This is a genomic window from Pseudofulvimonas gallinarii, from assembly GCF_004343305.1.
GTDB classification, from domain to species: Bacteria; Pseudomonadota; Gammaproteobacteria; order Xanthomonadales; family UBA2363; genus Pseudofulvimonas; species Pseudofulvimonas gallinarii.
Genome location: NZ_SMAF01000005.1, coordinates 113,150 through 170,820, shown reverse-complemented (window position 1 = coordinate 170,820; position 57,671 = coordinate 113,150). Strand labels below are relative to the sequence as shown.

At 68.3% G+C, this 57,671-nt stretch carries 41 protein-coding genes and 2 tRNA genes (1 of these 43 cut by a window edge); 30 read left to right on the top strand and 13 right to left on the bottom strand.

Annotation, left to right across the window (positions count from 1 at the left end):
* Positions 1–768 carry the 3' portion of a 3-methyl-2-oxobutanoate hydroxymethyltransferase gene (gene panB, locus EDC25_RS05420; RefSeq protein WP_123522340.1) on the top strand. It extends 54 nt beyond the left edge of the window, so 768 of the gene's 822 nt are visible here — the last part of the coding sequence; its start codon lies beyond the left edge, outside the window; its stop codon occupies positions 766–768.
* Positions 765–1,640, top strand: coding sequence for a pantoate--beta-alanine ligase (gene panC / locus EDC25_RS05415; protein WP_484573167.1), 876 nt, complete (start codon positions 765–767; stop codon positions 1,638–1,640). Before panB ends, panC begins: the two co-directional genes overlap by 4 nt.
* Positions 1,641–1,929: 289 nt before the next feature.
* Here panC and EDC25_RS05410 read toward each other — a convergent pair whose 3' ends face one another.
* Positions 1,930–2,226, bottom strand: a complete 297-nt coding sequence (locus EDC25_RS05410) for a ComEA family DNA-binding protein (protein WP_123522342.1) — start codon at positions 2,224–2,226, stop codon at positions 1,930–1,932.
* A gap of 228 nt (positions 2,227–2,454) precedes the next feature.
* Between EDC25_RS05410 and EDC25_RS05405 the strand changes: the two genes are divergently transcribed.
* The 3 genes from EDC25_RS05405 to EDC25_RS05395 all read left to right on the top strand — a co-directional run bounded on the left by EDC25_RS05405 (position 2,455) and on the right by EDC25_RS05395 (position 5,263).
* Positions 2,455–3,939 carry a M20 family metallopeptidase gene (locus tag EDC25_RS05405; protein WP_123522343.1) on the top strand — a complete coding sequence of 495 codons (1,485 nt, stop codon included), beginning with the start codon at positions 2,455–2,457 and terminating at the stop codon, positions 3,937–3,939.
* 71 nt (positions 3,940–4,010) lie between these two features.
* Positions 4,011–4,688: a YIP1 family protein gene (locus EDC25_RS05400; protein ID WP_123522344.1), complete on the top strand. Its 678-nt coding sequence runs from the start codon at positions 4,011–4,013 to the stop codon at positions 4,686–4,688.
* A gap of 92 nt (positions 4,689–4,780) precedes the next feature.
* Complete coding sequence (locus EDC25_RS05395) at positions 4,781–5,263, top strand: SET domain-containing protein (RefSeq protein WP_123522345.1); 483 nt, start codon at positions 4,781–4,783, stop codon at positions 5,261–5,263.
* A 102-nt stretch (positions 5,264–5,365) separates the two neighbouring features.
* On the opposite strand, the gene EDC25_RS05390 is transcribed toward EDC25_RS05395, so the two are convergent.
* Positions 5,366–6,040 (bottom strand): tellurite resistance TerB family protein, encoded by a 675-nt coding sequence (locus EDC25_RS05390; protein ID WP_123522346.1) that lies wholly within the window; start codon positions 6,038–6,040, stop codon positions 5,366–5,368.
* A 96-nt stretch (positions 6,041–6,136) separates the two neighbouring features.
* Complete coding sequence (fusA, locus tag EDC25_RS05385; RefSeq protein WP_123522347.1) at positions 6,137–8,185, bottom strand: elongation factor G; 2,049 nt, start codon at positions 8,183–8,185, stop codon at positions 6,137–6,139.
* 92 nt (positions 8,186–8,277) lie between these two features.
* Here fusA and EDC25_RS05380 point away from each other — a divergent pair, with 92 nt between their 5' ends.
* From EDC25_RS05380 to EDC25_RS05370, 3 genes are all read left to right on the top strand, one after another.
* On the top strand, positions 8,278–8,976 hold the full coding sequence (locus tag EDC25_RS05380; RefSeq protein WP_123522348.1) for an alpha/beta fold hydrolase: 699 nt from the start codon (positions 8,278–8,280) through the stop codon (positions 8,974–8,976).
* 99 nt (positions 8,977–9,075) lie between these two features.
* Entirely contained in the window at positions 9,076–9,648 is a 573-nt protein-coding gene (locus EDC25_RS05375) for a glycine zipper 2TM domain-containing protein (protein ID WP_164484070.1), read from the top strand.
* A 182-nt stretch (positions 9,649–9,830) separates the two neighbouring features.
* Positions 9,831–10,763 carry a class I SAM-dependent methyltransferase gene (locus EDC25_RS05370; protein WP_123522350.1) on the top strand — a complete coding sequence of 311 codons (933 nt, stop codon included), beginning with the start codon at positions 9,831–9,833 and terminating at the stop codon, positions 10,761–10,763.
* Positions 10,764–10,835: 72 nt separating this feature from the next.
* On the opposite strand, the gene EDC25_RS05365 is transcribed toward EDC25_RS05370, so the two are convergent.
* The 4 genes from EDC25_RS05365 to metX all read right to left on the bottom strand — a co-directional run bounded on the left by EDC25_RS05365 (position 10,836) and on the right by metX (position 13,499).
* On the bottom strand, positions 10,836–11,621 hold the full coding sequence (locus EDC25_RS05365) for a 2OG-Fe(II) oxygenase (RefSeq protein ID WP_123522351.1): 786 nt from the start codon (positions 11,619–11,621) through the stop codon (positions 10,836–10,838).
* Positions 11,594–11,680: transfer RNA gene (locus tag EDC25_RS05360), tRNA-Leu, on the bottom strand. Before EDC25_RS05360 ends, EDC25_RS05365 begins: the two co-directional genes overlap by 28 nt.
* An 82-nt stretch (positions 11,681–11,762) precedes the next feature.
* Positions 11,763–12,353, bottom strand: coding sequence for a cysteine dioxygenase family protein (locus EDC25_RS05355; protein WP_123522352.1), 591 nt, complete (start codon positions 12,351–12,353; stop codon positions 11,763–11,765).
* A gap of 48 nt (positions 12,354–12,401) precedes the next feature.
* A complete protein-coding gene (metX, locus tag EDC25_RS05350) occupies positions 12,402–13,499 on the bottom strand; it encodes a homoserine O-acetyltransferase MetX (RefSeq protein WP_132577285.1) in 1,098 nt (365 codons plus the stop codon).
* 69 nt (positions 13,500–13,568) lie between these two features.
* Here metX and trmB point away from each other — a divergent pair, with 69 nt between their 5' ends.
* The 12 genes from trmB to EDC25_RS05285 all read left to right on the top strand — a co-directional run bounded on the left by trmB (position 13,569) and on the right by EDC25_RS05285 (position 31,549).
* Complete coding sequence (gene trmB / locus EDC25_RS05345; RefSeq protein WP_123522359.1) at positions 13,569–14,255, top strand: tRNA (guanine(46)-N(7))-methyltransferase TrmB; 687 nt, start codon at positions 13,569–13,571, stop codon at positions 14,253–14,255.
* Positions 14,256–14,636: 381 nt separating this feature from the next.
* Positions 14,637–15,200, top strand: coding sequence for a type II secretion system protein (locus EDC25_RS05340; RefSeq protein ID WP_205984994.1), 564 nt, complete (start codon positions 14,637–14,639; stop codon positions 15,198–15,200).
* Entirely contained in the window at positions 15,128–15,469 is a 342-nt protein-coding gene (locus tag EDC25_RS05335; RefSeq protein ID WP_123522354.1) for a hypothetical protein, read from the top strand. Before EDC25_RS05340 ends, EDC25_RS05335 begins: the two co-directional genes overlap by 73 nt.
* A complete protein-coding gene (locus EDC25_RS14900; RefSeq protein ID WP_132577284.1) occupies positions 15,469–16,941 on the top strand; it encodes a prepilin-type N-terminal cleavage/methylation domain-containing protein in 1,473 nt (490 codons plus the stop codon). Before EDC25_RS05335 ends, EDC25_RS14900 begins: the two co-directional genes overlap by 1 nt.
* Before the next feature lie 590 nt (positions 16,942–17,531).
* Positions 17,532–19,298: a serine/threonine protein kinase gene (locus EDC25_RS05320; RefSeq protein ID WP_164483882.1), complete on the top strand. Its 1,767-nt coding sequence runs from the start codon at positions 17,532–17,534 to the stop codon at positions 19,296–19,298.
* Complete coding sequence (locus EDC25_RS05315) at positions 19,298–20,428, top strand: tetratricopeptide repeat protein (RefSeq protein WP_123520869.1); 1,131 nt, start codon at positions 19,298–19,300, stop codon at positions 20,426–20,428. Before EDC25_RS05320 ends, EDC25_RS05315 begins: the two co-directional genes overlap by 1 nt.
* An 87-nt stretch (positions 20,429–20,515) precedes the next feature.
* The gene (locus EDC25_RS05310) at positions 20,516–21,124 is read left to right on the top strand and encodes a sigma-70 family RNA polymerase sigma factor (protein WP_207905701.1); all 609 of its coding nucleotides are present in this window, start codon (positions 20,516–20,518) and stop codon (positions 21,122–21,124) included.
* A gap of 474 nt (positions 21,125–21,598) precedes the next feature.
* A complete protein-coding gene (locus EDC25_RS05305; protein ID WP_123520871.1) occupies positions 21,599–24,388 on the top strand; it encodes a serine/threonine-protein kinase in 2,790 nt (929 codons plus the stop codon).
* 160 nt (positions 24,389–24,548) lie between these two features.
* Positions 24,549–26,975, top strand: coding sequence for an ADOP family duplicated permease (locus tag EDC25_RS05300; RefSeq protein WP_164483883.1), 2,427 nt, complete (start codon positions 24,549–24,551; stop codon positions 26,973–26,975).
* Positions 26,976–26,982: 7 nt separating this feature from the next.
* Complete coding sequence (locus tag EDC25_RS05295; RefSeq protein WP_123520873.1) at positions 26,983–29,403, top strand: ABC transporter permease; 2,421 nt, start codon at positions 26,983–26,985, stop codon at positions 29,401–29,403.
* Between the two features lie 30 nt (positions 29,404–29,433).
* Positions 29,434–30,111, top strand: a complete 678-nt coding sequence (locus EDC25_RS05290) for an ABC transporter ATP-binding protein (RefSeq protein ID WP_123520874.1) — start codon at positions 29,434–29,436, stop codon at positions 30,109–30,111.
* 37 nt (positions 30,112–30,148) lie between these two features.
* Positions 30,149–31,549: a sigma-54-dependent transcriptional regulator gene (locus EDC25_RS05285; RefSeq protein WP_123520875.1), complete on the top strand. Its 1,401-nt coding sequence runs from the start codon at positions 30,149–30,151 to the stop codon at positions 31,547–31,549.
* Positions 31,550–31,940: 391 nt separating this feature from the next.
* Here the strand turns inward: EDC25_RS05285 and EDC25_RS05280 are convergent, their stop codons facing one another.
* Entirely contained in the window at positions 31,941–33,041 is a 1,101-nt protein-coding gene (locus EDC25_RS05280) for an NADH:flavin oxidoreductase/NADH oxidase (protein WP_123520876.1), read from the bottom strand.
* Between the two features lie 193 nt (positions 33,042–33,234).
* Between EDC25_RS05280 and EDC25_RS05275 the strand changes: the two genes are divergently transcribed.
* The 6 genes from EDC25_RS05275 (at position 33,235) to EDC25_RS05250 (ending at position 41,330) form a co-directional block, all read left to right on the top strand.
* On the top strand, positions 33,235–36,525 hold the full coding sequence (locus tag EDC25_RS05275; protein WP_123520916.1) for a S41 family peptidase: 3,291 nt from the start codon (positions 33,235–33,237) through the stop codon (positions 36,523–36,525).
* 454 nt (positions 36,526–36,979) lie between these two features.
* Complete coding sequence (locus EDC25_RS05270; RefSeq protein ID WP_123520877.1) at positions 36,980–37,879, top strand: DUF3011 domain-containing protein; 900 nt, start codon at positions 36,980–36,982, stop codon at positions 37,877–37,879.
* A 136-nt stretch (positions 37,880–38,015) separates the two neighbouring features.
* A complete protein-coding gene (locus tag EDC25_RS05265) occupies positions 38,016–38,348 on the top strand; it encodes an FmdB family zinc ribbon protein (RefSeq protein ID WP_123520878.1) in 333 nt (110 codons plus the stop codon).
* A complete protein-coding gene (locus EDC25_RS05260; RefSeq protein WP_132577283.1) occupies positions 38,345–38,971 on the top strand; it encodes a hypothetical protein in 627 nt (208 codons plus the stop codon). The genes EDC25_RS05265 and EDC25_RS05260 overlap by 4 nt, the downstream gene beginning before the upstream one ends.
* A 60-nt stretch (positions 38,972–39,031) precedes the next feature.
* Positions 39,032–40,807 (top strand): aspartate--tRNA ligase, encoded by a 1,776-nt coding sequence (gene aspS / locus EDC25_RS05255; RefSeq protein WP_123520880.1) that lies wholly within the window; start codon positions 39,032–39,034, stop codon positions 40,805–40,807.
* A gap of 7 nt (positions 40,808–40,814) precedes the next feature.
* The gene (locus EDC25_RS05250; RefSeq protein WP_123520881.1) at positions 40,815–41,330 is read left to right on the top strand and encodes a GNAT family N-acetyltransferase; all 516 of its coding nucleotides are present in this window, start codon (positions 40,815–40,817) and stop codon (positions 41,328–41,330) included.
* Between the two features lie 687 nt (positions 41,331–42,017).
* Here EDC25_RS05250 and EDC25_RS05245 read toward each other — a convergent pair.
* Complete coding sequence (locus EDC25_RS05245; protein WP_240639569.1) at positions 42,018–43,103, bottom strand: aldo/keto reductase; 1,086 nt, start codon at positions 43,101–43,103, stop codon at positions 42,018–42,020.
* 203 nt (positions 43,104–43,306) lie between these two features.
* On the opposite strand from EDC25_RS05245, the gene EDC25_RS05240 reads away from it, so the two are divergent.
* On the top strand, positions 43,307–46,630 hold the full coding sequence (locus tag EDC25_RS05240; RefSeq protein WP_164483884.1) for a mechanosensitive ion channel domain-containing protein: 3,324 nt from the start codon (positions 43,307–43,309) through the stop codon (positions 46,628–46,630).
* Between the two features lie 189 nt (positions 46,631–46,819).
* Positions 46,820–48,409 carry an amidohydrolase family protein gene (locus EDC25_RS05235; protein ID WP_123520883.1) on the top strand — a complete coding sequence of 530 codons (1,590 nt, stop codon included), beginning with the start codon at positions 46,820–46,822 and terminating at the stop codon, positions 48,407–48,409.
* A gap of 141 nt (positions 48,410–48,550) precedes the next feature.
* On the opposite strand, the gene EDC25_RS05230 is transcribed toward EDC25_RS05235, so the two are convergent.
* The 3 genes from EDC25_RS05230 to EDC25_RS05220 form a co-directional block, all read right to left on the bottom strand.
* The gene (locus tag EDC25_RS05230; protein WP_123520884.1) at positions 48,551–50,785 is read right to left on the bottom strand and encodes a site-2 protease family protein; all 2,235 of its coding nucleotides are present in this window, start codon (positions 50,783–50,785) and stop codon (positions 48,551–48,553) included.
* A 669-nt stretch (positions 50,786–51,454) separates the two neighbouring features.
* Positions 51,455–52,816 (bottom strand): NHL repeat-containing protein, encoded by a 1,362-nt coding sequence (locus tag EDC25_RS05225; RefSeq protein ID WP_123520885.1) that lies wholly within the window; start codon positions 52,814–52,816, stop codon positions 51,455–51,457.
* Positions 52,817–53,553: 737 nt separating this feature from the next.
* A tRNA-Lys gene (locus EDC25_RS05220) sits at positions 53,554–53,629 on the bottom strand.
* A 274-nt stretch (positions 53,630–53,903) separates the two neighbouring features.
* Here EDC25_RS05220 and glmM point away from each other — a divergent pair.
* Both glmM and EDC25_RS05210 read left to right on the top strand, forming a co-directional pair.
* Entirely contained in the window at positions 53,904–55,244 is a 1,341-nt protein-coding gene (gene glmM, locus EDC25_RS05215; RefSeq protein WP_123520886.1) for a phosphoglucosamine mutase, read from the top strand.
* Between the two features lie 11 nt (positions 55,245–55,255).
* Complete coding sequence (locus EDC25_RS05210) at positions 55,256–56,197, top strand: isopenicillin N synthase family dioxygenase (RefSeq protein WP_132577282.1); 942 nt, start codon at positions 55,256–55,258, stop codon at positions 56,195–56,197.
* 76 nt (positions 56,198–56,273) lie between these two features.
* Here EDC25_RS05210 and EDC25_RS05205 read toward each other — a convergent pair whose 3' ends face one another.
* Positions 56,274–57,479, bottom strand: a complete 1,206-nt coding sequence (locus EDC25_RS05205; protein ID WP_164483885.1) for an RCC1 domain-containing protein — start codon at positions 57,477–57,479, stop codon at positions 56,274–56,276.
* Positions 57,480–57,671: the final 192 nt, after the last annotated feature.

Below are 57,671 nucleotides of genomic sequence, written 5' to 3'. Positions count from 1 at the left end.
CACGCGATGAAGAAGCGCGGCGAGCGCATCGCCGCGCTCACCGCCTACGACTACAGCTTCGCAGCACTGCTCGATCAGGCCGGCGTCGATGTGATCCTGGTCGGTGATTCGCTCGGCATGGTGGTACAGGGCCATTCGACGACGCTGCCGGTGACGGTCGAGGACGTCGTCTACCACACCGCCGCGGTCGCCCGGGGCTGCCGGCGCGCGCTGCTGGTTGCCGACCTGCCGTTCCTCAGCGATGTCGATGCGGCGACGGCCGTGCGCAGCGGCGGCCGCATGCTCGCCGAAGGCGGCGCGTCGATGGTGAAGATCGAAGGCGCCGGCCCGCGCCTGGCTGCGATCGAAGCCTTGGCGGCGAACGGCATACCGGTCTGTGCGCACCTGGGCCTGACGCCGCAGTCGGTGCACAAGCTCGGCGGATTCCGCAAGCAGGGGCGCACGGCGGAAGCGGCCGAGCGCCTGCGTCAGGAGGCACTGGCCGTGCAGCAGGCCGGCGCCGACCTGCTGGTGCTGGAGAATGTCCCCGCCGAACTGGCTGCGCAGGTGACGGCGGCATCCGACATCCCGGTCATCGGCATCGGTGCCGGTGCCGCCTGCGATGGCCAGATCCTCGTCGGCTACGACATCATCGGACTCACGCCCGGTCGCAGACCGCCTTTTTCCCGTGATTTCCTCGCCGGCCAGCCGTCGCTGGCGGCGGCGATCGAAGCCTACGTGGCTGCCGTGCGTGATGGCAGTTTTCCGTCGGCTGCGGAGGGTGCGTGATGGATATCGTCGAAACGCTGCCGCAGTTGCGTGCGCGGCTGGACGCCTGGCGGGCCCAGGGTGAGAGCGTCGCGCTGGTGCCGACCATGGGCAACCTGCACGCCGGCCATTTCGCACTGGTCGAACAGGCCCGCGCTGCCTGTGATCGCGTCGTGGCCAGCGTGTTCGTCAATCCGACGCAGTTCGGGCCGGGCGAGGATTTCGAACGCTATCCGCGTACCCCGCAGGAGGACGCCGAAGGGCTGGCCGCGCACGGGTGCAGCCTGATGTACCTGCCTGGCGTCGGCACGCTGTATCCCTTTGGTCCGGACCGATCGCACCGGCTTTCGGTCCCGGCGCTGGCCGACGTGCTTTGCGGCGCGCACCGGCCCGGCCATTTCGATGGCGTCGTCACTGTCGTGTCGCGACTGTTCAACCACGTCCAGCCCGATGTGGCGGTATTTGGCGAGAAGGACTTCCAGCAGCTTCGCATCCTCGAGCGGATGGCCGAGGACCTGGGCTATCCGGTCCGGATCCTGCGCGGCGCCACCGTCCGCGAAGAGGACGGCCTGGCCATGAGTTCACGCAACCGCTACCTCGACAACTCGCAACGCGGGCAGGCGACGGCGATCCGCCGGACATTGCTGCTCGCTCACGAGGCGTGGACGGCAGGGCAGCCGCTGGCCGCAATCGAGGAAGAGGGTGTCAGCCGCCTGCGTGAAGCCGGATTCACGGTGGACTATCTCGAGATCCGGCGCGAATCGGACCTGGCGCGACCGGCTGCCGGCGAGCGTGACGGCTTGCGCATATTTGCGGCCGCCAAGCTCGGCACGACGCGGCTGATCGACAACCTGGCTCTCGGGTTCGAGCCTAAACCATTGATGTTCAATTAAAAGTTTCGGCTTGATCAAAATTTGCGCGGCGGGCTGGACTTTTCGCCACAACGTGTGGTAGTTTTGCAACCACTGTCGGCGCGGCGCAACGCCAGCCGTCAGCGAACGCAGGGCGTATTGCAGTCATCGTCACTCCCCAAAACCAGCCCTCGCCACTTGGCGGGGGCTTTTTTTGTCCGTGCGATCCCGCCGATCCTGCCGAACCGGTGGGAACCGGCAAATCCAGGACAAAAAAAGGGGCCTACTGGAGGCCCCGTAGCACCCGCCGGTGCAGAGAAAACTTGTGTGGTCAGGGCTGGCCCGGATCGGCGCTGGCGACCGGCTCTCCGCCGACGGTGACCATTGCGCGGTTGTCTTCCACGGTGCGCAGGCCGATGCCCTTCACCTTGGCCAGGTCCTCGACCTGCAGGAACGGACCGTTCGCCTCGCGGTACTCGACGATCGCCTGGGCCTTTGCAGGGCCGATCCCGTGCAGCTGTGCCAGCGTCGCGGCATCGGCGCGGTTGATGTCGATCGCCTCGCCCGCGTGGGTCAACGCGGCAAAGGCAAGGGCGAGGACAGCGAGAAGCGTCTTGAACACGTTCATGTTGATCTCCGATTCAGTAAGGAGTAGCGGAGAGGCGATTTGTCTCACCGCGCCGGCAACCTTGCCGACGTGCACAGGTTAGGCATCCCTCCATACGGGACCCATCGGTGGACTTCCCTGTGCGGACCCGCGTAACGGTCGGATTCGACTGCGAAAATTCCGCCGCTTTCCAGTGCGGCTACACTGAGCCTGTTTATTCCGTCTTTTTCCGCTGTCAGGACCAGGCCCATGGACCATCGAGCCGCAGGCGCTTTCGCCTCTGAAATCTGGGACGACGAAATCGTTCCCCAGCTCACCGATTACATCCGCATTCCCAACAAGTCGCCCATGTTCGACAAGGACTGGGTCGAACACGGCTACATGGACGCGGCCGTCGCGCTCATGGAGTCGTGGTGCCGTTCCAAGCAGGTGCCGGGCATGACCGTCGAGGTGGTGCGCCTTGAAGGCCGCACGCCGCTGCTGCTGCTGGACATCCCCGGCGAAGGCGACGATGTCGTGCTGCTGTATGGACATCTGGACAAGCAGCCGGAAATGACCGGCTGGGACGAGGACCTGGGTCCGTGGAAGCCGGTGCTGCGCGACGACAAGCTCTATGGCCGTGGCGGTGCCGACGATGGCTATGCCTGCTTCGCATCCGTTGCCGCGATCCTCGCGCTGAAGGCGCAGGGCATCGCCCATTCGCGCTGCGTCGTGATGATCGAGGCCTGCGAGGAATCCGGTTCCTACGACCTGCCGTACTACGTCGACCATCTCGCCGACCGCATCGGCCAGCCCTCGCTGGTGGTGTGCCTGGATTCCGGCTGCGGCAACTACGACCAGATGTGGCTGACCACCAGCCTGCGTGGCCTGGCCGGAGGTGAACTGACCGTGCAGGTACTGACCGAAGGCGTGCATTCCGGCGATGCCTCCGGCGTGGTGCCCTCCAGTTTCCGCATCCTTCGCCAGTTGCTGACGCGTCTTGAAGACGAGGTCAGCGGCAGGATCGTGCCCGAAGGCCTCTATGTCGACATTCCCGCCGAGCGCGTCGAACAGGCGAAGCAGACGGCCGGCTTCCTCAAGGACGCGATCTGGGACAAGTTCCCGTTCCTGCCCGGCATGAGCCCGATGCACGATGACCTGTCGGAGCTGATCCTCAACCGTACCTGGCGGCCGGCGCTCTCGGTGACCGGCATCGACGGCATGCCGCCGCTGGACTCGGCCGGCAACGTGCTGCGTCCGTTTACCGCGGTGAAGCTGTCGCTGCGTTTGCCGCCGACGCTGGAACCGAACGCCGCCGGCGAACTGGTCAAGACGTTGCTGGAGCGCGATCCGCCGAACGGTGCGCGGGTGGAGTTCAAGCTCGAGAAGGCCGGTACCGGCTGGAATGCCCCGGCGCTGGCGCCGTGGTTGTCGAAGTCCGTGGACGAGGCCTCGCAGCTGCATTTCGGGCAGCCGGTCGCCTATATGGGCGAGGGCGGCACGATTCCCTTCATGGGGATGCTGGGTGCGAAATTCCCGGGTGCGCAGTTCCTCATCACCGGCGTGCTGGGTCCGCACTCGAACGCGCATGGCCCGAACGAATTCCTGCACATTCCCACCGGTAAGAAGCTCACCGCCTGTGTCGCCAAGGTGATTGCCGATCATCATGCCGCCAGCCAGGCCGGCCTTACGCGCGGCGTCGGCGTGGCCACGGGCGCGCATGCCCACTATGGTGACGACCACGGCTGTTGCTGAGCCGCGGTCGCACTATGCTTTGCGTCAGCCGGGCCGACTGGTCCGGTTCATTCCAATCAGGGAGAGAAACAATGAGCGAAAACCAGCATCCTGATCATGGCGGCCAGGAAGGTCGCAACAATCCTTACGCACAACATGCGCAGGCCGCTGCCGTGCGTGCGAAGGCCGCCGCGCAGGACGCGCTGGGCGCGGCCCGACGTCTGATCACCAATCCGGCGGGCACCATCGGCGACGCCCACGCTTCGCTGGGAGGCGAGCGCCTGCTGGGCGTGGCGATCGTGTTCGCGGTCGTAGCGGCGCTGTGCATCGCGCTGGCCAGCACGCGCACGATGGGCATGCTGATGTATGCCATGGGCATGGGCGGCACCGGCGTCGGTGCCTTCTTCAAGGCCATGCTCAACGCGCTGATCGGCATTGTCGCCGTCGGCGGCGGCGTGCTGATCATGGCGCCGCTGCTCGGTGGCCGCGCGAATCCGGCGTCGGCGCTGTTCATTGCCGCCACCGCCGTGCTGCCGATGGCGATCGCTTCGGTACTCGCGTGGCTGGTCGGCATGCTGCTGCAGAACCAGCTTGGCGGGATCCTCGCCATGTTGCTGATGCTGTACGGCTTCTCCTACCTCATCATGGTGCTGAATGCCGGCCTGCGACAGGTCTGCGGCGTCAATGAAAGCCGCGCCGCCCTCGGCACGCCGACCGTCCTCGCGATCGCGATGCTGGTCATGTGGCTGTGGGGCCAGCTGATGCGCTGATCCTTGCCGGTCCCGTCGGCCGAGGCCGGCGGGGCCTTCCTGTCCAGGTGGTCGCCGCGGCGGCCGCTGTCCTCCGATTCCGCCGAGCCCCCATGTCCCGTCGCATCATCGTCCGCAATTCCGCCATCCATGGCCGTGGCATCTTCGCCGCCACCGACCTGCCCGCCGGCATCCGCGTCATCGAATACAAGGGCACGATCATTACCGATGCCCAGGCCGATCGACTCTACGGGGACAGCCTCGACACCGGCCATACCTTCCTGTTCACGCTCAATGAGAAATACATCATCGACGCGAACCAGAAGGGCAACAGCGCGCGCTGGATCAACCACAGCTGCGAACCCAACTGCGAGGCGGTGATCCACGTCGATCCGGATGGCGACGACCGCAAGGACCGCGTGTTCATCGAAACCATCAGGCCGGTCAAGGCCGGCCATGAACTCACCTACAACTACGGCATCACGCTCGACGTGCCGCACACGAAGAAGCTGAAGGCGATCTGGGCCTGCCGTTGCGGTTCGAAATCCTGCACCGGCACGCTGCTGCAGCCGAAGCGGCGCAGCGCCGCGAAGTGACGCCAGCGGACATCGGCGGCCGCCGCGCGCTGGGCGCGCAGGAGGCAGACGCCGCCCGACGCCAGTCCGGGCGGCGCTGCAAGTCCCGTATCAGGGCAACGGTCAGGCCAGCTGGCGTTCGAGGCTGGCCCTGATCTGCGGGTCCAGCGACAGGTGCATGGCCAGCTCGTCCAGGTAGCGCCGCTCGCTGTCGTTCTGCTCGTCCACCACCAGCAGGCTGGCCAGGTACATCTCGGAGGCCAGTTCCGGCGTCGTCGCCGAAAGCGCCACCTGCGCCGCATCCAGCGGGCGTTCCAGTTCGGTCTGCAGCCAGGCCTTCAGCTCGGCGTCTTCACCGAGCTTGCCGATCTCCGACTGGATCAGGTCGCGCTCGCGCTGGTCGATATGGCCGTCCGCCTTCGCAGCGGCGATCACCGCGGCGAGGATGCCGCGGCTGTGGATTTCCGCCTGCGGCGCCGGCAGCATGTCGATGGTCTGCGGTTCGCCTTCGACGGCCACCGCGCCGCCCTGGGCCTGGCGTTCGCGCCAGGCGCGGTAGGCGACGGTGCCGAGCGCGGCCAGTCCACCGTAGGTCGCCAGCTTGCGGCCGCCACGGCTGCCGAGCAGCATCGACAGCAAGCCGCCGGCGATCACGCCCTGGCCGAGCTTGCCCATCCTGAAGCCGCCAATGCCCTGGTTCTCGATGCGCTCGGACGTCTGGTCGACACGGACGCGGGCGTCGCCCATCAGGCCCTGAGCGGACTTAAGCAGCTGGTCGAGAAAGCCGGATGTCTTCATGAGCACGCAGTCTCCAGTGTGTGCGGAACAAGGCCGCATCATGCAGCCAGGACGCCATGGCAGGGAGTGCCACAGGTCCTGCCGCATGGTTCGCGTTCAGTCCTCCTCCGCGCGCGGCTTGAAACTTTCCGTGAGCTGCTTCTGTACGTTCGGCGGCACCGGCTCGTAGTGGCTGAATTCGATGGTGTAGCGGCCACGCCCACCGGTGATGGCCTTCAGTTCGTTGGCGTAGTCGCCCACCTCGGCCAGCGGCACCTGTGCCTTGACCAGCAGTTCACCGCCGCGTTGCGAATCGGTACCGTTGATGCGCGCGCGCTTGCCGGCCAGGCCGCCGGCGACGTCGCCCATGTACTGCTCCGGCACCTTGACGTCGAGGTTGACGATCGGCTCCAGCACGATCGGCCGCGCCCGCGTCACCGCGTCGAGGAACGCTTTCCTGCCTGCGGAAACGAAGGCGACTTCCTTGGAATCGACCGGGTGGTATTTGCCGTCATAGACGATCACACGCACATCCTGGATCGGGTATCCGGCGATGGCGCCACCGTCGAGCACCTGGCGGACGCCTTTCTCGATCGCCGGCAGGAACTGGTTCGGAATCGAACCGCCGACCGTTTCGTCCTCGAACTGGAAACCCGATCCGCGCGGCAACGGCTCGACGCGCAGGAAGACTTCGCCGAACTGGCCGGCTCCGCCGGTCTGCTTCTTGTGCCGGTGATGGCCGTCGGCCCGGGCGCTGATGGTTTCGCGGTAGGCGATGCGCGGCGGCCGCGTCGTCACCTCGACGCCGTAGCGGTCCTTCATGCGTTCGAGCATCACGCGCAGGTGCAGCTCACCAAGGCCGCGGATGACAGTCTCGTTGAGTTCCTTGCTGTGCTCGACGCGGAAGCAGGGGTCCTCCTCGGCCAGCCGGTGCAGCGCGGTCGCGAGTTTCTGCTCCTGGCCCTTGTGCGCCGGCTGGATCGCCAGCCCGAACATCGGCTGCGGGAAATCCAGCGGTTTCAGGTGGATGTGGTCCTCGTCATGGCTGTCGTGCAGCACCGCGTCGAAGTGGATCTCCTCGACCTTGGCGACGGCGGCGATGTCGCCCGGCACCGCGGCATCGACTTCGCCGTGCTCCTTGCCCTTGAGCTTGAACAGGTGCCCGACCTTGAACGGCTTGCGACCGTCGTCGATGAACAGCTGGCTGTCCCTGCGCACCGTGCCCTGGTAGACGCGGAACACGCTCAGCTTGCCGACGAACGGATCGTTGATGATCTTGAAGACGTCGGCGACGACGTGGCTGGCCGGATCCGGCGTCGTCCGGAACGGCTCGGCCGCTTCGCCCTGGCCGCGCACGAACAGCGGCGGATTGCCTTCGCCCGGATGCGGCATCAGCTTCTCGAACAGGTCGAGCAGTTCCTTCACGCCGGCGCCGGTGCGCGCCGAGACGAAGCAGACGGGCACCAGATGCCCTTGGCGCAGGCATTCCTCGAAGGCATCGTGCAGATCCTGGCCGGACAGCCCGGATTCGCCTTCTTCAAGGTAGCGCCCCATGACTTCCTCGTTGATCTCGACGACCTGGTCGATGATCTGCTGGTGCGCCTGCGCCGGCGACGAGAAGTCACTGTCGCCGTCGTGCTGCGTGAAGCAGTCGATGACGCGCACGCCGCCGTCGGCCGGCAGGTTGATCGGCAGGCATTCGCTGCCGAAGGTTTCACGCAGCTCGTCCACCAGCCCCTGCAGGTCGATGTCCTCGTGATCGATCTTGTTGACGACCAGCAGGCGGCACAGGCGCCGTGCACGCGCATAGTCCATCAGGCGCTGCGTGCCGTGTTCGATGCCGGTCGAGGCGTTGACGACGACGGCCGCGGTCTCGACCGCGGCCAGCGCGCTGAGTGTAGGACCGCGGAAATCGGCGTAGCCGGGCGTGTCGATGAGGTTGATATGGACGCCGCCGTGGTCGATGCTGGTGATCGTGGAGTTGATCGAATGACCGCGCTGCTTTTCCATCGGGTCGAAGTCCGACACCGTGGTGCCGCGTTCGATGCTGCCTGCCGTCTGTATGGTTCCGCCGGCCTGCAGCAGGGCTTCGCAGAGGGTGGTTTTGCCGGCGCCCGGGTGGCCTACGAGGGCGATGTTGCGGATCTGCTCGGTACGATGACTCATGCGTCTTTCTCCCGTGCGGTGATGCCCGTGCCAGCATCCGCAGGTTGTTGGAATTTGCAAGGTTCGCCGCACCATGCGACGGCGTCGTCGCCATGACCTGTATTCTGGTCCATGGCGCCGGTGGCGGCGGCTGGCAGTGGACGATCTGGGCCGGCGTCCTTGCCGCTGCCGGCCTGACGGTACTCGCGCCCGACCTGCGGCCGGCGGCGTCCGGGCTGGAAGCGACCGGCTGGTCGGATTACCTGGGCCAGGTGCGCGACTGGCGCCGGGTGTCGCCGCCATCCGCCCAGGTGCTGGTCGGGGCCAGCCTTGGCGGGCTGCTGTCGCTGGCGTCAGCGGCAGCCGAAGCACCGGCGGCGCTGGTGCTGGTCAATCCGGTGCCGCCACGAGGCGTGCAGCCCTGGCCCGCGCTGCGCAGCAGGCCGCCGCGCGTGGCGTGGTCGCGGCTGCCGTTCACGGCAACGCGGGCCGCGATGCCTGATGCCGACCTGGCCAGCGCCCGGCATGCGCACGCGCGCTGGCGCGACGAGTCCGGGCGCGTGCTCGACGCGGTCGCGGCCGGCATCACCGTTCCGGTTCCCGCCTGTCCGGTGCTGGTCATGGCCTCCGGCCACGACGCCGACATCCCGCCCGCGACCTCACGGGCCACGGCGTGCTTGCTGGAGGCCGACTTCGTCGAGCTGGGTGGCTGCAGCCATGTCGGGGCGCTGCTCGGCCAGGGCGCCGCGGCCGCCGCGACGCAGGCGCTGGCCTGGCTGCGGACGCGGAAGTGCGGCGGCAACAGCGACTGAATGCTGCCGGCGCCCGTCCGCGGCGGATTCAGAGCGAATTAAGCGCGTTCTCCCGATAGTGCCGCCGACGTCGCGATGGGCGCGACCGGAGCACGAACCATGCGTATTCTCTTTGGTCTGGCTGTGAGCCTGGGTGTTGCCGCGTCGGCATCGGCCTATGACAACGGCTACGCGTACGACCGTCCGGCGGACGGCTACGGCAGCAACGTCCATTACGCCTATGGCGAGGTCCTCGAGGTGCAGCCCGTCCATCGCACCAGCCACTACCCGACCTCGCGCCAGGTGTGCCAGGACGAGCCGGTGGAGTATTACGAGGCCGGGCGTCCGCGCTCGCCGGCCGGCACCGTGGTCGGCGCCATCATCGGCGGCGTGATCGGCAACCAGATCGGCCGCCATGGCCACGGCCATTACCGCCACCATCATCGTGATGCCAGCACGGCTGCCGGCGCCGCGATCGGCGCTGCCATCGGCTACGGCGCCAGCCGGGACGGTGGTTACGTCCGTCGTGGCTACGAGCAGCGCTGCTACGAGGAGCGCGGTTACGAGTCGGCCCAGGAAGTGGTCGGCTACGACGTGACCTATCGGTATCGCGGCGAGATCTACCAGACCCGTACCGAACAACATCCCGGCGACACCATCCGCGTACGCGTCGCGGTCGAAGCCATCCATTGACGCCGGGACCACGCCATTCCGCTTTCGACAAGGGGCCATCAGGCCCCTTGTCCGTTTCCCGGCCCGAGCTGGCGTGGCCGGCCTGCTAGACTTGCGCCCCCGCTTGCCGCGACGGCCGATGGCCGCGCCAGGCAGCCCGCACCCATGACGCGGCCCCGGCCGCGCCCAGCAAGATCAGGCAGATGGAACACACCAATTACCAGTCGTTCTGGAACGACAAGGCCAGTTCGGTTCGCGGCGCCATGATCGCCGTCGACGGCAGCGCCGACGAGGAAACCCTTGCCGCCACCGGTCGCTTCAGCGCCCGGCAGATCCGACTCGCGCTGGACCTGCAGCGCGAAGACCACGTCCTTGAGCTGGGCTGTGGCGTCGGTCGCATCGGCGCCGAGCTGGTGAACGACTGCGCACTGTGGCACGGCGTCGACATCGCGCCGAACATGATCGCCGTGGCCCGTGACCGCCTGACGACGCTGGGCGCCGACAGCGCGCGCTTCCGCCTCGATGCGCTGCATCGCACGCGCCTGGATCCCTGTGCCGACGCCAGCTATGACAAGGCCTATTGCGTCGCGGTGTTCATCCACATGGACAAGGAGGATTTCCTCCTTTACCTGCGCGAGCTTTACCGCGTGCTCAAGCCGGGCGGACGCCTGTACTTCGACCACTGGAACCTCGCGCATCCAGTGGGCTGGAAACGCTTCGCGATGGAAGTCGCGCAGTACGTCGACCACGACCACAGCTCGCGCAAGGACGTCGCCCGCAACCAGTTCACCACCCCGCAGGAAGTCGAACTGTTCCTCAGGGACGCCGGTTTCGACGTCGCGCTGTCGCTCACCGATTCGCCGTGGATCCAGGCGGTGGCCGTCAAGCCCGGGCCGCGCCCGACGGCGGACGTGATCGCCGGCCTGCAGCCGCAGGCCAGCCGCATCGCCTACACGCCACGCTGGACGTTCTGGTTCGACAACCTGTTCCCCATGTTTACCGGACAGGAGCATCCCAGCGAGCTGCTGGCGCGCATGCCGCCGGCCGACGCCGACGAGGAGTCCTTCATGCACCACTTGTGGATCCGCGCTATCTGGCGCCATCACGCCGATCGTTGGGGTCCGTGTCCGGAGTGACGGCAGGCGCGGCAGGCCTGCCGCGCGTGATCGCATGAAATCCCGCCGGCGCGAGCCGCCGGCATGCTGCCCTCAGACGTGGTAGCCCTTGTACAGCGTGCTGTGCGCGGGGCGCTGCTCTTCCGCAGGGCGATCGGTGGTGTAGTAGTACATGGCGATCGAACGGCGATGGACGCCTTCCGGCGCCGCCCAGGGTTGCGGATGGCCATGGAAGGTGTCCGAGCGCGTCGCAAACAGCACGGCGCGGTTGAACACCGGTTCGATGCTGACGCGCCGCTCGCTGGCGGTGCTGTCCCACAGCTCCAGCTCGCCCCGGTATTCCGGCCGCCAGTCCGGGTTGAGATAGACCAGCAGGTTCAGGCGGCGGTGAGCCTTCAGTCCCGGATGCCAGTTGAAATCGGCATGCACGCCCAGGTGGCCGCCGCGCCGGATCAGGTGCAGGCCGCCGCCGAGCAGGTGCGGATCCGGAAGCAGGTGCCCGATGCCGGTCAGGCGTTCCAGGAACCGGATGAAGACGCCCGAGTTGAGCTGGTAAATGGCCTCGCGCAGGGGCGCCGGAAACTTCGTCTCGTCACCGCAGGCGAGCTTGACCTCATAGCCCTCGGCGCCGAACTGGTCCCAGGCCATCGGGTCATCCGGGCCTGGAAACACTTCGAACAGTTGCTGCGCGCAGGCCGGACGCAACAGGTCGGGAATCACCACATGCGGGAACGGGTCGGCGCTGGCAAAGGCGGCAGCATTCTGTACGGCCAGCTCTTCCAGCCGATCACGATCGAAGACGTAGGGCATTCGCGGCCAGATCAGGTCGCAATGGATGTGTGAACCGGGATTGGTGCCGAAGGTGGGACTCGAACCCACACGCTTTTAAGGGCGGCGGATTTTGAGTCCGCTGCGTCTACCGATTCCGCCACTTCGGCGCGGGAGGCGGAGTATAGAGCAAGCGCCGGCGCTTGCGGCATCGATGCCACTGCGGCGCAGGGCCGCGGCACCGAAGCGGGATCAATCCAGGCTCAGCGGCTTGGCGCAGCGCCGGTACCAGTTGTCGCCGACCGGCGTGAAGGTGCAGCACTGGGTCATCTCGCCGCCGTAGATGTGCAGCGACACGGCGATGTCGTGGTCGCTGGCGTTGCGGATGGCGTGGTATTCGTGCGGCGGGATCAGCGTGCCGGCCGAACCGGTGCCGGCCGCCAGCGTGCCGCGGTCCTCGAACAGAACCTCGTCGCCACGGCGTTCAAGAAGTTCGTACTGGTCGATTTCCAGCGAACCCCGGACCACGCCTTCGACGCACCACAGGCCGGAGTGGTCATGCACCGGCGTGCCCTGGCCGGGGCCCCAGGTCATCGCGATCACGGTGTAGCCCAGCTCGGGGCTGCGGTAGATCTCGCGGCGTGCGTAATGGTCCGGATGCGCTTCGAAGACTTCCTCGGGCAGGACCAGGCGCTGCTCGCGGATCAGCCGGCACAGCGTCTGTTGCAGGCGGCCGGTGAGTTCGACGCAATCGTGGCCGCGGATGGCCTCGTCCAGTGCTTCGACAAGGGCGGGATCGGCACGACCGCCTTCGGCGGTCTGGCCATGACAGGACGTATTCATGGCCGCGAATGGTAGCACCGCGGCGCAGGAAGTCATGACGCGGTGCCGTCAGATCGACGCCATGTAGTTGCCGATGACGCGTCCGAATCGGTGCGTGTCGACCAGGAAGGCGTCGTGGCCCTGGATCGACGGCAGGTCGGCGAAATGCGTGCTGACGCCGGCGTCGCGCAGGCCTTCGGCGATTTCCTCCTGTTGCTCGATCGGGAACAGCAGGTCCGTTTCCACGCCGATCACCAGCGCCGAGCGGGCGCGTACGCGCGCCAGTCCGCGCGCCACCGAACCACCGTAGTCGGCGACGTCGAACCAGTCCATGGCGCGCGAGAGGTAGAGGTAGCAGTTCGGGTCGAAGCGCGTGATGAAGCGCTCGGCCTGGTAGGCGAGATAGGACTCCACCGCGAATTCCGGCGAGAACGGCGCCGGATCGCGCTGGTTGTCGGGAACGCGCGTGCGCGCGAAGCGCTGCCGCCACTCCAGCGCCGAGCGGTACGTCGTCATGCCGAGCTTGCGCGCCAGCATCATGCCGGTGACCGGGAAACTGTCGTCATCGTACTGGCCGTGGTTCCAGGCCGGATCGCTGCGGATCAGCTCGCGCTGCAGCGAGCGGATCGCTATCGAGAACGGCAGCGAATGCGGTGCGGTCGAGATCAGCATCAGGTGATCGCTGGCGCCGGGCAGGTTCAAGGCGTGGGCGAGGGCGGTCATGCCGCCCATCGACGGGCCGACGACGCAGCGCAGCTTTTCGATGCCGAGCGAGCGCACGACCTCATGTGCGGCGGCGGCGACATCCTCGAGCGTCAGTTCCGGGAAGCCCAGACGGTAGCGTTCGCCGGTCGCCGGATCGATGGACGCCGGACCGGTCGAGCCCATGCAGCTGCCCAGCGAATTCACGCAGATGACGAACCATCGCCGCGTGTCGATGGGTTTGCCGGCGCCGACGATGTCGTCCCACCAGCCCGGCGAGGGATCGTCCGGATGACTGGCCGCATGGGCGCTGGGCGACATGCCGGTGAGAATGAGCACCGCATTGTCCGCGGCCGGGTTCAGCGTGCCCCAGGTCTCGAAGGCGATGCGCGCGCCATGCAGCTGGCCGCCGCGGCGCATCGGGAACGGGTCGGGCAGGGTGCAGTAACGGGTCGCCTCGGTCATCCCGGCAGGCTAGCGGAGCGACCGCGACCGGCCAAGGCTTGTGGCGACCGCCACGCTATGCTTGCCTGCATGCAAGGCAATTCTTCGCCCGTCAGCAGCCGCCAGGTCACCAGTCATGGGCGCCTGGACGACATCGTACGGCGTCATCTGCAGATGGGCTGGAAGGCGCCGTTGCATGCGCCGACGGCGCGCGCGCTGGAACCGCTGCTGCATGAGCTGACCGGCAACCCGCGGCCGCTGCTGCTCGACTCCGGTTGTGGCGACGGCCGCAGCACGCTGCGGCTGGCCTACCGTTATCCGGACCACATCGTCGTCGGCCTGGACAAGTCGGCCGCACGCCTGCAGCGACTGGCGCCAGGCGGACTGCTGCGTCGCGGCCATCTCTGGTTGATCCGGGCCGAGGTCGCCGATGCCTGGCGGCTGCTCGTCGACGCCGGCGCGCAGGTGTCGCAACACTTCCTGCTGTATCCCAATCCGTGGCCCAAGCCCACGCACGTCCAGCGCCGCTGGCATGCGCATCCGGTGTTTCCCTGGCTGCTCGCGCTGGGTGGTCGCTTGGAACTGCGCAGCAACTGGAGCGTTTACGTGCGCGAATTCGACCGCGCCCTGTACCTCGCCGGCCGCCACGCCGCCATTGATCTGGTCGAAGGCGACGAGCCACTGTTGACGCCGTTCGAGCGCAAGTACCACGAAAGTGGCCACACCCTTTGGCGGCTGCGCTGCAACCTGCAGGACGTCGTCCCCGCACCGGGCTGAGCGGCCTGCAGGAGACTGCCGCGACAGGCCGCGACCGGCCTTGCCGTGCCCGGTGACGCCTTCACTTCGCGAACGAGGACCGCGTGGAGCGCGCCCGCAGCCCGACGGGCCGGCGACATGCCGCTCGACCCGGGAAGGACTCGATGTGTACACGCCTTGCATGGGGTCGGTCCCGGCCGGTCCGCCCTGCTCCCGGCCGTCACCGGCAGGACTTTCACGTCCGACTGTAAAGAATTGTGACGCAGTTGATAGTCGGGGGGGGGCCGATTTCCGCTTACCACGTCACAGATCGCGCAGCCCGTCCCGGACCTGGCGACCTGCAACCCGCAAGCCGCGGTGGGGAGCCCGGCGCGGTCGGCTTGGTGACTGGAGGACATCATCGTGCGAAATCGGAAGGGCCAGCAGGGTTTCACCCTCGTCGAAATGGCCGTGGTACTGGTGATCATCGGCCTGATCCTGGGCGCCGTGATGATCGGCAAGGACGTGCAGCGCAACGCCGAGTACGTCAAGGTCAAACAGAAGTTCGTCGACCAGTGGGTGGTTGCCTACAACACGTTCCACAGCCGCGTTGGCGTGCCGCCGGGCGATGACCAGACCGCGCCGCGGCTGATGGTCAACGGCGCCAACTACACCAACGCCGGCGGCCCGATCTCGGGCGGCGACATGACCGGGGTGACGCCACCGCCGGCGATCTGCCACGGCAGCGCCGGTCCCGGCATGAGCGGTTTCCAGCCGGGTGACGCCTTCTCGCTGCACGGCCTGATGGACCGCGCCGGCGTGCGCATGCCGCCGGGACGCGCCGAAGGCTTCGAGGACCGCTACGTCTATCTCGACAGCAACGGCAACCCGCAGGAAGTGCAGGTCTGCTTCCAGTGGAACCCGCCGGCGACGCCCACCTTGAGATCGCACGCAGCAACCGCGAGCTGGCCATCGCCAACCAGGTGATCGCCGTCGCCACGGCGGCGGGCAGCATCGCGCTGGCCGCCGTTTCCGCCGGCGTCGGTGCCGGCACGATCGCCGGTGCCACCGCGGCCGTGGTGGCCGCCGGCGCACTGGCCGCCGCGGTGATCGGCGTCCAGGATGCTGAAGACCTGCACCAGCAGGCGATCAACCTGCTGGGCATCGCCACCACATTCGAAGCACGCGCGGCGGCGCTCCTGGATCAAGCCACGCAGCGCGTGCGTGCGCAGCATGCGGCGGGATTGCAGCCGTGATGCCGGTGTCCTCCTTCCGTTCCGCAGGCCGCGAGGGAAACTACACGCGCGGTTTCAGCCTCGTCGAGCTGGCCATCGCACTGGCGATCCTGTCGCTGGTCGTCCTGCTGCTGCTGCGCATGCTTTCCACGCAGGCGCGGGTCGGCATCGAACGATTCGAACAGGCCCTGCTGCAGCGCGCCGATGCGGCCTTGACCGGTTTCGCGGCCGCGCGTCATCGGCTGCCCTGCCCGGACACCGACCGCGACGGTCGCGAGAACTGCAGTGACCCGGCGCAGGCCGGCTATCTGCCTTTCCGCGATCTTGGCCTGCCGGATGCGCGCGCGGGCCAGCTTCGCTACGGCGTGCTGCGCCAGGCCGGGGGCGGCGTGAACCTGGCGCAGGCTGGCGACCGCTATTACCCGCTGCTCGCGCAGGCCCTGCCGCCCGCTGCAGCGACGCTGCCGCTGGGCAATGTCAACGGACTGGACTTCTGCCACCAGCTCAGGTTGTCCGCCTTGCTGGAGCCGTCCCAGCTGACCGGCAACGGCTTGTTGCACACCCTCGCCAATGGCGTGCCCCGTCCGGTGGCGTATGCCATCGCGGCCCCGGGCCGCTTCGACCAGGACGGCGACGGCTTGCCCTTCGACGGATCCCAGGTCGGCGCTTCCGGTGCCTTCGACGGACCGCAGGGCGGCGGCGCCAGCGATCGAGATGACCGCGTCCTTGCCATCGCCCCGGGACAGTTCTGGGCGCGCCTGCAGTGCGGCGAAGGCATGGCCGCTGCCGGCCATGCACATCCGAACGTGGCGACCGCGTCGCGGATCCTGGCGCAGGCCGGCGCCGACTACGCGCGCGTGACCGAACTGCTGGTCGATCTCGCCGAGGCGAAGGTCGATTCCGCCACGGCTGCGGTGCTGACCGCCACGGCAGGCCTGACCATGGCCGGTGCGAAGGCGGCGCTGGCCACGGCGCAGGCCCTGCTCAGCCTGGGCGCGATGGCGCCGGTGATCGCCGCCACGGTCGCGGCGGTGGCCGCCAACACCGCCGCCGTGGCCGCAGCCGGCGTGGCGCTGTCGAGGGCCAACGACGCGTTGGCCAGCGCACGCGCGATTGCCGCGCGGGCAGCCGCATACCAGCAGGCCGTCCGCCTGCTCTCGGATCTCATCGTGCAGCGCGCCAGGGAGGCTGACCGCTATGGCATTTTCGGAATCGACGATCGCGGCGTGGTGTCGCAGCGCCGACGCACCCATGGGGCAGGGCGCGACCCGTTGCCGCCGCGCGCGGCCGCGGACGGCTGCGGCGTCCGAGGGTTTCACCCTGCTGGAAATAACCGTGGTGCTTCTGGTCATCGGCCTGGTCATCGGCGCCATCAGCATCGGCCGCGACGTCCACCGAAGTGCCGTCAACCAGCGCATCGCCAGCGAATTCGTGCAGGGCTGGCTGAGCGCCTACGAAAGCTACCGCCTGGTGGTCGGTGTCGTACCCGGTGACGACCCGGCGGCGCCGACCGGCGCCGTAAACGGCACCGCGGACGCGCCGCTGTGTGGCGCCGACCTGCGCAACGCCATGCTGGCGCGCGGCATCGAGATGCCGGCCGGGCGCGCCGAAGGCGCCAACGACACCTACGTCTACCTGGATTCCAATGGCCTGCCGCAGCAGCTGGCGGTCTGCTTCGTCCAGATCCCGTGGGCGGAGCCCGGCGCCACCGGTGGCAGCGTCCGCGTCCTGCCGCGCAACGTCATGCGCCTGGCCGGCCTGACGCCGTCACTGGCGACCGCGCTGGATCATTTCATCGATGGCCGCGTCGATGCCCGCTTCGGCAGCCTGCGCGAACTGTCAGCGGCGGCTTCGACCTCGGTTGCATCGCTGCCGTGGAGCGCCGATGATCGCGACGGCATGGGCGGAGGCATCGGTCGCGACGAGAACCAGGTCGTCAACCTGACCGCTGCGCTGCGCATAGCGTACTGAGCGGGCAAGCGTCCGCGGGCCGCTTCGCGCGACATGGACGTGGGCGTCCACGGATGGACAAGGTCGATCCTGCGCGACCGGTATCGCGTGGACAACTGCTGATGGTGTACGGGTGAGCCGGTTCCAGAATCTACAGACACTGCTCTTCCAGGCCGTCGACCTGCAGGACGCGGACGAACGCCGGCGCTTCATCGAGACGGCCTGCGCCGGTTATGCGGCACTGCGTGCCGAGCTGGAAGAGCTGCTGGCCTACGACGCCGAAAGCAGCGGACGGGTGGAAACCCTGGCCGACCGCCTGGTCCCGATCAGCGCCAGCCTCGACGAGAGCGCCCGCGTGGCGCGTCCCGGCGCACGGCTCGGCGGTTACGAGCTCATCCGCGAAATCGGCAAGGGCGGCTTGGGTGCGGTCTTCCTTGCCGAGCGTGCCGGCGAAGGCCTGCGCCACCGTGTCGCCATCAAGGTCATCCGCGGCTTCCCGACCAGCGACGTGCTTGAACGCTTCCGGCGCGAGCGCGACCTGCTGGCGAGTTTGCGGCACCCCAACATCGCCCGCTTCTTCGACGGCGGCACCACCAGCGAGGGCCAGCCCTACCTGGTGATGGAACATGTCGAAGGCGTGGTGCTCAACACCTGGCTGGCGCAACGACAGCCGTCGGTCGCGACGCGGCTGCGGTTGTTCCAGGCCCTGTGCTCGGCGGTGCAGCACGCGCATCGGCAGCTCATCATCCATCGCGACATCAAGCCGGCGAACGTGCTGGTCCGCGACGACGGCGATCCGGTGCTGCTCGATTTCGGCATCGGCAAGGTCCTGGCCGATGGCGTCGAGGCCGGCGACGGCACCGCCGTGCATCCGCTGACGCCGGCCTATGCAAGCCCGGAACAGCTGCAAGGTCGTGCGGCGACGACGCAGAGCGATGTCTACGGCCTCGGCCTGTTGCTGTACGAAATCCTGTCGGGGCAGCCCCTGCGGCAGGCGAACGGTCGTACCGCCAGCGTCTCGGTCAGCCGGACCGCTGCCGGCAGCGCTTCGTGGATGCGCCGTGATGCGAAACTGCTTCGCGGCGACCTCGACAACATCGTACGCAAGTGCCTCAGCGAGCAGCCCGAGCGCCGTTACGCCAGCGTCGAAGCGCTTGATGCCGACATCCAGGCCTGGTTCGAGGGCAGGCCGGTCAAGGCGGCTCCCGATGCCTGGCATTACCGGCTGCGCAAGCTGGTCGGCCGGCACCCGGTCGCGGTCGGTGCGACGATCACCGTGGTCGTCGTGCTGTCGATCCTTTCCGCGCGCCTGGCCATCGAACGCGACAACGCGCTGCTGGCGCAGGAGCAGTCCCGGCTCGATGCCGAAGCGGAGAACCAGTCGGCGGCGTTCATGGTTGAGCTGCTGAAGCAGGCGTCGCCGGACCGTTCGCTGGGTCGGGAAATATCGGTGCAGACGCTGATGACGAAGGCGAGCGCGCTGCTCGACGAGCAGACGTTCTCGCGGCCGGCGATCAAGTCCCGCCTGGAGCGCGCGCTTGGCGAGATCAACCTCGCGCTCGGACAGGTTCCGGCATCGGAAGCGGTGCTCGAAAGCGCGGTGCGGCGACTGGAGCAGTTGCCTGCGCCGACGGTGTCCGACCGCATCGAACTGGCATCGAGCCTGCGCCAGCGCTGCCGCGCCCGCATCACCGCCGGACGGTTGGTCGATGCCCGAGACGACTGCCAGCGGGCGACGGAGATCATGGTGGCGGTGCTGCCGCCGGATGACCCGTCGCTGGGCGAAGCCTGGATGACGCAGGCGGTCGCCGAGGTCAACATCGGCCTGTTCGACGAGGCCGAGGAAAACCTGCGCACCGCCGCGCGCATTTCGCCCGCCTGGGCCAGGACTTTGAACTGATGCGTGCGCGCGTGCGGCACAACCTTGGCTGGCTCAGGCAGCACCAGGGGCGCTACGAGGAGTCGGCAGACATCCTCGCCGATGCGCTTGCGCGCAAGCAGGCCCACCTTGGTCCGGTGCACCCCGACCTGGGCAGCACGCTGCAGGCGCTGGCGACATCGGAAATGGCCCTGGGACGACTGTCGCTGGCCATCGAGCGGCTGCAGATGGCGCTGGCACAGGAAATCCAGTTCGTCGGCGAACCCAGTGATGGCGCGGCGACGGCGCGCAACGAGCTTGGACTGGCGCTGATGGACGCCGGCCGCTTCGATGAATCCGACGAGCAGTTCCGCATCGGCTTGTCCGATCGCCAGGTAATGACGCCGGAAGGCAGCATGGAAATGGCGCACCTGCTCAACAACCGCGGCTGGCTGTTCGAAGCGCGCGAGGACTTCCGGGCCGCGCAGGCCAGTTTCGAACAGTCGGTGCGCATGCGCGAAGCACTCGGGCTCACCGAGCGTTCGATCGCCCGTTCCAGGTCGAATCTCGCGCGCATTCTGGTCAAGCGCGGCCGGGTGGACGAAGCGCGGGCGCTGGCCGACTGGATCGGCGAAGCGCTTGACCGCATCAACGGCGATGTCCATGTCGAACGTGGCAACTGGCGCATGCTGCACGCGGAAATGGCACTGGCCCGCAATGACCCGGCCGGGGCGCAGGGATGGCTGGCCGGGGTGGAGGGCGACAACCGCGGCGACGGCTTTTCGCCCCGCTACTGGGCGATCCGCCTCGAGCTCGCCCGCCGCGCAGGCGACGAGGATGCACAGATGCATGCGCTGGAAAAGCAGGCCGGCGCGATGCTGAAAACCATGGCGGTCGAACATCCGTCCGTCGCCCTCACGGTGCTGCGTCATGCTGCGCTGAGCGGCGCCTGTGCGATGCCCGGCGTAGCGCTGGACGTGGTCGCGGCACGACGCATCGTCGATGCGAACCTGGTGGCCGAGGCGCCCGGCCGGCGTTGGCTGGGCGCCCGGCCGGCATCCGGATGCGGACAGGCCGAGGCCGTCAACCGCCGGCGCGGCAGCGCCAGGCTGATCGGTCATGTCCCGGGCCAGCGCCGGGCACTGTCAGGTGGGCTGTTCGCAAGCCATTGATGGATCGGCCAGCCGATCGCCGGTCCAGGCCGTGACCCCAGTCGGCGCGGGAAATGATCCGGGTTAAGATCGCGCCGGAGCCACGGGTTGCGTGCGCAGATGCAGCAGAACGAGACCAAGGACATCACGGTGCTGCTGCGCGCCTGGCAGCAGGGCGATGAGGCCGCGCATGACGAACTTGGTCGTGTCGTATACGAGCAGCTGCGCGCCATCGCCCGGCGGCGCCTCGCGGGGGAACGCAACGAGCACGCGCTGCAGCCGACCGCCCTGGTCAACGAGGCCTACCTGCGCCTGATGGATGGACGCGACAGTCCGTGGCGCGACCGCGTGCATTTCTACGCCACCGCCGCGCTGCACATGCGCGCGATCCTGATCGACCACGCGCGTGCCCGCCTGGCGGTGAAACGCGGCGGCGGGCAGGCGGCGCTGGTGACGCTCGACGAGTCCTTCATCGGCGGCAGCGGCGTCCACGAAACCGACTTCCTGCTGCTCGACAAGAGCCTGCGCGACCTCGAGCGCGAGGATGCGCGTTCCGCGAAGATCGTCGAGCTGAGTTATTTCTCCGGACTGGAACGCGAAGGCATCGCCGAACTGCTCGGCATTTCGGTGCCCACTGTCGACCGCTGCCTGCGCTTCGGTCGTGCCTGGCTGCGCCGCAGCCTGAATGTCGACAACGGCGACGACCCGACGACCTGAAGCCGGACGTCACCGGCGCACCGGCTGCGGTTTGGCCCCTGCAGCGGTGCCCGGCCCGCCATTGTCAGCGCGATCGAATGATGGGCGAGGCCGTTTCGACCGACGCCTGGTCCGGAAGGACTCCCCGCCGCACCTGGCGAATCGTCCGCCTCGTCGCCTGCATCCCCATGACGGCACATCGGTCCCGGGCGGATCGCAGGGACGCGCGGCGGACCCTGTACAGCCCCCGGGCCGGTGCGGGCCTGCGCCCGGCGGCGGGGCGGGCCTGCTGGAAACTATCCGGAACAGCTGGCGAAGGCGCCGCCCATCCGCCTGTCGCAATCACCAGGCTGACGGCGTTTCCTGTCCGTGAGGGGTGGCCTGTCGTGCGTTGCCGGCGCGAAAGGGCGCAGTAACGGTTCCGGGCCTGTACACGATTGACGGATCTTCGACCATGATGGATGACGGTGGGGCGGTGCGATCGGGGTGCCAGCGATGAAGACACTTCGCCTGCGTGACCTGTTCGACCAGGTCGTCGACCTGCCACCCGCGGACCGGCCTGCGTTCCTCGACCGGCTGGGCGTGGACGCGACCTTGCGCGCGCAGCTCGAACAGCTGCTGGAAAGCGACACGCAGGAAGGCGCGCCGCTGTCGGGATCGGTGCAGACGCTGGCCGCGGGCATCGGCCTGCCACCGGTTCCCCAGTGGCAGCGCGGAACCCAGGTCGGTCCTTTCACGCTGGTCGAGCCGCTGGGGCAGGGCGGTTTCGCCACGGTGTTCCACGCCGTGCGCGACAACGCCGGTGTCCGCCAGGATGTCGCGCTGAAACTGCTGCACCGCGGCCTGCACAGCGCCGATGCGCGCCGCCAGTTCCGCCGCGAGCGGCAGGCGCTTGCGCAGTTGCGCCATCCCGGCATCGCCCACCTCATCGAGGCCGGTGTCACCGACACCGGCCTGGCGTGGATCGCGCTGGAGCTGGTCGACGGCATGGCGATCACCGACTACGCGCGCCTGCGGCGACTGCCCTTGCCGGCGCGGCTGCAGCTGTACATCCAGGTCTGCCGTGCCGTCGAAGCGGCGCATCGCGCGCTGATCGTCCATCGCGACCTCAAGCCATCGAACGTGCTGGTGACGCCGGAAGGCCAGGTCAAGCTGCTCGATTTCGGCATCGCAAAGCTGCTGGAATCGGAGGTTGACGGTACGCGCACGCAGATGCCGGCGTTCACGCCCGCGTATGCGGCGCCGGAGCAACGCGAGGACGGCCCGATCACCACGGCGACGGATGTCTTTGCGCTCGGCGTCCTGCTCGGGGAGTTGCTGACCGGCATGCGACTGCAGGTGGGCGATTCCCGCACGCCGTCCGGCCGCATCGCCCCGGATGCCGCAGCCGACGTGCTGCCGGCGCCACCGGCGACCATGCGCCGGCTGCTGCGCGGCGACCTCGACAACATCGTCCTCAAGGCGATGGCCGAGGAACCGGCACAGCGCTACGCCTCGGCCGGTGCACTGGCCGAAGATATCGAGCGCTACCTGGACAACCGGCCCGTGCTGGCGCATCCGCCTTCGCGCTGGTACCGCACGCGGCGGTTCGTGAAGCGGCACCGCGGTGGGGTGCTGGTCACGGCACTGCTGGTGGTCGGCATCCTCGCCAGCCTGGCGGTGGCGCTCTGGCAGGCGCGTGTCGCGCACGTGCAGGCGGTCCTGGCAGAGCAGCAGGCGGCGCGTGCCGGCGCGGTGCGCGATTTCCTGGTGTCGGTGTTCGAATCGGCCCAGGCCGACGTGCCGCGCGAGTTCAGGCCTGGCATCGAGGACATCGTCGAGGACGCCGGCCAGCGCATCCTCGAAGACCGCACGCTGGGCGAAGCGGAGCGTGCGGAGATGCTGCTGGCGCTTGCGCATGTCCATCGCAACCTGGCCGCCCATGGCCGCGCGCTGGCCCTGCTTGACGAGGCGATGCCGCTGGTCGCCCGCCTCCATGGCGAAGACGATCCGCGCTGGTGGCGGGCCTTCCTGCTACGTGCGGCGGTGCGTCTCGACAAGGCCGACGTCGCGGGCGCGCTGGCCGATCTGGAACCGATGCAGTCGCGCCTGCTCGCACTGCGCGACCCGGTTTCAAGCGAAGGCCTTCGCCTGCTGGCGATGGCGCTGGTACAGGCGCGCCACGACGACGAGGGCGCCGCGGTGTTCGCGAAGGCCCGCGAGCACGCCGTGCAGGTCGGTGTCGATGTCGAACGCGAACTGCTGCGCACGGATATCGCCGAAGCCGATGCACTGGTATTCCTGCAGCGGTTCCGCGAAGGGCTGGAACTGGCCGATCGCGCCTGGGCGCGCTGGCAGGCATCGGGCCTGCCTCCGGACCGGCACATCCAGGGCCTGTTGCGTTCGATCAACATTGCCGCGGAGGCCACGGGCGACCTGCAGCGCGCCGAGACGGCCTATCGGGAGGCCATCGACCTGGCAGGCCGGCTGCACGCGCGACCGCACCCGGAGACCGCCTGGGCCATCGGCATCTACGGCAGTTTCCTGGTGGCGCAGATGCGCTTCGACGAAGCGGAGCCGCTGCTTGGGCAGGCGCTTGCGATGCGTCGATCGCTGCTCGGAGACGCCCATCCGGACACCCTCAACGGCATGGCGGCGATGGGCCGCCTGCGTGGCGGACAGGGCAGGCACGACGAGTCCCTGCGCTGGTTCACTGACGGCGTGGAGGTCTGCCGTCGTCATCACGTCGAGCACAATGTCTGCCCGCGCCTGCTCGGCTCGCGCGCACAGATAAGACTGACGCTGGAACCCGACCGGCTTGACAGCATTGCCGCCGATGCGGAGGAGGCCATCGCGTGGCAGACACGCCTGACCGGTGCCGACAGTCCGCAGGTCGCCGGCCTGGTGCAGTTCCTGGCGCGCGTGCGGCTGCGCCAGCGACGATTCGACGACGTGCTGGCGATGACGGACGCGGCGCTGGAACGTTTCCGGGAAGCCGGTGCGATGACGCTGGTCGTCGTGACGACACGGCTGCAGCGGGGCCAGGCGCTGTTCGGGCTGGGCCGCCACCAGGAAGCGTTGGACGCCGCGGACCAGCTTGCCGCCGATTACCGCCGCGACATCGGCCGCGACTCTTCGACTTTGCTCGACATCCTGGGGCTGAAGGCGCGCGCGCTGGCGAAACTGCAGCGGCCGGCGGAGGCGCGCGCCGCCGCGATCGAGGCGCTCGCCGTGCAACCGGGCATGTCCACCGCCAGCATTGCCGCCCTGCGCGCCGAGATGGAGCAACTGGCGGGTCGGCGCTGACCTGATCGCGCCACCGCTGCGGCTGTCCGAACCCGGTCGGCCGGCGCCGGCGTGTCCGGAAGCGGACGCAGTGATCGCCGACGGACCGCGGCAACCGGGCCGCCATGGGGTTGGCCCGCTGTTTGCTTTGGCATCCGGCAGAAAATGCCGGAGCGATCCCGTGGACAGCGTCATCACCGAATTCCGACAGGCCTGGCGAGCGCTGCTGCGCCGTCCCGCCTTCCTGCTGCTCGCCAGCGCGACCCTGGCATTGGGCATAGCCGCCTGCGTGACGGTGTTCGCACTGGTCGACCGCGTGCTACTGCGGCCGCTGCCGTATCCGCAACCCGGGCAGCTCCATGCCATGGGCCTGGTGCAACAGGACGGCTGGACCACGATCACGCCGCGCGAATACCAGGCTGTCGGCGAACTGCAGGGCGTGGCCGGCGTCGGCATCGGTTCGATGAACACGTTCCCGGTCAACCTCGCCGAAGCCAGCCATCCGGAGATGGTGCAGGCCATCGCCGTCGATCGCGGTCTGCTCGACACCCTGGCGGTGCCGATGGCGCTCGGGCGCAACTTCAGCGTCGAAGAGGATACGCCTGCCGGACCGCGGGCCGTGATCATTTCCCATGGCTTGTGGCAGCGGCGCTTCAACGGCGCACCCGATGTCATCGGCCGCGACCTGCGCGTGGAAGGCATGGCGACGCCGATCGTCGGCGTGCTGCCAAGCTCGTTCCGCTACACGGCCCCCGTGGATATCGTTTCGCCGCTGGCGCTGCCGGCAGCATCGCGTGATGACGGCCGCAACTTCCTCGCCATCGCCCGCCTTGCTGACGGTGCGGTCGCCGCCGAGCTGTCCGCACAGTTCGATGGGCGCATCAAGGCCCTGTACGCGGGCAGCGGACATGCCGACGCCTACCGGCAGAGTGTCTTCGGCATGCGTGCGCTGTCCGGTGCACTGTCTTCACAATCGCGGCCGGTGCTGCTGCTGTTCCTGGCCAGCGCGCTGTGCGTGCTGCTGCTTGCGGCGCTGAACCTGGCCAACCTCATGCTGATGCGCGCGCTGTCGCGCAGCCACGTCGCCGTGGTCCGAAGCGCGCTGGGCGCAACCAACGCACGACTGGCACTGCCGATGCTGGCCGAGGGCATGCTCGTGGGAACGCTTGGAGCGGTTGCCGGCCTCGCCGGTGCTGTGCTCGGCCTGCACGTGGTCGGTTCGCTGATTCCCGCCTCGTGGTTCGCCGGCGTCGACCTGGCGCTGGATGGAACGCCGGTTGCGTTCGCCATGCTCGCCGGCATGGTGGGCGCGGTACTGGCTGCGATGCTGGGCGTCTGGCGCGGTCGCAGCAGCAGTGCACCGCGCGAGCTGGTCGCCGGCGGACGCAGCGGCCTGTCCCGCGGCAGCGGTCGCCTGAGTCGCGGCCTGGTGATCGCACAGGTGGCGATGGCGACCGTGTTGCTGGTCGGCGCCGGTCTCTTCACGCGTGCATTGCTGACGTCGACCCGGGTCGATCTCGGCTTCCGCGGTGAAGGTGTCGCCGGGCTGGAAATCGCGCCGGTGCGGGCGATGTATCCGGATGCCGCCGCGGTGAAACTGATGGGGCGCGAGGTCGTCGAGGCGCTGCAGCGCATGCCCGGCGTGCAGTCGGCGACCATGGGCAGCAACCTGCCGATCGGCATGCCGCTCAACTATCCGGTGCAGGTTCCCGGCCAGGACATGGTCTCGGTCGAGTTCCGCGCCGTGGACGCGCATTTCTTCGACACCTTCGCCATCCCGCTGCTGGCCGGCCGGGGGTTCGACAGCCGCGACCACGAAAGCGGCGAACCGGTGATGCTGGTCAACGAAGCCTTCGCGCGCGCGCATCTTGGCGCCGATGCGGTTGGGCAGGAAGGGGTTCTGGATCGCAGCGTGCGCATGCCCGTGGGTGATGCGTTGCGCACGCTGCGCATCGTCGGTGTCGTCGGCGACACGCGCCAGCATGGCCCGGAACATGCGCCGCCGGCGATGGTCTATCTGCCCTATGCGCAGCTGCCGGACGACCTGGTGCAGCTGCTGCGCGAGTTCATGCCGTTGCGCTTCGCAGTGCGCCTGTCCGGTGACGTGCAGGCGCAACTGCCTGCGATCGCCGCCGCCGTCGCCAGTGCGGCGCCGGGGCAGCCGGTTGCGAACCTCGCGCCGGTGTCGACGCTGGTGCGTGCCAGCACGGATGGTACGAGGATGTCCATGCTGGTCATCGGCAGTTTCGCGTCGCTGTCGCTGGCGCTGTCGGTGGTCGGCCTGTACGCCGTCGTCGCCGTTGCGGCGGCCCAACGTCGCCGCGAATTCGGTGTCCGCAGTGCGCTGGGATCATCGAGGGGTCGCCTGTTCCGGCTGGTACTCGGTGACGGCCTGCGCCAGGTCGCGACCGGACTGTCCGTCGGGCTGGTCGTCGCCATCGCCCTGTCGAAGGGGCTGGGCAGCCTGCTGGCCGGCATGGCCGCGATGGATCCGCTGGTCTGGGCGGTGGTGTGCGCGGTCCTGGTGATCGTCGCGCTCGCCGCCTGCCTGGTGCCCGCCTTGCGCGCGGCGGCGACGCCGCCGGCCACGGCCCTTCGCAGCGAATGAGGACGACATGAACCTTCGGCAGGCCTTCACCCGCGCCTGGCGCGCGCCCGGCTTCGCGCTGGCCGTCATCGTGCTGACGGCGGTCGTCGTCGCCGTCAACGCAACGGTATTCGCCGCGGTCTGGGCCATCGATTACAAGGCGCTGCCGTACCGGGAAGGCGATCGCCTGGTGGAACTGCGCGTCGACCTGCGCAAGTTCGGATTCCGCGTCGGCCTGTTGCCCTCGCTGCACTCGCAACTGGCGGCGGCGACGGACGTATACGAAGGCGTCGTCGGGCAGACCGCCGGCCCCTTCATGCGCAGCGACGATGCCGGCCGCGAATGGCAGGTGCAGCGGGTCACCACCGGTTTCAGCGAGGTGCTCGGCGTGGCGCCGATGCTGGGGCGCCCACTGCAGGAAGAGGATGCCGTTGGCGATGGCCGCGTCCTGCTGCTGTCGGAGGCGACCTGGCGCAGCCGCTTCAACGGCGATCCCGGCGTCGTCGGCAGTAATGTGGACCTGGGAGGACAGCGTTACCGCATCGTCGGCGTGATGCCGGCCGGCTTCGTGTTTCCCGACCGCGATGCCGATGCCTGGATGCCCTGGATTCCCAGCGCTGGCGAGAAGGCCGACGACGCTGGTGGCAATGTCGGGCAGTTCGAAGTGCTGGCGCGACTGGCGCCGGGCGTGACCCTGCAACAGTCGGCGGCGCATCTGGATGGCGTGCTGGCCGCTGCCGACAACCTGAAGGCATTGCGCGAACACGTCGGTGTACTGCCGGTCGTCCGCTACTGGCGTGAGCGCTTCGCCGACGAACACACGATGGCATTGGCGCTGTTGCAGCTCGCCTCGCTGATCCTGCTGGTCGTCGTCGCCGCCAATCTGGCCAACCTGGTCCTGGACCGCATGATGGCGCGGCAACGCGATCTGGCGATCTGCCGTGCGCTGGGCGCAGGGCATCGCGACATCCTGCGCAGCGTGCTGGCGGATCTGCTGCCACCCGTGGTGGTGGGCGCGGGAATGGGCATGCTGCTGGTGCCGCTGTGCGTCGCGCTGCTGCAGCAGCGCGGGCTGATCCCGGCCAACCTGCCGGTCGGTGTCGGCGGCGATGCCTTCTCGATCGGGGCGGCAGTCATCGCGGCGGCGCTGGTGCTCGCCGTCGCATTGCTGGCGGCGGTGTCCGTGCGCAGTCCCGCCAATCTTGCCGCGGGTGCCGGTGTCCGCCAGCAGGCCGCTGGCCTGGGTCGCGCACGCGCGACGATGCTGGTCGTGCAGCTGGCGCTGGCCACGGTGCTGCTCGGCGCCTCGGCGCTGCTGCTGCGCAGCGCCTTCAACCTGATCAACGAGCCGCGCGGCTTCGACGAGCGCGGCGTGCTGATGACAGCGCTGGATCCGCTGGGCGTCAGTCGCGGCCAGGCGTTCGATCCGGAGCGCGATGGGCCACGCGCGAGGGCGAGGTTGCTGGCCCTGCGCGAGGACGTGTTGTCGTTGCCGGGTGTGCGCCACGCCGCGTTCGCATCGTCGGCACCGTTCAGCCGCTCGGAAACGGTCTCGACCGTGCGCGTCATGGGCGTCGATGGCGACATGCAGGCGCGCAGCCGCCAGGTCGGGCCGGGGTATTTCCGGACGCTCGGCATCGCCCAGCTCGCCGGTCGCGACTTCGCCGCGGGTGAAGGCGAGGGCCAGGGGGCCGAAGACGGCACGGTGATTGTCGACGAGCTGTTCGTGCAGCGCTGGCTGGCCGGCCGCGACCCGCTTGGCGCCCGCCTCGAGATTCCTTCGGGTCCGGACAGCTACCGCAGCGCACGCGTCGTCGGCGTCGTCCGCACCGTCAAGCACGAAAGGCTCGACGAGCAACCCGATCTTCCGACGTACTACCTGCCGGCCGATACCATCCTGCCGACTTCACTGCTGGTCACCCGCGTCGATGGAAATCCGGCGGTTCTTGCCGATGTCGTGCGCGATCGCGTGCGCGGATCCTTTCCTGATGCCGTGGTGACCTTCAACCAGCCGCTGGCCGAGGCCGTCGCGCATTCGCTGGCCGGTCGCCGCGCGGCGCTGGAATCGGTTTCGGCATTCGCGACGATCACGCTGCTGCTGGTGGTGTTCGGCCTCCATGCCGTGCTCAGCCTCGCCGTGCGTCGTCGTACCGCCGAGCTGGGCATCCGCATGGCGCTGGGTGCGCAGGGCGGTGATGTCCAGCGCATGGTGCTCCGCCAGGGTGCGCTGCTGGCCGCCGCCGGTGTCGTGGCCGGCGTGCTCCTCGGCGTGCCGCTGGCACGCCTGATCGCCGACCGCCTGTACGGCATCGGTCCGCACGACCTGCCGTCCTGGTTGCTGGTCGCCGCCGTCGTCGCGGCAGCGGCCCTGCTGGCCTGCTGGTGGCCGGCGCGCCGTGCCGCAGGTACCTCGCCGCTGCTGGCCCTGCAATCTTCCAACCACCATTGAGCGACGCGTCGCGCCTTGCCGGAACCGACCATGAGTGCACTGATCGAACTGAAGAACGTCGAACGCAGCTATCCGCTGGCCGGGGGCCGCAGCTGGGTCCTGCGCAACATCAACCTGTCGATCGACGAAGGCGAGTTTGTCTCGATCATGGGGCCGTCCGGTTCCGGAAAGACCAGCCTGCTGAACGTCCTCGGCCTGATGGATGCCGAATTCGAAGGCGAATACCGGCTGGCCGGCAACGAGGTGCATCGGCTCAACGGCAAGCAGCGCCAGGCGCTGCAACGCGAGGCCATCGGCTTCATCTTCCAGCACTACCACCTGCTCGACGACCTGACCGTGGCGGAAAACCTCGACCTGCCGCTGTCCTATCGCGACATCCGGGCTCCGGAGCGAAAGGCGCTGGTCGGTGACATCCTCGACCGCTTCCAGATCGTCGGCAAGAAGGACCTGTATCCGCGGCAGCTGTCGGGCGGCCAGCAGCAGCTGGTGGCGGTGGCGCGCGCGGTGATCACCCGGCCGAAGCTGCTGCTCGCCGACGAGCCGACCGGCGCGCTGCACTCGACGCAGGGGCAGATGATCATGGAGCTGCTGGCCGAACTGAACCGCGAAGGCGCGACCATCGTCCAGGTCACGCACTCGCCGCAGAACGCGACCTACGGCAACCGCACCGTGCATTTGCAGGACGGCTGGCTGACGGAAGCGGCGTGAGTCCGAAGCACAGCACCCCGCCGCTACAATGCCAGCCATGACCTCGCCTGCCCCGATCCTCATCGCCGACGACCAGCGTGACGTCCTCGACGCCTTGAGGTTGCTGCTGAAGGCCGAAGGGCGCTCGACCCTCTGCGTCGGCAGTCCCGCGGAAGCCCTGGCCGCCGCGCGCGAGCATTCGCCCGCGCTGGCGCTCGTCGACCTCAACTACACGCGCGACACCACCTCGGGCCAGGAGGGCATCGAGCTGATCGGCCAGCTGCGCGCCCTGGATGCCGAACTGCCGATCGTGGCGATGACGGCATGGAGCAGCATCGAACTGGTCGTGAAGGCCATGCAGGCCGGCGCCGGCGACTTCATCGAGAAGCCCTGGGACAACCGCCGCCTGCTCAGCGTGCTGCGCAACCAGCTGGCGCTGGCCGACAGCCGCCGCCAGAACGCCCGCCTGCGGCGCGAGAACGAGATCCTCAAGGGCGACGACGACGGCGAATTCATCGCCGAAGCGCCGTCCATGAAGGCCATGCTGGAACAGCTGCGCCGTGTCGCACCCACCGATGCCAACGTGCTGGTGCTGGGCGAGAACGGCACCGGCAAGGGCGTCATCGCGCGCCTGCTGCACGCCAATTCCGGTCGCGCCGACCGTCCTCTGGTCAAGGTCAACATGGGCGGTATCGCCGAGACCGTGTTCGAATCGGAAATGTTCGGCCATGTCCGCGGCGCCTACACCGATGCCAAGGGCGACCGCATCGGCCGCTTCGAACTGGCCGACGGCGGCACGCTGTTCCTCGACGAGATCGGCAACATCCCGATGTCGCAGCAGCCGAAACTGCTGCGCGTGCTGGAGGACGGCGAACTGGAGCGGCTGGGTTCCTCGCGTACCCTCAAGGTCGACGTGCGCCTGATCTCGGCGACCAATGCCGATGTCGATGCCGAGGTCGCTGCCGGCCGCTTCCGCCGCGACCTGCTTTACCGGCTCAACACCTTGGTGTTGACCGTGCCGCCGCTGCGCGAGCGCGTTGCCGACATCGTGCCGATGGCGCGCGCGTTCCTTGCCCGCAGCGGCGCACGCTACGGCCGCCGGGGACTGCGTCTCGGGGCCGATGCCGAACGCACGCTCACGGCGTACAACTGGCCCGGCAACGTCCGCGAACTGGCGCACTTGATGGAGCGCGCCGCGCTGATGGCGGCGGGCGACACCATCGCCGCCACCGACCTCGGCCTGGCCGCCGGTGTCTCCGCGGCGAACGCAGCAGCCGGCAACGGCAGTGGCGGCGGTCTCGAAGGCTTGACCCTCGATGCAGCCGAGGAACTGCTCGTCCGCCAGGCGCTGGAGCGCAGTGGTGGCAACATCCAGCGCGCCGCCGACGCGCTGGGTGTCAGCCGTCCGGCGCTCTATCGCCGCCTCGAGAAATACGGCATCGCCAACAGCGGCGAGTAGCCTTTCGCGGTGGGTCTGTCATCGAAGCCGGGTGTGACGCTGGTGGGCCGTCCCGATTAATCCGTGGCGTCGACTCCGGTGCACGGAGGTTCTGCTTCTGTCATGTCCGCCGGCCGCGGAAGCTCAGACTTGCACACCTTGTGGGCCCCATGGGCCGTCAGGTTCACCCGCCGGACCGGCTGGGTCCCGGGTGCCAATGTCCCGTCGGTCAGCTTCTTGCCAGACGCCGCTGCGGTTCATTCGGGCACGAGGTCGGCAGCCAAGCGGGGCGAAAGCCACACGGCGATCCGCGGAACCTTGCGGATCGGCTCGCTCTCGAACGTGCGCCGGTGCCCAGGCGGACGCCCCCAGCACTTCAGCCTGCGGTCGAGCCCGGCCTGGGCGAAAACGGTCAAGGGGAGATCGCCGCGCTGAATGCCGACGGTGCGCTGCGCAGGTAGTTCGGTGGCGCCCAGGCCTGTGCGTCCAGCGCTGCGGCGGCGTGCCAGGGCCAACGCGGGTTCCAGAGGAAGCCGCGCGCCAGTGCGACCGCGTCGGCATGGCCACTGGCGAGGATGTCTTCGGCCTGCCGTGGTTCGGTGATCAGACCGACGGCGATCACCGGCATGTCCACTTCGCGCCTGATCGCCGCCGCCATTGGCACCTGGTAACCCGGCGCGACGGGAATCTGCTGGCGCGGGTCGAGGCCACCGCTGGAAACGTGCAGGAAGTGGCAGCCGCGGGCATCCAGCTCGCGTGCCAGTGCGATGCTCTGCGCCACGTCCCAGCCGCCATCGACCCAGTCGGTAGCGGAAATGCGCAGGCCGACCGCGACCCCGGCCGGCACGGCCGACTTCACGGCGTCGAAGACCCGCAGCGCCAGGCGCATGCGGTTTTCCGCAGCGCCGCCGAAGTCGTCGTCGCGCCGGTTGGACAGCGGCGACAGGAACTGGTGCAGCAGGTAGCCGTGCGCGGCGTGGATTTCGATCAGCCCGAAGCCGATGTCCACGGCGCGCCGCGCGCTGGCGGCGAAGGCTTCGATGATGCCGTCGATGTCGCTGGGCGCAAGCGCGGTGGGTGCCGGATCACCTTCCTTGAACGGCAGGCAGGACGCAGACACCGTCTGCCAGCCGAGCTCCATATTCGGGTCGATAGCGGCGCCGCGCTGTTCCCAGGGCCGGTTGCAGGAGGCCTTGCGCCCGGCATGCGCCAGCTGGATGCCCAGCGGCATCGGTGAATAACGGCGCACGCCTTCGAGCACGGCGGCCAGTGCACCCTCGGTGCGGTTGTCCCAGAGGCCCAGGTCGGCCCAGGTGATGCGACCGCGCGGTTCGACCGCGGTCGCCTCGACAATCAGCAGTCCCGCGCCGGACAGCGCCAGGTGGCCCAGGTGGATGCGGTGCCAGTCGGTCGCTTCGCCGTGGTCGGCGGCGTACTGGCACATGGGGGCGATGACGATGCGGTTGGGCAGGGCCAGCGGGCCGATATCCAGCGGTGAAAACAGCAGGCTCATCTGTCGCTCGTGGGGAAGGGCTGGTGCCACTATGGCGTCGCCGGACGCCGGCCTCAATGTCGCCTGGCGGGGTCCGGCACCGGATTTGCCTCCGTTGGCCGCAGTTTTCGGGCCGCCAGTACTTCCGGCGCAGGCCATCCGGGGTGGCGTGCGGCATACTCCGGCGATCCTGATTCTCCCCATGGATCCGATGATGAAGAGATTCCCCCTCCTGGCCCTCGCCCTGGCCATGGCCGGCGCCGGCCCCGCGGCCGCCGACAGTCCGAGCCGCCTGCTGCGTTTCCCCGACATCCAGGGCGATCGCATCGTGTTCGTCCATGCCGGCGACATCCATATCGTCCAGGCCAGTGGCGGCACCGCGCTGCGGCTGACCTCGCATCCCGGGCAGGAGCTGTATCCGAAGCTGTCGCCGGACGGCAGCCGCATCGCCTTCTCGGCCGAATACAACGGCACCCGCCAGGTCTATGTGATGCCGTCCACCGGCGGTGAGCCGCGCCAGCTGACCTGGTACAACGACATCGGCCCGATGCCGCCGCGTGGCGGCACCGACTACCGCGTGCTGGACTGGACGCCGGACGGCAAGCACATCGTCGTGCGCATGAACCGCGTCGGTTGGGACGAGCGCAGCGGCCGGCCATACCTGGTGCCCGCCGACGGCGGCCTGGAACAGCCGCTGCCGATCCCCGAGACCGGCGGCGGCATGCTCAGCCCGGACGGCACGAAGTTCGTCTACACGCCGATCGACCGCGATTTCCGCAGCTGGAAGCGCTACCGCGGCGGTCGCGCCCAGGACGTTTGGATTTACGACCTGGCGGCGAACAGCTCGCTGCAGCTGACCAGTGACCGCGCCACCAACCACCAGCCGATGTGGGTCGGCGACACGGTGTACTTCGTGTCCGACCGCAACGACCAGCGCCTCAACCTGTACGCCATCGCGCCGACCGGTGGCGAGCCGACCAAGCTGACGCATTTCGACGACTTCGACGTGCTCTGGCCGAGCGCCGGCAGCGATGCCATCGTGTTCGAGAAGGGCGGTTCGATCTGGCGCTTCGATCCTGCCACCGCCCAGGCAACGGAAGTGCCTATCCGAGTCGCCGGCGATGCCCCGCACACGCAGCCGCGCTACGTGCGCGCCGCGCAGTACGTGGAGTCGATGGACCTCTCGCCCGCCGGCGAGCGTGCGGTCTTTGGCGCCCGCGGGGAAATCTTCACGGTGCCGGCGAAGAATGGCGAAGCCCGCAACATCAGCGGCACGCCGGACGCGCGAGAGCACAGCGTCACCTGGTCGCCGGACGGCAAGACCATCGCCTACCTCTCCGACGCCAGTGGCGAATACGAGATCTACGTGCGCGACCAGGACGGCCGTGGCGAACCGCGCCGCGTCACCCGCGACGGCGACATCTGGATGTTCCCGCCGCGCTGGTCGCCGGATTCCAGCCGCCTGGCCTTCAGCGACAAGAAGCAGCGCCTGCGCATCGTCGAAGTGGCGACCGGCCGCATCAGCGAGGTCGATACCGGCACGCGCAACGACCTGACCGACTACAGCTGGTCGCCGGACAGTCGCTGGCTGGTGTACGCGAAGAACGGCGCCTCGTCGAACAGCGCGCTGTGGCTGTATTCGCTGCAGTCCGGCCGTACGCAGATGCTGGTCGGCGACGAGACCGACAACTTCAGCCCGGTGTTCGACCCGCAGGGCCGCTACCTGTATTTCCTGTCCAACCGCGACTTCAACCTAGCCTTCAGCGCCTACGAGTTCAACTGGCTCTACCGCGATGCCACGCGCATCTACGCGGTGACGCTGTCCGCCGACAGCCCGGCGCTGTTCCGCCCGGTCAGTGACGAGGTCGGCGCGGCCGCGCCGGCCGGCAACGGACAGGGCAACGGCAATGGCAAGGGCAAGGGTGGCAATGCCGCGGCGGAGCCGGCACCGGTTCGCATCGATGTCGAAGGTTTCAGCCAGCGCGTCGTCGCCCTGGCCGCACCCTCCGGCAACTACCAGGGCCTGAGTGCCAATGGCGAGGGCGTGTTCTACGTTGCCCTGGAAGGCGGTGGCCCGGGTCAGGGTGGCGCCGAACTGCGCTTCATCGGCCTGCAGCGCGACAGCAAGCCGGCCGCGGTGTCGCGCATCGGCGGCGGTTACGTACTGTCGAACGACGGCAAGAAGCTGCTGCTGCGCCGGGGCGGCGACTTCGCCATCGTCGATGCCAAGCCGGACGCGAAGTTCGACGAGAACAAGCTGGCAATGGATCGCGTCGAGCTGCGCATCGAACCGCGTCGCGAATGGCGGCAGATGTTCACCGACGGCTGGCGCATCCTGCGCGACTGGTTCTACGACCCGGGCATGCACGGCCAGGACTGGAAGGCCATCCACGACCGTTACGCCGCGCTGCTGCCGCATGTCACCACGCGTGCCGACCTCGACTACCTGTTCCAGGAAATCGTCGGTGAAGCGAATGCCGGCCATGTCTACGTGCAGGGCGGCGACCATCCGTCGCTGGACCGGAAGCAGGGCGGCCTGCTCGGCGCCGAGCTGGCGTCGGACGACAGCGGCTACGTGCGCATCGCGCGCATCTTCCCGGGCGAGAACTGGGAAGAGCGCACGCGTTCACCGCTGACCGAGCCGGGCGTGAATGTCGCCGAGGGTGAATACATCATCGCCATCGACAACGTCTCGACCCGCGGCGTCGACAACGTCTATCGCCTGCTCGAGAACAAGGCCAACCGCGTCGTCACGCTGCGCGTCAACAGCCGCCCGCAGGAAGCCGGCGCGCGCGACATCATGGTGCGCACCATCGCCGGCGAAACCGAGCTGCGCTACCTGGACTGGGTGAATTCCCGCCGCGAACTGGTCGATCGCCTCAGCGGAGGCCGCATCGGCTACATCCACGTGCCGAACACGGCGGTGGAAGGCAGCCGGGAGATGTTCAAGGGCATGCACGCCTACGCGCACAAGGAAGCGCTGATCATCGACGACCGCTACAACGGTGGCGGCTTCATCCCCGACCGACTGGTCGAGCTGCTGGCGCGCCAGCCGCTGAACTACTGGAAGCAGCGCGGCCTCGAACCGAATGCGACGCCACTGATCCACCACAACGGCCCGAAGGCGATGCTGATCAACGGCATCTCCAGTTCCGGTGGCGACGCCCTGCCGTACTATTTCCGCAAGCTCGGGCTGGGCAAGCTCATCGGTACCCGTACATGGGGTGGGCTGATCGGTATTTCCGGCAACCCGGCGATGGTGGACAACGGCGTGCTGCTGGCCGCGACCTTCAGCTTCATGGACACCGACAACCAGTGGGCGGTGGAGAACGAAGGCGTGACCCCGGACATCGAAGTCATCGACCGTCCGGAGCTGATCGCCGCCGGGCGTGATCCCAGCGTCGAGCGCGCGGTCCAGGAGCTGCTGGCCGAGCTGGAGCGCAATCCGCGCAAGCCGGTGGTCGCGCCGCCGGCGCCGACGGTGTTCCCGAACCCGGCCCGCTGATTCCGGCCGGCACGCAGCGGCGGGACGCCGCTGCGGCGCTGGACGCCGTAAGGCGCGCAGTCGACGACAGCGGGATGCCGCTGCGGCGTGCCGGATCACATGGACGACCGAAGAGCCGGCGCATTGCGCCGGCTTTTTCGTCTGTCGGGCAACGCAGGGGTGCTGCGATGCAACAGGCGTCGTTCGCTCATGCACCGGCGACCTCAGCCAACACCACGCACGCCGGGCAAGCGGTAGAAGGACAGGGGATTCCTGCCCGGTTGCATCCCGCTGCGGAAACGGACGACGCCTCCGGGCGCGTGCCGGCGTCGTAGAACGATGCCCGGCAATGTACGGATGAAAATGTGTTCGGCAACGCCTGCGATGAGCCGTGCGTTCACACGAGTATGCGTTCAGATTCGGCGGACTAGACTGCCATCGCCTGTACGACAGGTTTTTGCCCAAGGAGAGAGAGATGAACGCAATAGCCAAGGCATCGGTACTGGCGGCGATCGCCGTCGCCGGCCTGATGCGCGCCCCGGAAGCGTCGGCGCAGCAGACCATCAACTGCGAAAGCAAGAATTTCCAGTACAAGGAGTGCTCGGTGCCGTGGGGTCGTGCCCAGCTGGTGCGCCGCATCTCCAACGCCAATTGCGTCGAGAACCAGACCTGGGGCCAGGGCCGGGGTTTCATCTGGGTGCATCACGGCTGCGCCGCGACCTTCGCCGAAGCGCGTTGGACCGGCGGCGGCTCGAACCTGCCGGGCCGCGAGGAGATGGCCTGCAACAGCGACCGCAACCGTTACAAGGAATGCCGCACCACCTGGCGTGACGCTCGCCTGATCCAGCAGACCTCGAACGCGCAGTGCATCGAGGGCCAGACCTGGGGCTTCCGCCGCGGAACCCTGTGGGTGGACAAGGGCTGCGCCGGCCTGTTCGCCAGCTCCGTCGGCCATCCGGGCGACAACCGCAACGAGCACGTCCAGTGCAACAGCAACCGCAACCGCTACCAGGAATGCCGTGTCGGCAACTGGCGAGGCGCGCAGCTGATCACCCAGAGTTCCAATGCGCCCTGCGTCGAGGGTCGCACCTGGGGCTACGGCCAGGGCGTGCTCTGGGTTGACCAGGGCTGCGCCGGTACGTTCGCGCCGACCTGGGGCCACTGGAGCCCGGGCGGTGGCGTCCGCCGCATCACCTGCAACAGCGACAACAACCGTCCGCGCCAGTGTGCGACCGGTGGCTGGAGCGGTGCACAGCTGGTCCGCCAGACTTCGCGCGCATCCTGCGTCGAAGGCCGCACCTGGGGCTTCCGCAACGGTGCCGTGTGGGTCGACAAGGGCTGTGCCGGCGAGTTCGTCGAAGAGCGTCGCTGGTAATCCGGCGCTGATACGAAACAAGAACGACCGGGGCGTTTGACGACGCCCCGGTCCAAGATCCATGCTTGCCGGGCTTGAGTCCTGTTGGCCCGCCCATATCTCGGGCGCCCGGACGCAACCTCTGGAGTCAACCGGCATGCCCATCTACGAATTCGACTGCACCGAATGCGGTCATGGTTTCGAGCGCCTGCAGCGCCTTTCCGATCCCGATCCGGAACAGTGCCCCGGCTGCGGCAAGCCCACGGTGAAGCGCCGCATTTCGGCGCCTTCGTTCCGCCTGGCCGGCAGCGGCTGGTACGAAACCGACTTCAAGAGCGACAAGGACACCCGTCGCAACCTCGCCGGCAAGGAGGAGGGCGGCGCCAGCGGATCCACGTCCTCCGCCACGGCGACCTCCACCAGCGAGTCCAAGCCGGCGGCGGCACCTGCCGCGCCCGCGCCTTCGACTTCCCCGGGAGCCGCATCGTGAGTGCCTCGATCCTCATCCGCGCTGCGTTGATCGCCGGAGTCGCCGGTCTTGCCGGCTGCGCGACCCCCGCTACTTCCAGCCCGTCCACGGGCGAAGGCGTACCGGCGCGCCACTTCCTCGCCAAGCTGACGCCTTATTGCGGTCGCGCCTTTCCAGGGCGCGTGGTCGAGGGCCAGCCGGCCAGCGATGATCCGGTCTGGAACCAGCCCGCGGTGCTGTTCCTGCGCTGCGAGCGCGACGGCAACATCCTGTCGCTCAGCCTGGGCGAGGACCGTTCGCGCGTCTGGCTGCTGGGATCCACACCGGCCGGCCTGCGGCTGAGCCACATGCACAGCCATCCGGACGGGAGCCCGGAAGACCTCAACGCCTATGGTGGCCTGGCCCGTGACCCGGCACCGACGGCGACGCGCGTCGAGTTCCCGGCGGACGAACCCACCCTCAAGCTGTTCGCCGAGCACGGCCTGCGTGCATCCCGAGACAACGTCTGGGCGCTGGAGCTGGCCGACGAGAACACGCTGGTCTATGAGCTCAAGCGCCGCGGCCGGACCTTCCGCATGGCCTTCGACCTGTCCCGTCCGCAGACGCCGCCGCCGCCGCCGTGGGCGGAAATGCCGGTGCGCTGAGAGCCGCCCGGCCGGGGACCGCGCTATCATGCGCGGTCCCATACGGCACAGTTCTCCACCATGCGTACCCACTTTTGCGGCCTCGTCGACGAGGCCCTGATCGGCCAGACCGTCACCCTCTGCGGCTGGGCCGATGTCGCCCGCAACCTGGGCGGCGTCTGCTTCATCGACCTGCGTGACCACGAAGGCATCGTCCAGATCGTCGCCGAGCCCGGCGATGCGCCCGGCAACGCCGAGGTCATCGCCGCGGCGGAGAAGGTGGGATACGAGGACTGCCTGCGCATCACCGGCACCGTGCGTCGTCGCCATGCGGTCAACGCGAAGATCCGCACCGGCCAGGTCGAGGTCGTCGCCGAGGCGATCGAGGTGCTGAACAAGGCCGATCCGCTGCCGTTCCACCACCACGAGAATCCGGGCGAGGACATCCGCCTGCGCTATCGCTATCTCGACCTGCGCAGCGCGGACATGCAGCGCAAGATGCGCACGCGCACGAAGCTGGTCAGCGCGCTGCGCCACTGGCTGGATGCGCGCGGCTTCCAGGACATCGAAACGCCGATCCTGACCAAGGCGACGCCGGAAGGCGCGCGCGACTTCCTGGTGCCGGCGCGCATGCACCCGGGCGAGTTCTATGCGTTGCCGCAGTCGCCACAGCTGTTCAAGCAGATACTGATGATGGCGGGCTTCGACCGCTACTACCAGATCGCGCGCTGCTTCCGCGACGAAGCGCTGCGCGCCGATCGCCAGCTGGAGTTCACGCAGCTGGACATGGAGTTCGCCTGGGTCGACGAGCGCGACGTGCAGGACACCGTCGAGGCGATGATCCGCGACGTGTTCCGTGAAGTCGCCGGTGTCGAGCTGGCCGATCCCTTCCCGCGCATGACTTACGCCGAGGCGATGCGTCGCTACGGTTCCGACAAACCCGACCTGCGCATCGCGCTGGAGCTGGCCGATGTCGCCGAGCTGGTCAGGGGCTGCGGCTTTGCCGTGTTCAGCGGCCCGGCCAACGACGCCGGTGGCCGCGTCGCGGCGCTGCGCATTCCGGGCGGTGCCTCGCTGTCGCGCAAGCAGATCGACGAATACGGTGCCCACGCCGGCAAGTTCGGCGCCAAGGGCCTGGCCTACGTCAAGATCGCCGACAACGGCGAAATCAGCTCGCCGATCCAGAAGTTCTTCGACGAGGCCGCCTTCTCGGCCCTGCTCGCGCATGTGGGCGCCGGCAACGGCGACATCGTCTTCTTCGGTGCCGGTGCCTACGCCACCGTGTCGGCATTCATGGGCGCCGTGCGCCTGAAGGCCGGCCAGGACTTCGGCCTGGTCGAGGACGGGTGGAAGCCGCTGTGGGTCACCGACTTCCCGATGTTTGAATGGGATGGGGAAGCGCAGCGCTACGTCGCCCTGCACCATCCGTTCACGGCGCCGGCCGTCGATGACGAGGCCGACCTGCGCGCCAATGCAGGCAGCGCGGTTTCGCGCGGCTACGACATGGTGCTCAACGGCAACGAGATCGGCGGCGGCTCCATCCGTATCCATCGTTCGTCGATGCAGTCCGCGGTGTTCGACCTGCTCGGCATCGGCAGGGAAGAGGCGGAACTGAAGTTCGGTTTCCTGCTCGAGGCGCTGCGCTACGGCGCACCGCCGCATGGCGGCATCGCCTTCGGCATCGACCGGATCGCCGCGCTGATGGCGGGCAGTGATTCGATCCGCGATGTCATCGCCTTCCCCAAGACCACGACCGCCCAGTGCCTGATGACCGGCGCGCCGTCGCCGATTGCCGACGCGCAGCTGGCCGAAGTGCACGTGCAGGTGCGTGCGCAGAAGACCGGCGAGGCGGACTGATACGGGTATGGCGACGACGCTGCGTCGAGGGACCGTCGACGACGCGCAGACGTTGTCCTTGCTGGCCGCGCGCACGTTCAGCGAAACCTTCGGTCACCTGTACCGGCCGGAAGACCTGTCGGCGTTCCTCGCCGAGTCCTACGCGGTCGAGCGCCAGCGCCTCATCCTGGCGCATCCGGACTATGCCGTCTGGTTGCTTGAACGCGACGGCGTCGCCATCGGCCATGCCGCTGCCGGACCCTGCGGCCTGCCACATCGCGAAGCCAGCGCCGGTGACGGCGAGTTGAAGCGCCTGTACCTGCTGCGCGAAGCACAGGGCAGCGGCGAGGGCGGACGCATGATGGATGCGGCGATGGAATGGTTGCTCCGCGACGGGCCGCGCACGTTGTGGGTGGGCGTCTGGTCGCAGAACTTCGGTGCGCAGCGGTTCTATTCGCGCTACGGGTTCGAGAAGGTCGGCGAGTACCTGTTTCCGGTCGGTGAAGCGCGCGACCTGGAATTCATCCTGCGCCGTCTGGCGTAGTGGGGGTTTTGCCTGGAGCCGTCCGGTCCCTGTGCGACGTCGGGCCGCTGCCGCGTCGTCCGTCCCCGATACGGGTTGAAGCCTGCTGCATGGTGCCTGGGGCCGTGAAGGGGCCGATCGGGCGCTTCCAAGAGGCGTCGGCATTCGGGTGCCGCTGCTACCTGCCCGCCCACAAGGGCGCGAAATGTCGTCGTGTTGTTGCGGGGCGCGAAAGTCTGTCCGGAACGCAATGACCTCGGCTCGTCATCCACGCGAAGGCGGGTATCCAGTTGCTTCGGGGCACAGGGTGTACTGGATGCCCATCTGCGTGTTACGGCGAACCGGAAGCGTCGGTGTGCGATGTGTAGGGATGCTTGGTGGAATGACTCCGAGCGTGCAGCGGACTAGCCTGCGTCGCATCAGCCGCCGGCGCACGAGGCTGCGAGTGTTTCGCCGGTTCAAGTTGCGCGACGCGCGCGGGCTGGACTAACGCCTTCGCGGGGAATGCCCGAGGAAACCCCGGCGTCCACGCTGTGCCGGGTGCAAACGTCGTCGGGGCGCTGCGGTGTGCGCCCGCCCTCGGCCGCAGTCACGCGAAGCTGCGAGCCTTGTGCCGGTGACTGCTACGCGACGCGCGCAGAAGGTCGTACATCATCGCTTCAACGCGAAAGCCCCTGTACATGCCGGCGCTTTCGTGGGTGGCCGGGTTCAGGAGGCGGCCGGGGCACGGGCCTGGTCGAGGGCGGCGAGGTCGTCGGCGTCCAGGCGGAGGGCGACGGCGCGGGCGAAGCTCTGCACGTGGCTGGCTTTGGTGGCGCCGGCTATCGGCGCGGTCACGCCTTCGCGGGCAATCAGCCAGGCCAGGGCGATGTCGGCCAGCTGCGCGCCATGCTTTTCCGCCACCTGGTCCATGGCACTGAGAATGGCCATGCCGCGCGGGTTGAGGTATTTGCGGCCCACGCCGCCGCCACGCACGCTCTGGTCCAGGTCGGCCTCGCTGCGGTACTTGCCGGTCAGGAAGCCCGAGGCCAGGCTGGAATAGGTCACCACGCCGAGCCCTTCGCGCAGGCAGAGGTCGCGCAGCGGGCCGTCGTAGCCGTCACGGTCGTACAGGTTGTAACCCGGCTGCAACACGGTGTATCCGGGCAGGTTGTTGTCCCGGGCGGTATCCAGCGCTTCGCGGAGTTGCGCCGGATCGACGTTGGACGCACCAATGGCGCGGATCTTTCCGGCCTTGATCAATGCCTCGTAGGCGCCGAGTGTCTCGGCGACTGGGGTGTCCGGATCGGGAAAGTGCGAGAAGTACACGTCGATGGCGTCGACACCGAGTCGACGCAGCGAGGCGTCGACGGCCTGCCCGATCCAGCGCGGCGAAAGACCCCTGTGCCCGGGCTGGCCCATGTCGCCACCGCCCTTGGTGAAGATCTTCACGCGCTCCCGCATGCCGGGCCGGGCCTTCAGCCATCGGCCGATGATGGTTTCCGATTCACCGCCCTGGTTGCCCGGCACCCAGCGCGAATACACGTCGGCGGTATCGATGGCGTCGAAGCCGTGGTCGACGAAGGCATCCAGCACGTCGAAGCTGGCCGCTTCGTCCAGCGACCAGCCGAACACGTTGCCGCCGAGCACGACGGGTGCGATGTCCACGCCGGACTTGCCAAGCGGGCGCGTCGGCCTGGGGCCACGGGGCAGGCTGCCGGTGCCGGCGCGGCCGGCGCCCTGTGCCAACAGGGGCGATGCCACCGCGGCGCCGAGGGCCGTCGCCAGCATCAGCAGGAAGTGTCGACGTTCCATGGAAGTACTCCTTGTTGAAACCGGATCCGGGCACCGCCCGCGGCGTCTGAAGGCGGCGGCGGTGGAGAACAGCTTGCGCTGATGATGGGACGCCTGGCTGCACGGGTCAAAACGACGGGACGGCGCCCGCGGTTCAAGTGCCGTCAATGCTGGCCTGCACCGGGGTCCGTACACTGGTGCCATTCCAGCAACGGTATGCCCCCATGACCCTGTCGATTCGCCTGATCCTGGCGTGCGCGTTCCTGCTGGTTGCCACGCCCGCCCGGGCTGCGCCAACGCCGGCCGAACTCGATCAGGCGCAACAGGCGCTTGAGCGCGCGGGCGACCTGCAGGCGACGCAGAAGGACGCCGCCAGGCAGAAACTGGAACTGGCGCGAGAAGCGCTGAATTCCGCGGCGGAAGTCCGCGAGCGCGTTGCCGAACGCAAGGCCTCGCTGGCGGCGAGGCCGGAGCAGGAGCGGACGCTGCAGCGCAGCCTGGCAGTCGACAACGACGGTGACATGCGTGCCTGGCTGGCGCGCCTGCCCACGGAAGCCGATACCGAGGCGCTGGAACTGCTGCTCGACCAGGAACGACGCACCATAGCCGCCCTGCGCAGCGAGCAGGAGCGCATCGCCGCCGAACTGGCGCGCTTGCTGTCGCAGCCGGTACAGGCCGGCGAGAGCCAGGCGGCGCTGCGCCAGCAGATCGACAGCCTGTCCGCACCGCAGGGCGCGGTGACCGGCGAAAGCGATGTGGTCGCCGAAGTACGCCGCCTCAAGCGCGAAGCGGACGTCGATCTGCTCCAGGCCCAGCTCGAAGAAAGCAGCCTGGCCCAGGAAGCCAGCCGCTCCGAGCAGGCGCTGCTGGAGCTGCGACTGCGCGAGGTGCGCCATCGCCTGGCGCGCCACGAACTGCGTCTGCCGGTGCTGCAGGAGCGCATCACCGCGCGTGCCCGCGCGGCATTGACGGCGCGTCTCGAAGCGTTGCGCGACCAGTACGCGCGGTTGCGTGACGAGAACGGACTGGGTGCGCATCTGGCACAGGGCAATGTCGAACTGGGCGAGGAGCTGCTGGCGGCGAGCGAGATCCTCGACCGTGAGCGCGCCGAGGCCGACAGCGCGGCACAGGCGACCGAGCAGTTGCGCACGGCCCTGCGTGATACGCGCACGCGCCTTGAGCTGGGTGGCGGCAGCGCCCAGGTCGGCCAGTGGTTGTGGCAGGAACGCATCCGCCTGCCGGCGCAGCCGCGCCTGCGCGCGCAGCTGGGCGAGTTGCGCTCGACCCTGGCGGACCTGCGCGTGCGCCTGATCGAGGTCAACGAGCAGCAGCGTTCGCTGTCCTACATCGATGCGACCCTGGGCACGATGCTCGCCGAGTTCCGCAGCCAGGCCGAAGAGTCGGGGGGCGCCGAGGGCGACCGCGGCACGGCGCGCACGCTGCTGGCGCAGCGCGGCGGGCTGGTTGCGCAGCTGGATTCACTGCTGCGTCGTCGCATCACCACGCTGGAGCAGATGGAAACGGCGCTGGTCGCCCAGCGCGCCGATGCGCAGTCGCTGCAGAACGTCCTCGACCGCAACCTGTTGTGGACACCCAGCCATGCGCCTGCGTCGGCGTCCTGGCTGGCGCGCGTGCCGGACGGCATCCATGACCTGGTGAAACCCTCGCGGTTGGCGACCACCGCCGACCTGGTGCGGCGTTCGTTCGCGCAGCGTCCCACGGACTACGTACTGAGCATCGTGGCGGTACTGGTCCTGCTGCTGCTTCGCCGCAGCGCGCCGGCACGCCTGGAGGTACTGGGTGCGCATACGCGCCAGCTGCGTTCCGACCGCTTCCGCTACACGCTGGTCGCACTGGCGGTAACGCTGCTGGCGGCATTGCCGCTGGCGGCGGCGCTGTTCCTGTTCGGCCAGCTGCTGCAGAACGTCGGCGCCGCCGGCAAGTTCAGCGACTCGCTGGGCATCGCGATGGTGATGACCTCGGTGCCGGCGCTGCTGTTCGCCTGGCTGCGCTGGCTGGTGATCGACAAGGGCGTCGCCCAGGCACACTTCCGCTGGACGCGCGCGCGTCGCCAGGCGATCAGCGGGGGATTGCGCTGGAGCGCGCCTTTGGCACTGGTGGCGATCTTCGTGATCGCACTGGCATTCACGCGAAACCAGGCGCTGGCGATCGATGTCCAGGCGCGCCTGGCGATCATCCTGCTGGCGCTGCTCGGCGCGGGGTGGAGCTGGCGCGCACTCGATGCGGAGCAGGTCTGGTCGCCGCGCGGCATCGATGCCTCGACATCGCCGCTGCGGCGCGGCGCGCGGCTGCTGCTTCCGGCGCTCTGCCTGGTCGTCGCCGGCCTGGCGCTGCTGGGCTACGTGTATTCCGCCGCCGTGCTGGTGCGTGCGCTGGTCTCGTCGATCAGCGTGATCGTGCTGGTGGCCACGCTCGTCGCCACCATCGGGCGCTGGTTCCTGGTCAGCGAGCGCCGGTTGGCACTGCATCGCCGCGAGCAGAAGCGCCAGGCCCAGGACGACGAGCAGGCGCTGCTGGTCGAGGCCGAAGCCGACATCACCCTGGAAACCGTCAACGCGCACACGCGACGCATCCTGCGTGCGCTGCGCCTGAGCCTGCTTGGGGTCGGCCTGGTCTGGGTCTGGAGCGATGTCCTGCCGGCGTTTGCCCGTCTCGATGACATCACCGTCTGGAGCTTCCACCAGACCGGCAGCGACGGCGGTGTTGTGGACATGCCGGTCAGCCTGCTGGCGCTGCTGGGTGGCGCGCTGGTGCTGGTACTGACCACCATCGCCGCGCGCAACCTGCCGGGCCTGATGGAACTGGGCCTGCTCTCGCGCAGTCGCATCGACGCCGCCTCGCGCTATGCGATCACCAGCCTGTTCCGCTACGCCATCGTCATCGTCGGCGTGATGGTCGGCCTCGGCCTTTTCGGCCTGCGCTGGAGCCAGCTGCAGTGGATGGCCGCGGCGCTCACCGTCGGCCTGGGTTTCGGCCTGCAGGAGATTTTCGCCAACTTCGTGTCCGGCCTGATCCTGCTGTTCGAGCGCCCCTTCCGCGTCGGCGACACGATCACCGTCGGCGGCAAGACCGGAACGGTCACGCGCATCCGCACGCGTGCCACCACGCTGCGCGACGGCGAAGGCCGCGAGATCTTCATCCCCAACAAGTCGTTCATCACCGGCGAGCTGACCAACTGGTCGCTCAGCGACAACCCGACGACGGCGATCATCGAATACGGCGTCGCCTATGGCAGCGACATCCCGGTGGTGCACGAGGTCGCGCTGCAGGCGGCGCGCGAGAATCCCCGCGTGCTGCGCGAACCGGCGCCGGTCAGCGCCTTCAAGAGCTTCGAAGGCAACGTCATGACCTTCGAGCTGAAGGTGTTCCTGGCGGCGCTGGGCGACCGCGTGCCTGCACGCAGCGAACTGGCGCTGCGCCTGACATCGCTGCTGCGGGAGCGCGGTATCCAGATGTCGCCGTCGCAGATGGACATCAACATCCGCTCGCTGCCAGCGCCCGAGGCGCCCCGCGACCCCGCCGGCTGAGGACGTCGAACGGCTGCGCCTGCCGGGAAGGCGGCGGGGCACGGTCAGACCGGTCCATCCGGTGGCCGAGCCGTCTGGTCCGTCCGCATGCTCGCCCGTCGCCGGCGGCACTCGGGTTGCCGCAGCGCGCCGTCCGGCCGCGCCCTCATCGGCGATACTCGCGGCTCGTCCACGCAGGGGAATGCCGTGATGAAACGACTGACCGCCCTGGCCCTGGGCTTGCTGGCCCCGGCCGCCTTCGCCGCGATCGAACCGGCGCCGGAGCGCCGTGAAGGCGAAGGCGACGGCCCGTATCCGCAACTGATCCTGCGCGGTGTCACCGTCATCAACGGCACCGGCGCGCCGGCAAATGGACCGCTGGACATCGTGATCCGCGGCAATCGCATCGAGCGCATCGCCGGCGTCGGTTATCCCGGCGTGCCCATCGACCCGGAAAGCCGGCCCAAGCTGGAACCCGGCGGTCGCGAGATCGACCTGGAAGGCCACTACGTGCTACCGGGTTTCGTCGACATGCATGGCCACATCGGCGGCGCCCAGCAGGGCACGCCGGCCGAGTATGTGTACAAGCTGTGGCTGGGCCACGGCGTCACCACTGTTCGCGAACCGGGCTGTGGCAACGGCCTGGACTGGTGCGTGTCGGAGAAGAAGCGCAGCGACGCCAACCGCATCGCGGCGCCGCGCATCCATCCGTATGCGTTTTTCGGCATGGGACGCAACGGGCCGTTCACGACGCCGGAACAGGCGCGCGAGTGGGTGCGCGAGGTCGCGCGCCGTGGCGGCGAAGGCGTGAAGTTCTTCGGCTATCGCCCGGACATCATGCAGGCGGCGATCGAGGAAGCACGCGAGCGTGGCCTGCGCACGCTGACCCACCACGCGCAGATGGACGTGCGTCGCGTCAACGTGCTGACCAGCGCGCGCTGGGGCCTGACCTCGATGGAGCACTGGTACGGCCTGCCGGAAGCGCTGTTCGAGGACCGCACCGTGCAGGACTATCCGGCCGACTACAACTACGGCGACGAGCAGCACCGCTTCGAGAATGCCGGTCGCTTGTGGCGGCAGGCCGCGCGACCGGGCAGCGGGAAGTGGAACGCCGTGCGCGACGAGCTGATCGCACTGGACTTCACGCTCGATCCGACCTTCACCATCTACCAGGCCACGCGCGACTACATGCGCGCGCGCACCTCGGAATGGCACCAGGACTACACGCTGCCGTCGCTGTGGCGCTTCTACCAGCCCAACCGCAAGGCGCATGGCTCGTTCTGGTTCCGCTGGGGCAGCGAACAGGAAAGTGCGTGGCGTGACAATTACCGTCTGTGGATGGCGTTCGTCGAGGACTACAAGAACCACGGCGGCCGCGTCACCACCGGCTCGGATTCCGGCTACATCTACAAGACCTACGGCTTCGGCTACATCGAGGAACTGGAGCTGCTTCGCGAAGCCGGTTTCCATCCGCTGGAAGTGATCCGCGCGGCGACGCTGTCCGGCGCCGAAGCGCTGGGCGTCGCCGACCAGGTCGGCTCCATCGAGGCCGGCAAGCTCGCGGACCTGGTCGTCGTTGCCGAGAATCCGCTCGAGGACCTGAAGGTGCTGCTCGGCACCGGCGCCGTGCGCGTCAGCGAAGACAACCGCGCGGTTCGCGTCGGCGGCGTGCGCTACACGGTCAAGGACGGCATCGTCTATGACGCGCGGCAATTGCTGGCGGACGTGCGCGCCATGGTCGCCGAGGCCAAGCGTCGCGAAGGCATCGACAGGCTGCCCGACATCGAGTGGGCGGAATAGGGCAGGCGCCTTCCAAAGCTCATTGCGCGCCGCCGCGACTGCAGGGCGTCAGCAGGTTGTCGCCGCCGCCCCCTACGCGTGGGCCCTGTGAATTCTCAAGACGGCCGCCCTTGATCCGCGTTGCCCGGTGTCCACTGCGAACTACTCGACGGGATAGCTGGATTCCAGGCCAAGAACGGCGTGCAACGCTTCCATGTGTGCGCGAAGATCGCCCTGCAGGATTGCGATCGGCGGATCCAGCGAAAGCGTCCATATCGGCCAGTCGGGATCGGACACCTCGACGAGACGAAGCCTGCCTTCGTCTTGGCATTCGCCGGGTACCAGCCAGCTTGCCAGCTGCCCGCGGTCCAGGAGCCGCTCGCCTGCAGCGCCGGTGTGGGCGTCGAAGGTCTGGAATCGCACCGGCTTGCCCTTCGCGAATGCCGAGGAGGGCGCGTGCGACGTGAGCTGGGCAAGGCAGTCTGGACGTCCTGCCAATGCGTGCAAGTCTCCGGCGGGAAGAATCCCCAGGTGCTCGCGCAGCATTGCGGCATCCCCGGAGAGCAACAGTTGGTGCCAGAGCGGATGCAGGCCGTGGCCGACTTCGCGCTCCAGCCCCGCCAGATCAGCCATGACGGCGGCTGACGTTCCCGATTCCCGGGTTTCTCCCTCTCCGAGCTTCGCGATGAGGCTGGACAGCAACGCGTCGTTCGACAGCTGTCTGGCTTCGGCGGTCGCCTTGGCGTACCCGTACTGGAGCGCCGGTGTGGAGTGCGACGGTGCCACGAAGGCCGTCACGACGTCGCGCACCATCGGAATGGCTGCGGCCGCCACGAAGCTGCCGATCCACAGCGTGGTGATCAGCACCACATTGCGCCGCGACATCGGCACTGCGCGGGCCTGCGTCAACGCCTGCTCGGCCAGCGAAAACTGTGCAGTCAACGCGGGCGGCGCGGCGGCATCGTCGCGCACAACGGTCAATGCCTGCTCCATTTCCGCGGCTTCGCTGCGCGGCGGCGTATCGGTGCGCGCCTGGCGCAGTGCACTCAGAAGGCGATGGTCGCGCGTCGCGTTGCGCAGGTTGCCGTAGGGCACCAGTGCCAGCAACAACAGCCACCAGGCATCCAGCTGCCAGGCCAGGGCCGCCAGCGCGGCAATGGCGAGTATGTCGAAGACCTTGCGCACGCTGATCGCGCGTTCCGGCAGCAGCAGGTGCAGCAGATGGCCGCCGTCCAGCGGCAGGATCGGCAACAGGTTGAACAGGTTGATCGCCAGCAGCACCAGGCCCGACAGCAACACCCAGCCGTCGGCCATCGTCGATCCGGTGAGCAACAGCAGGCATCCCAGCACCACGCCCGGCAGTGGTCCGAGCAGGCTGACCCAGGCGCGCGCAGGCGCCGAGGGTGACTGTTCGTGTCCGATCGTCACGCCGCCGACCATCGGCAGCATCAGCATCTGCACATTGCGATAGCCGAAGGCGCGCATCGCCATCCAGTGCCCGGCTTCATGGAACGCGATCACCGCCAGCAGCAGTAGCGCGAAGCCGGGGGACCAGAACCAGGCGCCCAGTGCTGCGAACCCCAGCGCACTGAGCAGGAAAAAGCCCCACTGCACGATCGACCGTGGCGAGTGGCGTTCAAGCTCGCGCTGGTGACGCCAGTAGCTCACCGACCGCGCGATCGGGACGGTTCCGTCGTTGTCGGGCGCCTTTGCCTGGCCGGCCGAAGCGGTCACCGAGCCGAGCAGCGACAGTGCCCGTCGCAGGCTCAATCTCAAACCCCCGTCCGCGTGCGGCTTGAGTTCCCCGCGTTTCAACCCGCTGGCCAGCACCGCTTCCTCGTAATCCTGCAGGCGGGCGACCGTGGCCGCCAGGTCGGTCCATGGCGGCATCGTTCCGGCCTGGGAACGCAGCAGTTCGTGATGCGCCCGCAGCCGCGCGTCCAGCGACGGTTCGTTCACCAGCTGCGTGATGCAGATGTCCGGGCCGGCGGAAAGGGGTTGCAGCATCCACGGTGCGGTGAACAGAAGCCGGCCTCCACCGGTCTGGCTGGCGAAGTGGATGCGACAGTGGTGGGGTTCGTGCGCGGAGAAGGACGCGATCACCTCCGCCAGTACGGTGCGGTCCTCGCTCAGATACAGCCGCATCATGCGCGGACCGGGTGTTCCTTCCGGTTCCCGCTGCACCACCACCCAGCCCAGCGGCGAGAAGCCCAGGGGCGCCAGCAAAGCCTCGCTATCCCCGAACAGCGACACGAACGACGCGGGTGGCTGCATCCGCATCACTCCTGCCAACCTCGCCCGCGCCGGGAAGGGCGACGCCAGTGCCGAGCGCAGCATCTGTACCACCACCACTCCCGCGATCAGCGCGACAACGCCCAGCAGCGAGACAAACCCCATCACGATGGCTCCCTGGCAGATGGGCTCGCGCCCGGTTGGCAACATTACCCCAACTGCAGGAGGTGGCGATCCCGTGGCGACCTTCGGGTTGCGATACACCAGGTAGCGATTTCAAGGCGGGACTGAAATCCATGGCGGGGTGCCGCGGCGCCCGTGCCGGGATTCTCTGGCGGAATTCGACCGCGGACCGGGCGCGCCCAGGTGGCGGAAGGCGCAGGGGCTCAAGCGCACGACTGCCGGCTCGCCGTTTGTCCGTGGCGTTGTCAACAATGCAACACGGCCGCTCGCAACAGGTCGGCGTGCCCGGCGCATGTCCGCCGCGCCCCCGTCATGGCCTCGTTCTTGAGCATCCGCGTCGCCGGCGTCCTCGTCAGCCGTGATTTCCCGCAGTCAACTGCTGCAGCAGAATGGCGTGGGACAAGCCGTTGCCATCGGACCGGCTTCGGGACAACGTCCACGACGCCTCAACGACGTCGTGGCGACGACAGGCTCCCTGATCGGCCACACTGATTCTGCTATGCACGGAAAACCGTGGTCCTGCCTGGAGTAGGGCGCTTCTTCAAGTCCAACCTGCCGCTGGCGGCAACCGACGGCCGATCATCGGGAAACCCAACAGCCGGGAGCCGTCGCTCCACGATGGGCTTGCGGCGGCAGCGACGGTCCGGTACCTCAGTCGGTCTCGTGGCCATCGGCGAAGAGCACGTCCAGGATGATGGCCTGGACGCCCACCGCTCCTGAAGGGTCATACATGCTGGTTGCCGAAGGAAGCAGGGCGCGGCCGCCGGCGACGAGGACCCCGGTCGGATGGATCGGCCCGCGTTCCGTTTCCACAGCCAGCACCCGTTGGCCGTCCACGCCGAACGCCCGGTCGAGGTTGCCGCGTGCATCCAGCTGTGCGAGCAGGGTAGAGGGCAGTCTTTCTCCATTCTTGTGGACATAGCCGAATCCCGCCAGCAGGAGGTGGCCGTTGTGCCACTGACCGCCCATGGCGGCCACCGTGGACATGTAGGCATCCGGCGCGAAGACAGGAATCTCCAGCCGACCCAAGCCATCGCCGAAGCCCGGCAAGGGCCAGCCATCCGCCTGCAGATGGACCAAGGCAATGCGTCCTGCCGGCGAGCCTGAAACCCCACCCATCAGGGTGATGGAGTCTTCGACTCCCGGCGTCACGCCGTACATCCTCGCAACGGAAGTAGGCCCGAGGTCGAAGTCGATGAGCTGGTAGCCTTTGTTGGCGAATGTGTGATCCTGCTGGCCATCGGCAAGCAGGCGCGCGACGCCGAAATTGACGCCCCCCGCCTGCTGGATCTCGGCACCGACGAGAATCCGGCCGTGGCTGTCTATCGCGATGCCTTTGGCTCTTTCGAAGTAATGGAATGCGGCGTCACCGAATTCGACAGTCGCCACGCCGGCCTGTCCGAAGGACATGTCCAGCTCGCCATCGGAATGCAGGCGGGCGGCCATCAACGTGTCGCCATCCGGACCAAGCTGGCTCCAGGTGACCAGGATCTTGCGGTTGTCGAGCACGGCCACACTGCCCGGTTCGGGATAGGCGCCGGAATAGAGCAGGCTGAGTCCATCGGTGCCAAAGGCGACGTCGGGCGTGCCGTCGGCCTCCAGGCGGGCGATGGCCAGTTCGAACCGGCCGGTGTAAGCCATTCCGTAGGCCACGATGCGGCCGTCAGGCGCCACTTTCATGGTGGCCAGTTCGTCCTCGCTCACGGCCGGGCCGAGGTCGAACCTGGCAAGTCCACCGTGGCCAAAGCCTGTCTGCAGATGGCCATTGCTGTCGAGCCTGGCCACGGTGTACCGGCTGCCACCTTCCGGGACCATCATGCGTGCACCGACAACCAGGGTGCCATCCGGCAGCCGTTCGAAGGCGGGCTGGAAGGCCGAGATGATGGTTGTGTCCAGCATCCGGATGCCGCCATCGGCGAAATTGGGGTCCAGGTCGCCGTTGCGTGTCGCGCCTGCGGCCGATGCATTGGCGGCGAGCATGGACATGGCCATCACCAGATGTGAGGTGTTCATCGAGCTGCTTCCCCTGTATCGCTCTTGACGACGGCTGGATTCTAGGGGTGCCGTGTTGAACAGCAATACAGGCGGCGGCGTATCGGATTGCTGTTTCCGGGTCTGCAGGACGAGACACGGATGCCGGAGAACGAAGGGAGCGCAGCAGGCGCAATTCCCACTGGATCAGCGTGTTGCATGGGCGAACGACGGCGTCCGCCATGCCGGAGTGGATGGCGCGATTCGCGCCATTTCAGCGCTGTGATGAAATGCGGCGTAATCCAATAATGAGTGAATCATGATCGGGTCGTGATCATGACCCGGCGGTATCCGGGTCCGGTGCGATGCGAGGAAGACGGCCGCAGTCATGGGCCGCCGATCCGCGGATGAGTTGCGGCCACACCGTATGTCCCAGCAGCGGTTTGGCGTTCGGTGAACCTGGATCGTGCCAAGGTGCCGGGCTGCATGATTCCGGACCATCAGGGATGGCGGGCCTGCCGCCAATGAAACATGCCGCGTGAGGTCAGGAGCCTGATCGGCTCGTCGCGACGTCCAGGGCGTGAGCGGCGTGACAGACAGAGGTTGGCCGGCCCAACCGTTACGTGCCCCGCATCGACACGCTGTGCCTTTGACTGGCCGACCTCGTCGCGCCTGGAATCGAACGGGCCGCATTGGAACGCATCGGCACGGACGGCCACGAAAAAGCCCGCTTTCCAGCGCGCTTCACGGACCTCGATGGAATCGGCTGGAACGTCATATGGTGGGCCGTGTTGGATTCGAACCAACGACCAATGGATTAAAAGTCCACTGCTCTACCGGCTGAGCTAACGGCCCATCGGGTGACGTTCCGGGCGTGGCGGAAGAGAATCGCGCTGGCCGCGTGCGGGCCGCCGCCGGGAACAGGGGCGCGATTGTAGCCGATAACGCCCCGGCGACGAACCCTTGCACGATGGCCCGTGAACGTCGTCGTCGACCAGCGATCGCAGCTAGGGCAGGGCGCCGGCGCCGCGATCCGTCCATCCGGCGTGCCTGACAGGTGAGCGCCGGCTTGACATGGGTCAACCACGGTACTCCCTGCCCGACGGGCGCTGGCACTACCATTGCCGCCATGACACGACGTTATTTCGGCACCGACGGCATACGCGGCCGCGTCGGCAAGTGGCCGGTCACCGCCGAGTTCATGCTCAAGCTGGGTTGGGCCGCCGGTCGCGTGCTCGCGCGCGGGGGCGGCTCGCCGGTCTTCGTGATCGGCAAGGACACGCGCATTTCCGGCTACATGTTCGAATCGGCGCTGGAAGCCGGCCTGGTGGCAGCCGGGGCCGACGTGCGCCTGCTCGGTCCGGTGCCGACGCCGGCGGTGGCCTACCTCACGCAGTCGCTGCGCGCCGATGCCGGCATCGTGATTTCGGCCTCGCACAACCCGTTCTACGACAACGGCGTGAAGTTCTTTTCCGCTGCCGGCGAGAAGCTGCCGGACGAGGTCGAGACGGCCATCGAGGCGGAACTGGACCAGCCGTTCACGACGGTGGATTCGGAACGGCTGGGTCGTGCGCGCCGCGTCGATGATGCGGTCGGCCGCTACTGCGAATTCGTCAAGCGTTCGGTCCGTGACGACCTGAGCCTGCGCGGGCTGCGCATCGTGCTGGACTGCGCGCATGGCGCGAACTACGTCGCCGGTCCGCGCGTGCTGCGCGAGCTGGGCGCCACGCTGGTCACCCTCGGCGACGCGCCGGATGGCCTGAACATCAACCGCGAAGTCGGCTCGACGCGACCGCAGGCGTTGATCGAAAAGGTCCTTGCCGAAGGCGCCGACCTCGGCATCGCCTTCGACGGCGACGGTGACCGTGTGCAGATGGTCGATGCCGATGGCCATCTCGTCGATGGCGACGACATCCTCTACATCCTGGCGAAGCAGTGGCGCCAGGCCGGCACCCTGACCGGCCCGGTCGTCGGCACGCTGATGAGCAACTACGGCCTGGAGCAGGCGTTCGCCGGCGCGGGCATCGGGTTCCTGCGCGCCCAGGTCGGCGATCGCTACGTCCATCGCATGCTGGTGGAGCGCGGCGGACGGCTGGGCGGTGAAGCGTCGGGCCACATCCTGTGCCTGGACCGTGCCAGCACCGGCGACGCGCTGGTGTCGGCGCTTGCGGTGCTGGAAGCACTGGCCGACAGTGGGCAGACGCTGGCGCAGGCGTGCGCCGGCTGGCGTCGCTATCCACAGACCACCGTCAACGTGCCGGTCAGCGGCAACGCGCGCGCCATCGTCGAATCGGAACTCGTACAGGCCGTCCGTCGCCATGTCGAGGCGCGCCTGGATGGGCTGGGCCGCGTCGTGCTGCGCCCGTCCGGCACCGAGCCGGTCATCCGCGTCACCATCGAGGCCGAAGACGCGGCCGTCGTCCAATCCGCGGTCGCCGAGCTGGCGGCCGCCGTCGAATCCGCTGTCTGAGGACCGTTCCAATGAGCACCGCCTACGTCCCCACCCTGGACATCCGCCGCTTTGACACCGACCGCGACAACTTCGTGCGCGAGCTGGGCCAGGCCTACGAACAGTTCGGTTTCTGCGGCATCAGCGGCCATGGGCTGTCGGCAGGGCTGCTGGACGGTGTCTATGACGTGTTCCAGCGCTTCTTCGCCCTGCCCACCGACGTCAAGATGCAGTACCACGTACCCGGTGGTGGTGGCGCGCGTGGCTACACGCCGTTCAAGGTCGAGACCGCGAAGGATTCGCAGCATCCGGACCTGAAGGAGTTCTGGCACATCGGTCGCGAGATTCCGCGGGATTCGAAGTATGCCGACGTCATGCCGCCGAACCTGTGGCCGACCGAGGTCGAGGGCTTCCGTGAATTCGGCTACGGCCTCTACGAGGCCCTGGACCAGCTGGGGGCGCGCGTGTTGCGTGCGCTGGCGCTGTACATCGGCCTGCCGGAAAACTGGTTCGACGACAAGATCAATTTCGGCAATTCCATTCTGCGGCCGATCCACTATCCGCCGATCGAGACCGAGGACGTGCCGAACGTGCGCGCCGGCGCGCACGAGGACATCAACTTCATCACCCTGCTGATCGGTGCCAGCGCCGCCGGCCTGGAACTGCTGGGCAAGGATGGCAAGTGGCTGCCGATCACCACGCAGGGCGACGCCATCGTCGTCAACATCGGCGACATGCTGCAGCGCCTGACCAACCACGTGTATCCGTCAACCACCCACCGCGTGGTGAACCCGAAGGGCGACGCCGCCCGCAAACCGCGCTATTCGATTCCCTTCTTCCTGCACCCGAATCCGGATTTCCTGATCGAGACGCTGCCGTCATGCATCACGCCGGACAATCCGGACCGCTATCCGCAGCCGATCACTGCGCACGACTACCTGCTCGAGCGCCTGCGCGAGATCCGCCTGATCTGATCCGCCTGATCCGATCCGGCGACGTCCGGCCAGGACATCGCCCCCGGGACGCCGGTAACGCAGCGCGTGACCGGCGTCATTCGAACGGATGCGCGAAGATGCCGTCCGCCTGCAGGACGAACACGGGCGTGGTGCTGTCGTTCCAGGTGTCGTCACCGAGCTGGCCATATTCGTTGCCGCCCCAGCAGCGGGCGCGGCCGTCAGTGCCCGCGGCACAGGAATGCGAGCCGCCAGCGGCAATGGCGAGCACGCCGCTCGACAGGCCGGTGACATTGACCGGTACCAGGCTGCTCGTCGTGGTGCCATTGCCCAGCTGCCCCCAGCCGTTGTAGCCCCAGCAGCGCGCCGCGCCGCCGGTGGTGACCGCACAGGTGTGGAGGGCGCCGGCGGCAACGGCGTGCCCGCCAGTGCTGAAACCGGAGACGTTCACCGGCGTGCTGCGGTCGATCGTGCTTCCGTCACCCAGCTGGCCGTCCTCGTTGATGCCCCAGCATCGGACCGCGCCGGTGGTCAGCACCGCGCAGGTATGGAAGCGGCCGGCACTGATCGCCTGCACGCCGCTGGTGAGGCCACTGACGTTCACCGGCGTCGAGCGCTGCGTGGTGCTGCCATCGCCGATCTGGCCGTAGTCGTTGTTGCCCCAGCAGCGCACGCCACCCGCGGTGGTCAGCGCACAGGTGTGCTCGCCACCGGCACTGATCGCCTGCACGCCGCTGCTGAGGCCGCTGACATTCACCGGTGACAGCCGGTTCGTGTCCGTACCGTCGCCGAGCTGGCCGAATCCATTGGCGCCCCAGCACTTCACGCCGCCCGTGCTGGTGAGCGCGCAACTGTGGTTCATGCCGGCACTGATGGCGGACGTTCCGCTGGCCAGGCCGATCACCGGCGTCGGAATGTCGCGGTCGGTATCGGTGCCGTCTCCGACCTGTCCGAAATAGTTGTAGGCCCAGCAGCGCGCTGCGCCATTGGCGACCGCGCAGGTATGGCTGCCACCACCGCTGATCGATTGCACGCCACTGGCCAGACCGATCACCGGCACCGCGACCGGCTGCTCGTAGCTGTCGCCGTTGCCGAGCTGGCTGTAGATGTTGTCGCCCCAGCAACGCATGGCGCCGCCAGTGAGGCTGGCGCAGCTGTGGAAGGTGCCGGTGGTGATGCGCACGACATGGCGCAGCGGTGTCGCCGGCCCACCGCCGAACGGGTCGGCGCCATGGGACGACGGTGCGGATCCGTCGAATGCGAAACCCGTTCCGGCGCAGAGCAGCGCCGCAACGGCAAGCACCGCGCGTACGCCGTCCGGGCGCCGGAATCCTCGGCGACCAGCCTCCATCGCCGTTGACTGCGGGCCCGTTGCGGCGGCCTTGCGGCGCGTTGGTTGGAAAAGGCGGAAGGTAACGGAATGCTTGCTGCGCATGACGGCCAATCCTGTGCGGAAGTGCTCGGAGCACGGTCACTTCCGGATAACGCGGCGCGC

Excerpts from the sequence above, each read along its gene's own strand:
- EDC25_RS05295 (WP_123520873.1), top strand. The coding sequence starts at position 26,983 with ATGAACCTTCGGCAGGCCTTCACCCGCGCCTGGCGCGCGCCCGGCTTC.
- EDC25_RS05250 (WP_123520881.1), top strand. The coding sequence starts at position 40,815 with ATGGCGACGACGCTGCGTCGAGGGACCGTCGACGACGCGCAGACGTTG.
- EDC25_RS05275 (WP_123520916.1), top strand. The coding sequence starts at position 33,235 with ATGAAGAGATTCCCCCTCCTGGCCCTCGCCCTGGCCATGGCCGGCGCC.
- EDC25_RS05245 (WP_240639569.1), bottom strand. The coding sequence starts at position 43,103 with ATGGAACGTCGACACTTCCTGCTGATGCTGGCGACGGCCCTCGGCGCC.
- EDC25_RS05390 (WP_123522346.1), bottom strand. The coding sequence starts at position 6,040 with ATGAAGACATCCGGCTTTCTCGACCAGCTGCTTAAGTCCGCTCAGGGC.
- EDC25_RS05230 (WP_123520884.1), bottom strand. The coding sequence starts at position 50,785 with ATGGGGTTTGTCTCGCTGCTGGGCGTTGTCGCGCTGATCGCGGGAGTG.
- EDC25_RS05370 (WP_123522350.1), top strand. The coding sequence starts at position 9,831 with ATGGAACACACCAATTACCAGTCGTTCTGGAACGACAAGGCCAGTTCG.
- glmM (WP_123520886.1), top strand. The coding sequence starts at position 53,904 with ATGACACGACGTTATTTCGGCACCGACGGCATACGCGGCCGCGTCGGC.
- metX (WP_132577285.1), bottom strand. The coding sequence starts at position 13,499 with ATGACCGAGGCGACCCGTTACTGCACCCTGCCCGACCCGTTCCCGATG.
- EDC25_RS05270 (WP_123520877.1), top strand. The coding sequence starts at position 36,980 with ATGAACGCAATAGCCAAGGCATCGGTACTGGCGGCGATCGCCGTCGCC.
- EDC25_RS05290 (WP_123520874.1), top strand. The coding sequence starts at position 29,434 with ATGAGTGCACTGATCGAACTGAAGAACGTCGAACGCAGCTATCCGCTG.
- EDC25_RS05210 (WP_132577282.1), top strand. The coding sequence starts at position 55,256 with ATGAGCACCGCCTACGTCCCCACCCTGGACATCCGCCGCTTTGACACC.
- EDC25_RS05400 (WP_123522344.1), top strand. The coding sequence starts at position 4,011 with ATGAGCGAAAACCAGCATCCTGATCATGGCGGCCAGGAAGGTCGCAAC.
- EDC25_RS05405 (WP_123522343.1), top strand. The coding sequence starts at position 2,455 with ATGGACCATCGAGCCGCAGGCGCTTTCGCCTCTGAAATCTGGGACGAC.
- EDC25_RS05280 (WP_123520876.1), bottom strand. The coding sequence starts at position 33,041 with ATGAGCCTGCTGTTTTCACCGCTGGATATCGGCCCGCTGGCCCTGCCC.
- EDC25_RS05315 (WP_123520869.1), top strand. The coding sequence starts at position 19,298 with ATGCGTGCGCGCGTGCGGCACAACCTTGGCTGGCTCAGGCAGCACCAG.
- EDC25_RS05380 (WP_123522348.1), top strand. The coding sequence starts at position 8,278 with ATGACCTGTATTCTGGTCCATGGCGCCGGTGGCGGCGGCTGGCAGTGG.
- trmB (WP_123522359.1), top strand. The coding sequence starts at position 13,569 with ATGCAAGGCAATTCTTCGCCCGTCAGCAGCCGCCAGGTCACCAGTCAT.
- EDC25_RS05285 (WP_123520875.1), top strand. The coding sequence starts at position 30,149 with ATGACCTCGCCTGCCCCGATCCTCATCGCCGACGACCAGCGTGACGTC.
- EDC25_RS05305 (WP_123520871.1), top strand. The coding sequence starts at position 21,599 with ATGAAGACACTTCGCCTGCGTGACCTGTTCGACCAGGTCGTCGACCTG.
- aspS (WP_123520880.1), top strand. The coding sequence starts at position 39,032 with ATGCGTACCCACTTTTGCGGCCTCGTCGACGAGGCCCTGATCGGCCAG.
- EDC25_RS05225 (WP_123520885.1), bottom strand. The coding sequence starts at position 52,816 with ATGAACACCTCACATCTGGTGATGGCCATGTCCATGCTCGCCGCCAAT.
- fusA (WP_123522347.1), bottom strand. The coding sequence starts at position 8,185 with ATGAGTCATCGTACCGAGCAGATCCGCAACATCGCCCTCGTAGGCCAC.
- EDC25_RS05375 (WP_164484070.1), top strand. The coding sequence starts at position 9,076 with ATGCGTATTCTCTTTGGTCTGGCTGTGAGCCTGGGTGTTGCCGCGTCG.
- EDC25_RS05235 (WP_123520883.1), top strand. The coding sequence starts at position 46,820 with ATGAAACGACTGACCGCCCTGGCCCTGGGCTTGCTGGCCCCGGCCGCC.
- EDC25_RS14900 (WP_132577284.1), top strand. The coding sequence starts at position 15,469 with ATGCCGGTGTCCTCCTTCCGTTCCGCAGGCCGCGAGGGAAACTACACG.
- EDC25_RS05240 (WP_164483884.1), top strand. The coding sequence starts at position 43,307 with ATGACCCTGTCGATTCGCCTGATCCTGGCGTGCGCGTTCCTGCTGGTT.
- EDC25_RS05395 (WP_123522345.1), top strand. The coding sequence starts at position 4,781 with ATGTCCCGTCGCATCATCGTCCGCAATTCCGCCATCCATGGCCGTGGC.
- EDC25_RS05265 (WP_123520878.1), top strand. The coding sequence starts at position 38,016 with ATGCCCATCTACGAATTCGACTGCACCGAATGCGGTCATGGTTTCGAG.
- EDC25_RS05355 (WP_123522352.1), bottom strand. The coding sequence starts at position 12,353 with ATGAATACGTCCTGTCATGGCCAGACCGCCGAAGGCGGTCGTGCCGAT.
- EDC25_RS05410 (WP_123522342.1), bottom strand. The coding sequence starts at position 2,226 with ATGAACGTGTTCAAGACGCTTCTCGCTGTCCTCGCCCTTGCCTTTGCC.